Raw genomic sequence first — 57,193 nt, 5'->3', positions numbered from 1 at the left:
CAGCCAGATCGGGTTGATCTGGGCGAACGTCGCCAGCCCGGCCACCACCGCGAACGTGAACAGGAAGTACGCGCCCGCCTTGGCCATGAAGGCCGGGTAGAAGGGCGCTCCCACCACGTTGTGGTTGTTGCGGTTCTTGCCGGGCATCTGGGTGTGCTTCTGCGTCCACATGAGCACCATGTGGGCGGAGACGAGCGCCAGGATGATGCCCGGGATGAGCAGGATGTGCAGCGAGAAGAACCGGGAGATGACATCCTCACCCGGATATTCGCCGCCGAACAGGAAGAACGTGATGTAGGTGCCGACCAGCGGCAGCGAGATCGCCACGCCCTCGGTGATCCGCAGACCGGCTCCGGACAGCAGGTCGTCAGGCAGCGAGTAGCCGGTCAGCCCCTCAAGGAGCGCCAGCGTCAGCAGCCCGACGCCGATCAGCCAGTTGAGCTCGCGCGGCTTGCGGTAGGCGCCGGTGAAGAACACGCGCAGCGCGTGCACCATCATGCCGGCCACGAACATCAGGGCCGCCCAGTGGTGCATCTGCCGCATGAGCAGTCCACCGCGGACGTCGAAGCTGAGCTCCAGCGACGACGCGTAGGCCTCGGACATCATGACGCCCTTGAGCGGGGCGTACGAGCCGTTGTAGGCGATCTCCCCCATGCTGGGCTTGAACCAGAACGTCAGGAACGTACCGGTCAGCAGCAGGATGACGAAGGAGTAGAGCGCGATCTCACCCAGCAGGAACGACCAGTGGTCGGGAAAGACCTTGCGGAAGTTGCGCTTGAGGAAGTTGGCCGCGCCGAGGCGCTCGTCGAGGAAGTTCGACGGGCCCGCGATGCCCTTCGGAACGTTGGTCAGCTCGCTCATGCCTGGCCTCCCTTGGACCTGGCCTCGGCTTCGGCGTCGCCGCGCTCCCAGTAGCTGGGACCGGGCGGCACGTGGAAGTCCCCCTGGGCGATGAGGAACCCCTCGCCGTCGACCGTGATCGGCAGCTGCGGCAGCGGCCTGGCGGCCGGGCCGAAGATGACCTTGGCGCCGTCGGCGGCGTCGAAGGTCGACTGGTGGCAGGGGCAGAGGATGTGGTGGGTGGTCTGCTCGTAGAGGGCCGCCGGGCAGCCCACGTGCGTGCAGATCTTGGAGTAGGCGACGATGCCGTCGTGCGTCCAGTTCTGGTTGACGCCGGACTTGATCTCTTCGGGGCGGAACTTGATCAGGATCAGCGTGGCCTTGGCCAGGGCGTTCAGGTCGTGCTGGTAGCCCTCGGGCACCACCGACAGGATGCCGCCCGGCGAGTTGAAGTCGGCCGCGCGGATCGGCTGGCCGGTGCCCTCGACGACGAGCCTGAGCGGCTTGCCCTCCTTGGTCTTCTCGCCCCAGACCGTGTGCCGCAGCGTCTTGTTGAAGTCGGCGCCGGGCATCTTGGAGTTGTCCAGGTCGCGCAGCAGCACCACCGGGAGCAGGCCCAGCGGCGCGGCCGCGAGCAGCAGCGTGCGGCGCATCATCTTGCGCTTGACGAAGCCGCTCTCGTTGGCGCCCTGCACGAACGTCTCGGCGACGTACTCGCGGTCGTCCTCGGCGGAGACCATGGGGTGGCGCTCCTGGACCAGCGAGTACTTCGGCATGATCATGCGGACCCAGACCACGATGCCGGTGGCCAGCCCCAGCAGCGCCAGCGTCAGCGTGCTGCCGAGCGCGAGGTTGGAGACGCCTGTGCTCTCCGGGCTGCCTACCTGGAAGTAGACGTAGGAGATGATGAACGCGATGCCGGCGATGAACGTGACCGCGAAGCAGAGCGACGCGATCCTCTCGGCCTTGCGCGCCTTCGCCTCGTCCTGCAGCGTGACGCCCGGGACGTCGACCTCGGCTTCCGCCGTTTCGGGGGTGCCGAGCATCGAGGTGCCCGGCACGGGAGTGCCGATGACGCGCTTGGGAACGCGCTCGTCCGGCTGCTCGATCTCGTGCTCGTTGTCTGTCATGACTTCTGTCGCTTCTTCGCGGTGATCCAGATGGCTGCGAGGGCGAGGGCACTGAGGCCCGCGATCCACGCTACGAGACCTTCGGTGACCGGTCCAATACGTCCGAGGCCGAAACCTCCAGGGTCCTTCTGCGCGCGAACCTCGGTGATGTAGGCGATCATGCTGCGCTTCTCTTCAGGCGTGATCGTCGAGTCGTTGAAGACCGGCATCGCCTGCGGGCCGGTGACCATCGCCTCGTAGATCTGGGTGGGAGACGCCTGGTTCAGGTTGGGGGCGTACTTCCCTCGGGTCAGCGCACCGCCCGCGCCGACCCAGTTGTGGCACTGGATGCAGTTGGCGCGGAAGAGCTCGCCGCCCTTGCCGGCGTCGCCGAGCTTGGCGTCGACCTGCTCCTTGCCAGGCACCTGCGGGCCGCCGCCGAGCGACTGAACGTAGGCGCCGAGCTTGCTGATCGCGTCCGGGTTGACCCAGTCGGCCATCGGCTTGCGCGGCGCCTGGGCGCCGGAGTCGGCCGCGGGCATGCGGCCCGTGCTCACCTGGAAGTCGACGGCCGCGGCACCGACGCCGATGAGCGTGGGGCCCCTGCCGGTGATGCCCTGCGCGTTGAGCCCGTGGCAGCTGGAGCAATGTGCCTCGAACAGGGCCTTACCCTCGGCCACGTCGTCGACCCTGCCGGACGCGAGTGCCGCGTCGGCAGGCTTGCCCACCTGGACAAAGGCGGTGTATGCCATCCCGACCAGCGCCAGGGCGAAAATCAGGACGGCGTATCTCGCGAGGGGATGCCGCCGCCAAGCGGTGATCCTAGTCACAGAGATCCCGTTCCTTAACGAATAATGTAGATGGTCGCGAAAAGGCCGATCCAGACGACGTCGACGAAGTGCCAGTAGTAGGACACGACGATCGCGCTGGTGGCCTGCTCATGCGTGAAGCGCTTCGCGGCGTACGTGCGTCCCAGCATGAACAGGAACGCGATCAGGCCACCCGTCACGTGCAGGCCGTGGAAGCCCGTCGTCAGGTAGAACACCGAGGTGAAGGCGTTCGCGGACAGGGTCGCGCCCTCTTTCGCCAGCTCGCCGTACTCGTACAGCTGACCGGCGACGAAGACCGCGCCCATCAGGAAGCTGACGACGTACCAGAAACGGAGCTTGCCGACCTGCCCCTTCTCCGCGGCCCACACGCCCATCTGGCACGTCACACTCGACAGAACCAGGATGATCGTGTTGGCCGTCGCGAACGGGATGTTCAGGTGAGCGCCTTCGGCTTCCACGCCTTGCATGACAAGCGCGGGGCCCCACTCGAGGCCCTTGCCCTCGCTCACCGACCGGATGGTGAAGTACATCGCGAACAGCGCCGCGAAGAACATGAGCTCGGAGGACAGCCAGACGATCGTACCGACGCTGACCAGATTGGGTCTGCGGTACGGCTGTGCTGCCGTCGTCGAAGTTATTGCGGATGCTGTCGCCACGGGCAGCATTATTGCGGCTTCTGTAGCCGGTCCGACGCACGACCCCCCCGTAGCAGGAACAAACATGCCTACAACCCAAGAAAATAGGGACAAAACGACCGCTAGAGACGGCGGCCTGGGTTTGGGGGCCGGGGCACCGGTACGATTCCAGGTGACCATACCGCTTCGACCGATAGCGAGCGCGACCGTGAGCACCGACGACACGATGAGGGTCCTCGTCTACAGCGACGACGCCGCCACCCGTGAAGAGGTACGGCTGGCGATCGGCCGGCGACCCGCCGCCGATGTCCCCTTCGTGGAGATCGTGGAGTGCGCCACCGAGCCCAAAGTGCACCAGTGGCTGGGCTCCGGCGAGATCGACGTGGCCGTCCTCGACGGCGAGACCCAGCCGGCGGGCGGCATGGGCGTCTCGCGCCAGGCCAAGGACGAGGTCTACGACTGCCCTCCCGTCTGCCTGATCATCGCCAGGCGCGACGACCGCTGGCTGGCCGACTGGTCCAAGGCCGACGCCGTGGTCCCGCAGCCGCTGGAGCCCATGGTGCTGGCCGACACCGTCGCCGACCTGATGCGCCGCCGCGCCTCGACCCGACTCAACGCGAAGTAGGTGCCTTCCGTGGATGCCCGGACGACCTGGCCCGCTCTGCTTGCCGCTCTCCTGTCAGGTGAGCATCTGACCGCCGACGAGACGTCCTGGGCGATGCGGGAGATCATGTCCGGCTCCGCGACGCCGGCCCAGATCGCCGGGTTCGCGATCGCGCTGCGGGCCAAGGGCGAGACGGTGGCCGAGGTCGTGGGCCTGGCCCGCACCATGCTGGAGCTGGCCACCCCCCTCCACATCGAGGGCCCGGTCGTCGACGTGGTCGGCACCGGCGGCGACCGTGCCCACACGGTCAACGTCTCGACGATGGCCGCCATCGTGGCCGCCGCCGCGGGCGCCCGCGTGGTCAAGCACGGCAACCGCGCCGCCTCCTCCTCGTGCGGCGCCGCCGACGTCCTGGAGCACCTCGGCATCCACCTCGACCTGACGCCCGAGCAGACGGCCCACGTCGCCCGTGAGGCGGGCATCGCCTTCTGCTTCGCCCCCGTCTACCACCCCGCGCTGCGCTTCGCCGGGCCGCCGCGTAAGGAGATCGGCGTTCCGACGGTCTTCAACTTCCTCGGCCCGCTCACCAACCCGGCCCGCCCCGCGGCCCAGGCCATCGGCGTCTTCGACAAGCGCATGCTGCCGGTCCTGGCGGGCGTCTTCGCCGAGCGCGGCGTCTCCGCCCTGGTCTTCCGCGGCGACGACGGCCTCGATGAGCTGACGATCTCGACGACCTCCACGGTCTGGGTCGTCAAGGACGGTGCCGCCACCCAGACCGTCTTCGACCCCGCCGTCCTGGGCATCCCCCGGGCCGACGCGGACGCCCTCAGGGGCGGCGACGTCGACTTCAACGCCCAGGCGGTCCACGACCTCCTGCGCGGCAAGCCAGGCCCGGTGCGCGACGCCGTGCTGCTCAACGCGGCGGCGGCCCTGGTGGCGCTGGGCGGGCCCGGCGACGACCTCGACGCGGCCATGATCGACGCCTACGCCCGCGCCGCCCGGGCCGTCGACTCCGGCCACGGCTCGGCCACCCTGGACCGCTGGATAGCGACCAGCCGCGCCCTCCGCTCCGCCTGACGGCTTCAGGAGACCCCTGACACCGGCCCGCTCAGGAGACCGCTGGCACCGGCCCGCTCAGCAGGCCGCTTCTTATAGGCCGCTTTATAGGCCGCTTATAGGCCGCGCTCAGCAGGCCGCTGACAGGTCGGCTCGCTCAGCAGGCCGCTGACGACGCCGGCCCGTCCAGGAGGCCGCCACGAGCGCGTACGGGAGCCGTCAGTGGATGAGCATCGTCGGCGCCGCCTTGAGCGAGCTCCACTTGAGCCACTCCTTCCAGCTCTCCTGCCAGTGCCCCCACCCGTTGGTCGGCTCCAGCGGACGGGGTGAGCCCGTGATGATGATCGGATCCCCGATCAGCGTGTTCTTGATGAACCAGGCCGCGTTATCCGGGCTGACGTTCACGCAGCCGTGACTCACGTTCGAGTAGCCCTGCGAGCCGACCGACCACGGCGCGCTGTGAATGTACTCGCCGCTGTTCGAGATGCGTACGGTGTTGTAGACGGTCAGCTGGTAGTAGCCCGGCGATCCAGGCCCGATGCCGGGTGAGGTCATGACGGTCACCGGCTCCCTGGACATGGCCAGGTGGACGCCGGAGGTCGTGTAGTACTTCCAGGCCCCGCCCTGGCCGGCGCTCATCGGCATGGTGCGGATCTTCTTGCCGTCGCGGCGGACCGTCAGCATGTGGACGTCGGTGCTGCCCTTGGTGATCTGCTCACGGCCGATCTTGAAGTTGAAGGCGAAGTCGCGCTTGCCGTACATGCCGTCGGCACCCCGTACGCCGGCCAGATGGGCTTCCAGCCGGACGTTGGTGTGGGCGGGCCAGTACTTCAGCGGCCGGAAGTCCACGTGCCGGTCGTCGAACCAGTGCCAGGCGCCCTCGACCGGCTTCGAGCTGCGGATGGTGAGATTGCGCTCGACCGCCACCCGGTCGGTGATCGGCTGGTCGAACGTGATCATGACCGGCATGCCGACGCCGACCGTCAGGCCGGTGTCGTACCTGTTGGGCGTCACCGTCTCGAGGTCGAAGACCTTGTCCGCCTTGACCGTCGAGAACGTGCTGGTGGTCTCGGCCGTCCTGCCGTCGGCGCCGGCGGCGAGCGTGGTGACCGTGTACGTGGTGCCCGGCTTGGCGATCCGGGTGCTGCGCCAGCTGGTGCCGTCGGCGCTGAGCACGCCCGGCAACTGGCCCGCCTTGCCGCCCTGGATGCGGACGCTCTTGAGCGTGCCGGACTGGGCGGCGACGACGATGGTGTGGTCTGTAGGGATATTTGCGGATTTGTCGAGCGGGTTCACCACTACCGTGGCCCCCGCAGCCGGCGTCGCGGCCGTACTGGCAGTCGCACCCCCGGCGGCGCTCGCCGGGGCGGCTTTTCCGGTAGTGCCGGTCTCGGATCCCGAGCACGACGCCAGCAGAGCCAGGGCCAGCAGTCCGGCCGATCTATGAGCCAAGCGCCCCACGTGCACTCCCCCGTCCGAGATCGCTCCATTCCCCTCACTTGTTACCCTGAGTGAGCGATTCGTCACATCCGCCCCCCGGCAAAGAACAGCAAAAAGCGGGCGCCCCCTCCCAGAAGAGGACACCCGCCGTAAGCCTCGCCGTCAGTGCGAGAAGTTACCCCGGTAGTACTGGAAGACAAATCCGATCATGGCCATGATGATCAGGAATACGCCGATCAGGAACATCCAGAACCCGATCACGAACCCGGCGAACGCGAACGCCGCCGCCAGGCACAGGAACAGCGGCCACCAGCTGCTCGGGCTGAAGAAGCCGACCTCACCGGCACCGTCGCTGATCTCGGCCTGCTTGTTGTCCTCCGGCTGGTCGCCGATGCGCCGCGCCGTGAACATCAGGTAGTAGCCGATCATGAACGCGAAGCCGACCGAGATGGCCATGGCCGTGGTGCCGACCGGCTCTCCGTGACCCTCCTCCGCCTTGGTCCAGAACCAGTAGGCGACGTCGACACCGGCGAAGAACAGGCCGCAGAGCAGGAACAGCCAACCCTGAACCTTCATCAGGCCTCGACCTCCTGGGGCCTCTTGGCGGACACGTGCGGGTAGTGCAGGTCGAACGCGGGACGCTCAGACCGGATCCGCGGCAGCGAGGTGAAGTTGTGCCGCGGCGGCGGGCAGGAGGTCGCCCACTCGAGCGAGTTGCCGTAGCCCCACGGGTCGTCGACCGTGACCTTCTGCCCGCTGCGCGCGGTCTTCCAGACGTTGTAGAAGAACGGCAGCACCGACAGGCCGAGAATGAACGCGCCCACCGACGAGATCATGTTCAGGTCGGTGAAGCCGTCGTCGGGGCTGTAGTCGGCGTAGCGGCGCGGGAAGCCGACGACGCCGAGCCAGTGCTGGATCAGGAACGTCGTATGGAACCCGATGAACAGCAGCCAGAACTGCAGCTTGCCGAGCTTGTCGTCGAGCATCTTGCCGGTGAACTTGGGCCACCAGAAGTAGAAGCCCGCGAACATCGCGAACACCACGGTGCCGAAGACCACGTAGTGGAAGTGGGCCACGACGAAGTAGGTGTCGCTGATCTGGAAGTCGAGCGGCGGCGAGGCCAGGATGACGCCGGTCAGGCCGCCCAGCAGGAAGGTGATGAGGAAGCCGACCGAGAACAGCATCGGCGACTCGAACGAGAGATGTCCTCGCCACATCGTGCCGATCCAGTTGAAGAACTTCACGCCCGTCGGCACCGCGATGAGGAACGTCATGAACGAGAAGAACGGCAGCAACACCTGCCCGGTCGGGAACATGTGGTGCGCCCAGACCGTGATCGACAGACCGGCGATCGAGATCGTCGCGGCCACGAGGCTGATGTAACCGAAGATCGGCTTGCGGCTGAAGACCGGGAAGATCTCACTCACGATGCCGAAGAACGGCAGCGCGATGATGTAGACCTCCGGATGGCCGAAGAACCAGAACAGGTGCTGCCACAGCAGCGCCCCGCCGTTGGCCGCGTCGAAGACGTGGGTGCCCAGCTTGCGGTCGGCCTCCAGGGCCAGCAGCGCGGCGGCCAGCACCGGGAAGGCCATCAGCACGAGCATGCTGGTCAGCAGGATGTTCCAGGTGAAGATCGGCATCCGGAACATGGTCATGCCCGGCGCGCGCATGGTGATGATCGTGGTGATGAAGTTCACCGAGCCGAGGATCGTCCCCAGGCCCGACAGCGCCAGACCCATGATCCACAGGTCACCGCCCATGCCCGGCGAGCTGATCGCGGTCGACAGCGGCGTGTAGGCGAACCAGCCGAAGGAAGCGGCGCCGTTGGGGGTGAAGAAGCCCGACACCGCGATGATGCTGCCGAACAGGTAGAGCCAGTAGCTCACCATGTTCAGGCGCGGGAAGGCCACGTCGGGGGCGCCGATCTGCAGCGGCATCAGCTCGTTGGCGAAGCCGGCGAACAGCGGCGTCGCGAACATCAGCAGCATGATCGTGCCGTGCATGGTGAACAGCTGGTTGAACTGCTCGTTGCTGGTGAACTGCAGGTGCGGCTGCGCCAGCTCGGCTCGCATGATCAGCGCCATGATGCCGCCGATCAGGAAGAAGGCGAACGACGTGATCAGATAGAGGTGACCGATGATCTTGTGGTCGGTGCTGGACATCCACTTCACGATCACCTGGCCCTTGGTGAGGGGCCTCCTGGCGGTCGTCGGGAGTGGCTCTTGGATGGCGGTCACTGGGCACTCCCAGCCTGGGTCGCGATGTACTGGTTCCACTCAGCGTCGGGGACGAGCTTCACCGAGAAGAGCATGCGGCTGTGGTCGACGCCGCACAGCTCGGCGCAGCGGCCCGCATAGACGTTGGGCTTGTTGAGCGTGGTGATCTCGAAGAAGCGGCCCTTGTTGTCCTTGGCCAGCCCCGGGATGACGTCACGCTTGAACAGGAACGCCGGCACCCAGAAGGAGTGGATGACGTCGGGCGACTCCAGCTCGAACTCCACCTTCTTGCCCATGGGCAGCACGAGCTGCGGGCCCGACTTGTAGTCGCTCACGGGCTGGCCCACGACCGGCTTCAGCGTCTTGCCGTTGACCGTCGTGGTGAACCGCCAGCTCCACTGGAACGCCTCCACCTTGACCTTGACGTCAGGGTGGCCGGAGAGCACCTGCAGATCCCGGCTGTCGCGCGCGGTGAAGAAGAAGAAGACCGAGACCATGACCAGCGGGATCAAGGTGTAGAGCATCTCGATCGGCAGGTTGTAACGGACCTGCGGCGGGAGCTCGGCCTTGGCCTTGCGCTTCACATGGAACACGCACGCCCAGATGATCAGGACGATGACCACGGCGCCCGTGGCGAGCGCGGCGATCCAGGCCCCGTTCCAAAGATTCTGGACGATGTCGCCCTGGCTGGTGATGTGCTCGGGAAGCAGCCCCTCAGACCAATTGGCCTTGGGAATGTCATTGGCACATGCCGTAGCGGAGGCCAGCAGCAACGCCAAAGCGGCGGCTCGCGGCACTCTGCGCCGGGTCAACGAACGCCGTGGCGAACGGCGGGTCGGACTCACGGATCGCCTACCCCACAGATGAAGCCCAGGAGTCCTCCTGGGCGGTCGTATGTCTAAAAGCACAGCTGATTGGAGACACATTAGCGTGCAAGAGCCCCGCCCTCCCGCGCGCCCCCTCGATGGTGCACCGCAAGTGGGACGATGGGTCTCGTGGCGTACTTTGACGCGGCCTCGACCGAGCCGCTCCACCCCCAGGCCCGCGAAGCGCTCCTGGCGGCGATCGATGTCGGCTGGGCCGACCCCGCGAGGTTGTACGGCCAGGCCCGCCGCGCGCACCTGCTGCTGGAACAGGCCCGTACGGAGGTGGCCGAGGCGCTCGGCGCGCGTCCTGACGAGGTGTCGTTCACCTCTTCGGGCACGCAGGCGGTGCATCTCGGCGTGCTCGGCACCCTACACGGCAGACGGCGGGCCGGACGGCACCTGGTGACGAGCGCGGTCGAGCACTCCAGCGTGCTGCACGCCGCCAGCCTGCACGAACGCGGCGGCGGTACGGTGGAGATCGTGGGGGTGGATCTGCGCGGACGCGTCAACCCGGCCGCCTTCAAGGCCGCCGTGTCCAGGCCCGATACGGGTCTGGCCTGCCTGCAGACGGCCAACCACGAGGTCGGCACGCTCCAGCCGGTGGACGAGGTGGCCGCCGCCTGCCGGGAGCACGGCGTCCCGCTGCTGGTCGACGCCGCCCAGACGGCCGGCCGGCTGCCGATCCCGCAGGGCTGGTCGGTCCTGACCGCGAGTGCCCACAAATGGGGCGGTCCCGCCGGGGTGGGTGTGCTGGCGGTGCGCAAGGGCACGCGGTTCCGGTCGTTCCTGCCGGAGGACGAGCGGGAGCGGCGCCGGGTCCCCGGGTTCGAGAACGTGCCGGCCATCGTCGCGGCCGCGGCCGCCCTGCGCGCGACGACCGCCGAGGCGGCGCGGGAAGGCGCCCGGCTCTCCGCGCTCGTCGACAAGATCAGGCGGACCGTGCCGGAGATCGTGCCCGACGTGGAGGTGATCGGCGACCCCGTCGAGCGGGCGCCCCACATCGTGACCTTCTCCTGTCTGTACGTCGACGGGGAGGTGCTGCTCACCGAACTGGACAAAGCCGGATTCGCGGTATCGTCCGGGAGTTCATGCACCGCTAGTACGCTTCGTCCATCGCACGTCCTGGAAGCGATGGGCGTGCTCACGCATGGGAATGTCCGGGTGTCACTGCCCAGGGGCGCTTCCGCGGCCGAGGTCGACAGATTCCTGGCCGTGCTGCCCGATGTGGTGCACCGAATCCGGCAGGACGCAGGAGTCGCATGACCGAGGTCATTCAGCCGTCATTGACGATCGACGCACTCGGGAAGAAGTGCCCGATTCCGATCATCATGCTCGCCGAGCAGATCAACTATGTCCCGCTCAACGCCGTGATCGCCGTCCTGGCCGACGATCCGGCCGCGTTCACGGACGTGCCGGCGTGGTGCCGCCTGAAGTCCCACCGCCACGTGGGCTCCTACGAGCTGCCGCAGGGCGGCTGGTCCATTCACGTACGCCGCAATTACTGACATTCGGTACGTACGTTAAAAAATCTGCGTAAACCCCATCAAACGGGCAATAACCCCTCGGAGCCAGATCGCCGACTTCCGGGGGGAAGAGACATGACGGATGGACACCCGCACGCGACCGCCCGCGACCTGATGAGCGAGGGCGCGGACTGCATTCCCGCGCACGAGACGCTCGACCGGGCCGCGGAGATGATGCGCGACAGCCACGTGGGAGCACTGCCGGTCTGCGTCGACGACCGCGTGACCGGGATCATCACCGACCGCGACATCGTGATCAAATGCGTGGCCGAAGGACGTGACCCGGCCCACATGCGGGCCGGCGACCTGGTGGTCGGGCTGGTCTGGGTGCCGGTCGACGCCACGGTCGAGGAGGCGCTCCAGCGCATGGAGCAGCACCAGATCAAGCGGCTGCCGGTGATGGACGGCAAGCGGATCGTGGGCATGATCTCCGAGGCCGACCTGGCCAAGCACCTGCCCGACGACCAGCTGGCAGAGTTCGTGCACCGCGTCTACGGGGGCGCCTGACCGTCCGGCCGGGAAAAGCACCGCCCCGCCGCACTCATCGTGCGGCGGGGCGGCTCGGAATGCTGTGCGTCAGGCGTGGTGGCAGTGCACGAGGCCCGCGATCTCCTCGGCGGCTCCGGCCCCGTAGGCGGCGCCGAACCGCTCGATGAAGGCCTTCTGTCCCAGCTCGTACTCCTGCCCGCCGACCCGCTCCAGGACGTGCGTGGCGGTCAGGTTGCCGAGCTGGCCGCAGCGCTCCAGCGACAGGTCCCATGCCAGACCGGACAGGAAGCCGGCCCGGAAGGCGTCGCCGACGCCGGTCGGGTCGGCCTTGCCCATCTCCGGCGCGGGCGCGACCTGGATGGACGGCTCGCCGGCGCGGTCGATGACGGCGCCCTTGGGGCCGAGCGTGGTGACGCGGACGCCCACCCGGTCCAGGATCTCGGCGTCGGACCAGCCGGTCTTCTGCTCGATGAGCCCCTTCTCGTAGTCGTTCGAGAACAGGTAGGCGGCGCCGTCGACGAGGTCGCGGATCTGCTCGTCGGCCATGCGCGCGAGCTGCTGCGAGGGGTCGGCGGCGAACGGGATGCCGCGCTGGCGGCACTCGTCGGTGTGACGCAGCATGGCGTCGGGGTCGTTCGGGCTGATCAGCACCAGGTCGAGCCCGCCCACGCGGTCGGAGACGGGCCGCAGCTCGATGAGCCGCGCCTCTGCCATCGCGCCGGTGTAGAACGAGGCGATCTGGTTGTGGTGCTCGTCCGTGGTGCACAGGAAGCGAGCCGTGTGGTGGTTCTCGGAGACGTGCACGGAGTCGCAGTCCACACCGTGGCGCTCCAGCCACGAGCGGTAGTCGGCGAAGTCCGAGCCGACCGCGCCCACGAGGATCGGGGTGAGCCCCAGGCACCCCATGCCGAAGGCGATGTTCGCCGCGCACCCACCGCGGCGGATCTGCAGGTCGTCGACCAAGAACGAGAGTGACACCCGATCAAGCTGCTCGGCGATGAGTTGTTCGCCGAAGCTTCCTGGGAAGGTCATCAGGTGGTCGGTCGCGATGGAGCCGGTGACGGCGATGCGCACGGGATTCTTCTTCCTCGTTGTCAGCAAGCCAATAAGCCCAAACGAGGATACGCGAGGACGGACCGCGAAGGTCCCGCGCGCACGAATGCGAGCGGGACCTCACCCACTCCGACTAGTTCGAAGAACTAGTTGAAGGAGTCGCCACAGGCACAGGAGCCGGTGGCGTTGGGGTTGTCGATGGTGAAGCCCTGCTTCTCGATCGTGTCGACGAAGTCGATGGAGGCGCCCAGCAGGTAGGGGGCGCTCATCCGGTCGGTGACCACGCTGACGCCGCCGAAGTCGGTAACGACGTCACCGTCCATCGAACGGTCATCGAAGAAGAGCTGGTAACGGAGACCGGAGCAACCACCCGGCTGCACGGCCACGCGCAGCTGCAAGCCCTCTTCGCCCTGCTGCTCGAGCAGAGCCTTGACCTTGGCGGCGGCCGCGTCAGTCAGGATCAGGCCCTGCGTCGTGGTCTCGTTGCTCTCAACCGTCATCTGCTGACTCCCTAACCCGGCTGTCTGTTTACGACGTCCTACTAAGACGCTACCAACACATCCCCCGTGCTACACATTCCCAGCCCTCCGGACCCCTGGAATAAGCGCTCCGCCCCATATGTCATGATGAGTATCGTCAGTTCGACGATAAGGGGGTATGGCCATGGCCACCCAGACTGGGCTGCCGCTCTTCGTTCTCGGCCGGGACGCCGATCCACACAGCGAGAAGGGGGTCGACTGTCCTGGTGAGCTGCCGCCCGCCTCCGATCCGGACCTGGTGGAGCGGGCGCGCAAGGCGAAGGAGGCGCTCGGTGACCGGCTGTTCGTGCTGGGCCACCATTACCAGCGTGACGAGGTCATCCAGTTCGCCGATGTCACCGGCGACTCCTTCAAACTGGCGCGGCAGGCCGCGGCCCGGCCGGAGGCGGAGTTCATCGTCTTCTGCGGCGTGCACTTCATGGCCGAGTCCGCCGACATCCTGACCGCTGAGACGCAGAAGGTGATCCTGCCCGACCTGGCGGCGGGCTGCTCGATGGCGGACATGGCCACCTTCGACCAGGTCGAGGAGTGCTGGGAGTCCCTGGAGGACGCCGGTCTCGCCGATCAGGTGATTCCCGTCACGTACATGAACTCCAGCGCCGACATCAAGGCGTTCTGCGGCCGCAACGGCGGCGCGGTCTGCACCTCCTCCAACGCCAAGCGGGCCCTGGACTGGGCCTTCGAGCGGGGCGAGTTCAAGCGAGGGGAGAAGGTGCTGTTCCTGCCCGACCAGCACCTCGGCCGCAACACCGCGGTGCTGGAGATGGGCATGTCCCTGGACGACTGCGTCGTCTGGAACCCCCACCGCCCCAACGGCGGCCTCACCCAGGAGCAGCTCGACCGCGCGCGGATGATCCTGTGGAAGGGTCACTGCTCGGTGCACGGCCGTTTCACGGCCGAGTCCGTCGATGACGTACGGCGGCGCATCCCGGGCGTCAACGTGCTCGTCCACCCCGAGTGCAAGCACGAGGTGGTGCTCAAGGCGGACCACGTCGGCTCGACCGAGCACATCATCAAGATGCTGGAGGCGGCCCCCGCGGGTTCGAGCTGGGCGATCGGCACCGAGCTGAACCTGGTCAAGCGGCTGGCCGTGATGTTCCCCGACAAGAACGTCTCGTTCCTCGACAAGACGGTCTGCTACTGCTCGACCATGAACCGGATCGACCTGCCGCACCTGGTGTGGGCGCTGGAGTCGCTGGCGCTCGGGGAGGTCGTCAACCAGATCACGGTCGACGACGACACCGCCCACTGGGCCAGGGTCGCCCTCGACCGCATGCTGGCCCTCCCCTAGTCACCGAAGGCGTAGACGACCCGGACACCGATCGACAAGGTCTGGTGTCCGGGGCTGATCGACGCCTTCTCCTCCGCCGCGAGCGTGGCGAACGCCAGCGGCTGCGGCCCGCCCCTCGGCTCCTCGGTCACCGAGACGACCTGGCCCAGCGGGCGTCCGGCCAGTTCGGCGTACTGGGCGGCCTTGGCGGCGGCGTCGCGGAACGCCCGTACCCTCGCCTCCACCAGCACCTCGGCGGGGTCGGACAGCTCGAACGAGACGCCGTTCAGCCGCGCCTCCTCCCCCACCGCCGCCACAATGTCGATCACCTTGTCGGCCCGCGACAGGTCGCGGACCAGCGCCTCGACGCCCTGCGCGGCCCTGTAGGCGGCCACCTTGGGGTAGACCTCGTACTCGGGGCCGAGGGACAGCTCGCTGGTACGCAGGTCTTCAGGGGCGATACCGGCCCCCTTCAGCGCTTCCGTGAGCCGGGCGGCGGCGGTCCGGACGGCCGCGAAGGCTTCGGCGGCCGAGGTCTTGCGTACCTCGACGCCCGTGTTCAGTCGCATGACGTCGGGCGCGGCCGAGACCGCGCCCTCGCCGGCGACGGCGATCTGCTCGTGCTCCGTTTCCACGCGTACCCCCTTGGGTCCGTCGGATCGGCAGGTCCGTTCAGGGTGTCCCGCGGCTGAAGCGCAGGCCCATGTCATCGAACTCGGCCCGCTTGGCCGCGGTGGCCAGCACTCTGCTGATCTGCCCCTTCAGATCGATGACAACCGCCTCGTAACCGGCGCCCTTGGCCCGCCACACGGCCAGGTGCTGGTCATCCCACCAGCCGATGAGCCGGTTGGAGGCGAAGGGGATGGTGACGGGCGTGCCGCCGCCGGTCGTGGACCTGGCGCAGAGCGTGTCACCCGCCGGGGCGCAGTGCGACAGGAACAGCCCGCCCGACGGGGAGACGTCGTCGCCCTCCACCCAGACGGGCGAACCCGCGCTGGTCAGCGTACGCAGCGCCGTGCCGTCCAGGTCGTAGAACTTCATCCGGCCGCCCACCCATGTGCCGACGGCCTGCCCGTCGGCGTCCCAGAAGAAGCGCCACTCGCCCGCGCCCTTCTCCTTCACCTCGTAGGCCTTGCCGGTGCCCCGCTCGACGTCGATGACGCCGTAGCCGTACTCGACGCTCTTGCCGCCCGTGTCCTTGAAGAGCGTCACCAGGCCGAGCTTGCCGTCCGGCGACCAGCGCGGCGTCGTCGGGAACACCGGCTTGACGCTGAGCTTCACCGTGCGCCTGGCGCCGGTCCGGTGGTCGATGATCGACACGAGGCCGTAGCCGTCGCTGCTGTAGTCGACGTCGGTGGCGAGCGCGCGGGTGCCGTCGGCGGCCAGCGCGTACTCGAAGTAGCGGCTGTTGAGCGTGAAGTCGTCGGAGGCGGCCCGCCTGACGTAGACGCGCTTGCCGCTGTCCAGGCTGTAGGCGGCCAGTTTGATCGGGTCGGAGCCGTTCTCGCGGATCTCGACGGAACTGCCGGGCAGCGCGATCGTCCGGGTGCTCTGGTTCGTGCTGGGCGTGGGGGTGGGCGTCGGGGTCGGGGTCGGCGTCGGTGGGTTATCCGTGTTGTTCGTGTTGTTCGTGTTGTCGGGCGTCGGCGAGGAGGTGGAGATCGGGTCGGGCAGGGAGACGAGCCGTACCGCGACGATGGTGCCGACTGTGGCCAGCGCGAGCGTGCAGGCGACCGCCGTGGCGACGATCCACCCGGTGCCCCGCCTGCCGCCTGGCCGGGTGGGCGGTAGCGGGAGTTGCTGCTGGTAGAACGGGGACGGCGGAGGCTGCTGGTACGTCTGGCGCACCGGCCCCACCGGCCCCACCGGCCCCGAACCCCCCGGAGGCCCGTACGCCTGCGGAGGCACGGAGCCCGGCGACGGTGCCCAGCCAGGCGGAGGGGTGGAGCCCTGCGGAGACACGGAACCGTGGGCCGCCCCGGAGCCCTGCGGAGGGGTCCAGTTCGGCGGAGGCGCGGAGCCCAGCTCCGGCGCGGGATGCCCCGACGGGACGGGGCCCGAGGTCACCGGCGGGACCGGACCCGAGGCGGCCACGGCCGTGCCCTGGTGCAGGAGGCCGGGTGCGGCGCCGCCGGGCCCGTGGCCGAGCAGCCGCATCAGCGCCTGGCTCGCCGTCAGCCGCCGCGCCGGATCCTTGGCCAGGCAGTCCGTCACCAGCGAGCGCAGCGCCGGATCCTCGACCGGCGTCACGTCGGCATCGTTGTGGATGATCCGGTTGACCACCGCGGCCAGACTGTCCTGCCCGAACGGCGGCTGCCCCGAAGCGGCGAACAGCAGCGTGCACGCCCACGCGAACATGTCCGACTGAGGCCCGGGAGCCGCGTCCGTGAGCTGTTCGGGCGCCATGAACGACGGCGTCCCGATGGCGGCGGCCGTCAACGACGAGGTCAGGTCGAGCGCCCTGGCGATGCCGAAGTCGATCACCCGGGGGCCGTCGGAGGCCAGCACCACGTTCGACGGCTTGAAGTCGCGGTGCACGATGCCCGCCTGATGGATGGCGACGAGCGCGGTGACCGTACCGATGGCCAGCCGGTGCAGCGACGTCCCCGAGCGCGGCCCGTCCGTGCGCACCACCTCGTCGAGCGTCGGCCCGTCGATGTACTCGCTGACGATGTACGGCAGACGGCCGAACAGTCCTGTCTCGATGACCTGGGCGGTGCAGAAGGGTGCGACCCGCCGCGCCATCGCCACCTCGCGGACGAACCGCTCCGACGCCTCGTGGTCCCCCGCCAGGTCCGCGCGGAGTAACTTCACCGCGACGCGCGCGCCGTTGGCGGCGGTCGCCAGGTAGACGGTCCCCTGCCCGCCCTCGCCCAGCCGCCCCGACAAGGTGTACTCCCCCACCGACGCGGGATCCCCTGGCCGAAGGGCCGCGAGGTCCGGCATTGTGCAACTCCCATATATGGCGTCTTTTCCGCCATTCTGGTGGGTTGCGGCGCTCCCCGTCAGCCCATCAGCGCACGCACCTCCTGAAACACCTCGCCCAGCAACCCGAGCGGTTGAGCACCCACCAACGATCGGCCTTCCCTGCCGACTCCACCCCTGGCTGCCAGGACGCGCAGCCGGGCGCCACGGCCCGGCCTGCTCCCGGTTCCGGCCGGCCCGCCCCTGGCTTCCGGCCGCCAGGCCGTTCGCCGGCTGCCCAATCGACCGCCTGGCCGACTGCCCAGGCCCTGCCCTCGACCGGGCCGAGCTCGGAAAGAGCGATGGGTGGCCTGCCGGTTCAGGGAGCCGGGCGGTGGCCATACGGCCGATCCGGGTGATCGGCCCTGTCGGGCGACCAGCCCTGCCAGGTGGACAGCCGGTCAGGAGGATGGCGGCCAAGTGGGCTGACGATGGCGGTCGCATGGCACCCGGACAGATTGCCCGGCGGCCGGGCGGCTAGCCAGGGGAGCCGGGTTCGCGATCGCGGCGCAGGCGGCGGACGGCGTCGGCGATCGGGGCGGTGGCGGCGAGGTGGATTCGGCGGGCCGAGGCGGTCAGGTGGACGAGGTCGGCGTTCAGCTCGGCGGCCAGCCGCTTCTGGATGCGTGCCCTCCCGCGCGAGCTGATCACCGTCACAGGCACGTCGGGGAAGGCGTGCCGGGCTCTGACGCGGCGCAGGTCGGCGGCCATGTCGTGGCGGGCGAGCCACTCCCCCACCGCCGCGGCGAGCACCCGCCCGGTACGGTACGCGCGCCCGTGGTCCGGCAAGCCCCTGACCAGCCGATGGACGGCCGGCCCCGCCAGCAGGGCGAGCGCGGTCGCCCCCCACGCGCCGCCCAGCGCGGGCAGCCACGGGCCGACCGCCTTGCCGAACGACGAGGCGCGCCGGCGGCGGTCGTCGCGGCTCGGGTCGACGAGCACCAGCCGGGACACGCACATCGGATGCAGCCGGACGAACGCCTCCGCGTGCCAGGCGGCCACCGAGTGGGCGACCACGATGACCTGTCCGGGATGGGCGGGGGCCAGGGCGGCCAGGCGGGCGGCCTCGCCGTACAGAGTGGGCGGGGCCGGCGAGGCGGGGCTGCGGCCCAGACCGGGCCGGTCGAAGCGGACCACCTGATGGCTACGCGCCAGCTCGGCGGCCACCCGATCCCAGTGGAACCACGCGCCGCCCAGCCCCGCGCTGATGAGCACCACCGGCCCCTCCCCCTGAACGACCACGTGCGCCCCCGAACCCCCCGGGAACAGAACACCCGAAACCGGGCCGCCGTCGACCGGGTCATCGGCCACCAGCAGCCGGAGTGCGACGTACACGAGCCACATCGCTGTGAGCGTCGCCTGCGCCCGCTGCGCCACCCCCGCCAGGTAACCGCCCGCGATGGCCGCCAGTGTCAGCGCGGTGACGCCGAGGGTGGCGCCGGTGATGAGCCAGGCGCCGTACGCGTTCCAGCACCGGCTCAGCAGGGCCATCGCGGCCAGCAAGGCGACCGTGGCCAGGACGCCGGTCACCGTGTGGACGTGGTGGGAGAGGGACAGCGGGGTGAGCTCGCAGACCGGATCGCCCAGTGCGGCGCAGTCGAGCGGGAACAGCCCGCCGCCGATCACGAGGACGCCGAACGCCGCCAGCGCGAGCCAGCCGGACCACTCGCGCCGCACCCGGTACGTCACCGCCACGCCGAGCACGATCGCCAGGCCCGACAGCACGTCGCTGGTCCTGAACAGGCGCGTAGACGGCTGGTCGCGCGCCGCCAACTCGCCGACCAGGCCGTCGGTCCTGTCGACCAGCGGGCTGGTGAACTGACCGGGCATCCACGCGCTGTACAGCACGGCCGCCACGACGAACGCGGTGGCCGCGAGCACCAGCAGTCTTCGCTCCACGTGATCATTAGATCACCCGGTGCGATCAGAGCCCGGGGGCGCTCCATACCGGGAACCAGCGGCTGAGGTCCTGTTCCAACGGCAGCTCGCCTTCCAGGGCGCCCCTTGCCTGGAGTTCCAGCGCGTTGTCGCGGTGCTGGCCGGACAGGGGCGCGAAGGGGTAGAACGTGCCTCGTTTGTACAGGTAGACGATCGCCAGCCGCCGGCCGTCGGGGTCGGTGAACGACACCAGCGAGCAGAGCAGCGAGGGGCCGAACCCGGCGCCCTCCATGGTGGAATTGACCGCGTGGAGCTCGGTGACCAGGTCACTGATGTCGTCGGGCGAACGGCGTACCAGGAGCCAGGTGTAGCCGTAGCTGTCGGACGACTTGTCGACGCGGTCGCCGAGGAGTTCGTGCACGTCGCGTTCGAGCGTGGCGAACGCGCCGCCCTCCGCCGCGCGGAAGCACACCGAGCCGAGACCGGTGGGGACGAGACCGGTGGCGGCCTGCAGCGTCACCGCCGCGGACGGCAGCGCGAACAGCGCGTCGAGGTTGGGTTGTACCGGCTTCGACCGGCCTAGCAGGGTGTCGAGCCAGCCCATGCGGTTTTAGCCCCTTCCGAGCTGGGCGGAGATCCTGGCCAGTTGCTCCAGGCGGCGCTCCAGCGGTGGGTGGGTGGAGAACAGATTGGCGATGGAGGTGCCCTTGGCCAGCGCGGGGGCGAAGTAGAAGGCGTTGAACGGCGCCGCCTCGCGCAGGTCGCGGTTGGGGATCCTGGCCATGTCGCCGGTGACCTTGGTCAACGCGCTGGCCAGGGCCGAGGGCCGCTGGGTGAGCAGCGCGCCGGCCCGGTCCGCGGCCAGTTCGCGGTAGCGCGACAGGGCGCGGGTGAGCAGGAAGCTGATCGCGTACACGACGATCGAGACCAGCATGACGATCAGCCCGATCGGCACGCCGCCGTTGTTGTCGCGGCTGCGGCCCAGCCCGGTGTACAGGGCGAACCTGGTCATCAACCCGGCGACGATGCCGAGGAACGAGGCGATCGTCATGACCGCGACGTCGCGGTGGGCGACGTGCGACAGCTCGTGTGCCAGCACGCCCTCCAGCTCCTGGGGCTCCAGACGGCGCAGGATGCCGGTCGTCACGCAGAGGACGGAGTTCTGCTGGTTGCGGCCGGTGGCGAAGGCGTTGGGGACATCGGAATCCGCTATCGCCACCCGCGGCTTGGGCATGTCGGCCATCGCGCACAGCCGGTCGACCATGCCGTGCAGCTCGGGAGCCTCTTGCGGTGAGACCTCGCGACCGTGCATCGCGAACAGCGCGATGCGATCGGACAGGAAGTACTGCACGAGCAGCAGGCCCCCGGCGAACACCAGCACGACCAGAGCCTGTACGCCCACGGCGATGAGGATGCCCATGAAGGCCACGTAGAGTAGCCCGAGCAGGAACATCGTCACGACCATGCGGCTGGTCAGGCCGCGGTCGGGCGCGAACCGCGTGCTGCTCACGACTAGCCCGGGATGAGACCCTGGTCGCCCAGCATCTCCCGGACCTCCTCGATCGAGGCGTCCGCGGGGGGAAGGATCAGCTCTGACGGCTCAAGGCTGTCGTCGGGAAGCGACTTGCCCACGTGGCGAACCTTGTCGAGCAGGGCGTGCAGCTTGACCCGGAAGCTCGCCTCGTCGCCGGACTCGATGGCCGACTCGAGCTCGCTGTCGAGCTCGTTCAGCACCGCGATGTCCTCGGCCGAGATCTCGACCTGCCCCTCGCCCATGATTCTGACGATCATGCGCCCTCCCCAGGCTGGCGCAACTGCTGCGTCTGCGACTGAGGCTGCTGCTGCGGCGCGGCCTGCTGGCCACCCTGACCCGGCTCGATGGCGCTCTTCGGCGCGGGACCCTGGCCGAGCTCGGCCTTCATCCGGGCCAGCTCCAGCTCCACGTCCATGCCGCCGCCCATGCGGTCGAGCTCCATCTGGATGTCGTCGCCGCGGGTGCCGCTGTAGTCATCGAGCGCGCCGCTGGCCAGCAGCTCGTCGATGGCGCCGGCGCGGGCCTGCATCTGCGCGGTCTTGTCCTCGGCCCGCTGGATCGCGAGACCGACGTCGCCCATCTCCTCGGAGATGCCGGAGAAGGCCTCATTGATGCGCGTCTGCGCCTCGGCCGCGGTATAGGTCGCCTTGATCGTCTCCTTCTTCGTACGGAAGGAGTCGACCTTGGCCTGCAGCCGCTGGGAAGCCGTGGTGAGCTTCTCCTCCTCGGCCTGCAGGTTGTCATGCTGGATCTTCAGGTCGGCCATCTGCGACTGCAGATTGGACCGACGCTGCAGGGCCTCACGGGCCAGGTCCTCGCGCCCGACGGACAGCGCCTTGCGGCCCTGCTCCTCATAACGCCTGGCCTGCTGTTCGAGACCGTTGACCTGCAGCTCCACGCGCTTGCGCGAGGTGGCGACGTCCGCCACGCCCCGGCGTACCTTCTGCAGCAACTCGAGCTGCCGCTGATAGGAGTAGTCGAGGGTCTCGCGCGGATCCTCCATTTTGTCCAGGGCCTTGTTGGCCTTGGACTTGAAGATCATCGAAAGTCTCTTCATCACGCTCATGCGCGTCGGCCGTCCCCTTCTTAGGTCGTGCTGGTGTTCACCCAGTGCAGCGCAGCCGCCTTGGGATTACCCTACGCATAACGCACGGGGGCGTCACTAAGTTGCCGTCCAGGTAGGGTTGACGTTGTGTTGCGACGCCGTTCCCAAACCTCCGTGGACGACACCCCCGTCCCCATTGACGATCCTAAGCCCCAGGGCAAGGGTCGTCCCACACCCAAGCGCCGGGACGCGGAAGGCAGACGGCGCCAGCCGGTCACCGCGCCCAAGGACCGCAAAGAGGCCTATCGGCAGGCCAAGGCCAAACAGAACTCCGAGCGTGAGCGGGCCCGGCAGGGCATGCTCGCGGGCGACGAGCGCTACTTCCCGGCCCGCGACAAGGGCCCGGCGCGTAAGTTCGCGCGCGACTGGGTCGACTCGCGGCGGCTGCCGAGCCAGTACTTCCTGCCGTTCTCGCTGGTGATCCTGCTGGCGACCTGGATCCCGTGGCCGGCCGACATCAGGCCGCTGGTGCTGGGCTACGTGATCACGATCGGCTGGCCGATCATGATGATCGGCGTGCTCTTCACCTCGATCTTCGTGGCCTGGCGGGTCAAGAAGCTGGTGGCGGAGAAGCATCCCAAGGAGAGCCTGCGTGGCGTCGGCTTCTACGCCGCGATGCGGGCCCTGCAGATCCGCAAGCTGCGCTTCCCGCCGCCCGCGGTGCTGCCGGGCGGCAAGCCGGTGCCGCCGAAGAAGTGACGCCGTCTCAGCCGGCCCGCTCCCAGCGCAGTGTTCCGCGCACCACGCGCGGCCGTGTGCCGTCGACCGTCCCGCCCTGCTCCAGGGCGTCGGCGGTGGCGCGCAGCAGCGCGTCATAGGAGGGCAGGTCCGACGTGCTCAGCATGCCCTCCTGCGCCACGTCCCACGACAGGGATCCTGTTTCCGAGTCGATCAGGCCGTAGCCCTCGTCATAGCGGTCCTGGAACGGGATCAGCACGCCGGAGAACTCCGCCCCGGGCTCGGGCCCCAGGTTGGTGGGGTCCTCCTGGCACATCTGCCGCCAGGCGTCGCGGATCTGCCTGGTCGACAGCTGCGAACCGTACCCGGGGCCGAAGCCCTTCGCGCCGTTGTGACGCAGCAGCGAGGCGCGCAGGCTGTCGGGGAAGTCGATCCCCATCTGGGACTCGGCGACGGCGATCGTCCTGGCCCGGCCCGGACGGCCCAGCGTCGCGTACGTCCTGGGCGCCTTGGCCTTCAGCCACCGTTCGATGCGCCGCCACTGCCGGTCGACCGCGCGCCTCACCTGCGGGTCAAGCGGCCGCACGGTGACCGGGCGCCGCTCGGGGTGACAGGCCGGATCGGGTACGACGGGCGGAGGCGTCCAGGACACGTAGTCGGGAGTGGGCTCGGGGCCGGCCGTCATGGCCGGCTGCCTCCCTGAGTCGCGGAACATCTCTCCGAGAGGGTCCTCCTCCCGGTCGTGGATCGGCATGCCCATGAGGACGAACACCCCGAAGACGACCGCGATCAGCGCGCCCACTCCGAACAGCGCCACCACCGGCCTGGACCTCCCGCGCCCCGCGTAACGGGCCAGATCCGCCCTGGTCGAGCGCCCCTGGAGGGGCTCGGGGCCGGTCGGCTCCGGTTCCGTCTCCGTCCTATGGGCTCGGCGGCGCAGCCGTACCGCGATCGCGGTCAGGATGGCCGCGGTCAGCGCCATCCGTACGAGCTTCAGCACGTCGCGCACCCTATCCCGAAATAGATCACCCCATATGACCGCCTAAGGTCGGATCTATGGAATTCCGTACCCTTGGTCGCAGCGGTCTCAAGGTCAGCGAGATCAGCTACGGCAACTGGCTCACCCATGGCTCCCAGGTCGAGGAGGACGCCGCCAAGCAGTGTGTGCAGGCGGCGCTCGACGAAGGCATCACCACGTTCGACACCGCCGATGTCTATGCCGGCACCAAGGCCGAATCGGTGCTCGGCAGGGCGCTGAAGGGCGTACGCAGGGAGTCGCTGGAGATCTTCACCAAGGTCTACTGGCCGACCGGCCCCGGGGTGAACGACCGCGGCCTGTCCCGCAAGCACATCACCGAGTCCATCCACGGGTCGCTGCGGCGGCTGCAGACCGACTACGTCGACCTGTACCAGGCGCACCGCTTCGACTATGAGACGCCGCTGGAGGAGACGCTCAAGACCTTCGACGATCTCGTACGGCAGGGCAAGGTCCTCTACGTCGGCGTCAGCGAGTGGACGGCCGGCCAGATCGGCCAGGCGCTGAAGATCGCCGACGACATGGGCTTCGACCGGATCGTGTCGAACCAGCCGCAGTACTCGGCGCTCTGGCGGGTCATCGAGCCGGAGATCGTGCCGCTCAGCGAGCGCGAGGGCGTCAGCCAGATCGTCTGGTCGCCCATCGCGCAGGGCGTACTGACCGGCAAGTACGTGCCCGGCCAGGCCCTTCCTGAGGGCTCCAGGGCGACCGACACGGCCGGCGGCGCCGACATGATCTCCCGCTTCATGAACGACGACGTGCTCGGCCGCGTACAGGAGCTCAAGCCGATCGCCGCCGACCTGGGCCTGACCATGGCTCAGCTGGCGGTCGCGTGGGTGCTGCAGAACCCGAACGTCGCCAGCGCCATCGTCGGCGCCTCCCGCCCCGAGCAGGTGCGCGACAACGTCAAGGCGGTCGGCGTCAAGCTCGACTCCGGCGTGCTGGAGCGGATCGACACCGTTCTCGGCCCGGTGATCGAGCGTGACCCCACCAAGACGGCCAGCCCGCCGAAGCGCCCATAACCCCTCGGGCAGCGAAAACCCCTTGAGCGACAATGACGCTCAAGGGGTTTTTCCTTTCTCCTGCCCTCACTCCGGACGCAATGACAATCCCGTGTATTCGACCCGGTCCTCGTCGAGCAGCGCCACCTGCTCGACGCCGGATTCCAGCAGCTCACCCCAGTTCTCGCCAAGCCAGGACTCCGCGTCCGCCTGGCTCGGAAAAACTTCTCGCGGCAAAGGGCGATCCGTTACCTCACCACCATTTGCATTTTCATAACGCCACCGCCATGTCATGCCATACGCTCCTTCTCCGCGGGTTCGCCGACGCACCCTCCGACGGCACTGGAACCTTACTCCCGAGCTTGGAGCTCGATCGATGCCGCGCGCATGTCGTGTGACGCCGTGAGCCGCCCTCTCCCCCCCCAACGACCCCGTGCCCGGGCTCCCGATCCCGACGCCGCACGCCTGTGGGGCGTCCGGCGGGGCGACGTCACCGTGACCACCCACCGCCGCCCCCGAACCCCGTCCCTCCAGGGCCCTCAGCCCGTCGAGAGCCACCCCCGCACCCCAACTCCCTGACCCGCTGAGAGCCCCAGATCAAACCGCGACCCCGCACCCCAATCCCAAAGGCCATCAGCCCGCTCAGAGCCGCAGTTCGGGCGGCGAGCCGGAGGTGCCGGGGTCTATGGGCTTTGTACGCTCAACCCAGTGAAACTCTTTCTCGCCGGTACAGCGGCCACCACCGGCTGGCCCGAGCCGGGCTGCCCGTGCGCCTCGTGCGCCGGTCTCCCCGCCGGCCACCGCCGGCCGTTCGAGCTCGTGGTCGACGGTCTGGTGCGCTTCCCGTTCGACGACGTGCCGCGCGGCTACCAGATCCTCGCCGACGGTCACGGGCTGGAGGGTCCTGACGGCACCCGTCTGCTGTACGCGCCTCAGGACATGGCGGCGACCCCGGACGTCCCGTACGACGTCGTGCTGGTCGATCCGCTCGATCGGCCCGAGCGGATCGGGCTGCTCCGGCGGGCGGGGCTGGTGGCCGACCGTACCCAGGTGGTGGCTGTCGGGCTGGACCACCGGGTCAGGTCCGAGGAGGAGCTGTCACGGCGGCTCGCCTTGTGGCGTGTACAGGGCGTACCGGACGGAACGACGCTCGACACCGCCCTCCCCGCGCCCTCCGCTCAAGAGCAGCCGAGACGGGCCCTGCTGCTGGGCGGTTCCCGGTCGGGCAAGTCGGCCGAGGCCGAGCTGCGGCTGGCCGCCGACCCGTACGTCACCTATGTCGCCACCGGCTCGCGTGGCGAAGGGGACGGCGAGTGGGCGGCGCGGGTGCGGGCCCACCGGGAGCGGCGGCCCGCCCACTGGGCGACGGTGGAGACCACCGACCTGGCGGGGACGATCCGCGCGGCCACGACGCCGCTGCTGGTCGACGGGCTGGGTACGTGGCTGGCGGCGGTGTTCGACGAGCACGGCGCCTGGGACGGCGACCGGGCGCCGGTGGACGGGCGCTGCGATGAGCTGGAGGCGGCGTGGCGGGGTACGAGCCGGCGCATCGTGGCCGTGTCGGACGAGGTGGGCATGGGGGTGGTGCCCGCGACGGCCAGCGGGCGGGCGTTCAGGGACGCGCTGGGGCGTCTCAACGAATGCCTCGCCGCCGAGTCCGAAGACGTCGCCCTCGTCGTCGCCGGACGCCTCCTGCGCCTGTGACCCATGGGGTACGCGCGGCGACTCCCCCGGCGCGACACCAATGTCCCGCCGGACCGCCTCCGTCTCGGCGGACCGCCTTCGTCCCGCCAGACCGCCCTCCGCCCCGCTGGACCGCCCTCCGTCTCGCCGGACCGCCGACACATCGCGGAGTCGTCGACGTCTCGCTGGTCGGCCGCTCGCGCGCCCCGTCAGCGTCCCACTGGGCCCTAGTGGCGGATGGCTCTGGCGTACCAGCGGCCGTCCATGCGGTCGACGTGCAGGGGGCGGCCGAAGCAGTCGGACAGGTTCGCCGGGGTGAGGACGTCCGTGACCGGGCCGGCCGCCAGGACGCGTGCTTCACGCATGAGCATGGCGTGCGTGGTCGTGGCGGGCACCTCCTCCAGGCGGTGGGTCACCGTCACGGTGGTGAGCACCGGCCTGGTCATCGCCAGGTCCTCCACCGTCTCGATGAGGTCCTCACGGGCCGGCAGGTCGAGGCCGGCGAACGGTTCGTCGAGCAGCAGCACCGCCGGGTCCGACATGAGCGACCTGGCCACCCTGATCCTGGCCCGCTCGCCCTGGGAGCACACCCGGAACAGGCGGTCGGCCAGGCCCTTGCAGCCCACGTCCCCCAGCAGCCGCAACGCGCGATCCCGCTCGGCCTCGCCGTAGCGGTCCCAGAGGGGGGCGCTGGTGCCCGTGTGGCCGGTGAGCACCACGGTGAGGGCGGTGGCGCCCTCCTCCTCCAGGAGTTCCTCGTCGATCAGCCGCTGGCTGGAGGCCACCAGGCCGATGTGGCGCCGCAGCGAACGCACGTCGGCCCGGCCGAGCCGGTGGCCGAGGATGCTGGCCGTACCCTCTGTCGGGTGCCGTATCGCGGCGGCCAGCGAGAGCAGCGTCGTCTTGCCGGCACCGTTGGGCCCGAGCACGGCCCAGTGCTCGCCGTACTCCACTCGCCAGTCGACCGCACTCAGCAGCGACTTGCCGGCGACCCGGACGCCTACGCCTTCGAGTTCAACAACGTGCATCCGGCCACCCTAGTGGCCGCCCCCGACCGCGATCAGCGTCCGATGGATGGGGGTATTTCGATTTTTTACGGCCAGCCCGGTGAGCCCCACCCGCCATACGGGGCCGGCGTCCGTCCAGGGGCACGCTCCTCCGGTTCACGGGGCCGGGCACCGTAACGTGCGTCTTCTTGGCCCCGGTCCGTGGCCGGGCCGACAACCGTGGGGGGAACTGGAGTGATGGACGGGACGCGGTTCGCTGTGGGGACGCTGAGTGTCTTTCCGGTCCGGGTGACACGCGTCGATCGTGCGGTCGCGGGGCGGGCGATGGTGCTGGCTCCGGTTCTTGGGCTGGTGCTGGGTCTGGTGAGCTGTTGGCCGTTGCTGCTGCCCGGGCCGCCGTTGCTGGGTGCGGGGCTCGCGGTCGGGCTGCTGGCCGTACTGACGCGGGGGCTGCATCTGGACGGGCTGGCGGATCTCGCGGACGGGCTGGGCAGTGGGAGACCTGCTCCTCAGGCGCTCGACATCATGAAAAAGTCGGATATTGGGCCGTTTGGCGTGATGACGCTGGTGCTGGTGCTGGTCGTCCAGGTGGCCGCGCTGTCCGGGCTCGGGCCGGCCGCTCTGGTGACCGCCTGCGTGACCGGCCGGTTGGCGCTCACCTGGGCCTGCCGGTCAACCGTCCCCGCCGCCCGTCCCGACGGGCTCGGGGCACTGGTCGCGGGCACGGTACGGCCAGGCGCGGCCTGGGCGGCCACCGGCACGGTCCTGGCGGCGGCCGCGGCCCTGGGCGCGGCGGCCGACCACGGACTCGGTTGGACGGGGCTCGGCTCGGCGACCAGCCACGGACTCGGCCTGATGGGGCTCAGCTCGGTGGCGGTACACCGGCTGGTCTATGTGCTCCCTCTCGGCGTGGCCGCCGGGCTCGGGGCGGCGCTGTTCCTGCTCCGGCATGTCCGGCGGCGCCTGGGCGGCGTCACGGGTGACGTGCTGGGGGCGCTCGTCGAGACCGCCACGACCGCCACGCTCACCGTCTGCGCCCTGTTCGGCTGACCGGCGCCGCCTGCCGGACGACCGGGGTCCGGCCGCGCCGGACGATTGAGGTCCGGCGTCGTACAGCCGAGATCCGGCCGCGCCGTACGGCCGAGGTCTCGGCCGCCGTACCGGAAGACGCCCCGCTCCGCCGTACCCCGGAGAACCTCACGCCCCCACGGGAGGCCGCTCGGCGATGAGGGCGTTGATCAGCGCCGCACCCCGCTCGGCGTCGTCGACGCTCACGGCGAGTTGCCCGCCGGAGCGGTAGCGGATGATCAGGCACTCGCCACCCCGGAGCATGATGGTGGCGCTGCCCGGCAGCCCGCGTATGCCCCAGCCTCCGACCTGGCTCGGATACCGCACCTCGGACCACGCCCTGTCGATCTTCGACAGGCGGATGCGCCGCACCGGCCAGCCCAGCGGCCCGAACCCGATCGCCAGCCCGTCCCCGGTGACCCGGGCGGTGAGCGACGAGGTGAGCAGCCCCGCGAACAGGACGATGACCAGCCCGGTCAGCGTGCTCCCTGCGGCGCCGTCCGCCACGACACCGGTCAGCAGCAGCACGCTGATCACGGCCAGGGCGACGACCACGGCCGTGGTCACGGCGATCAGCCAGGGATTGGTGATGCGGCTGACCCACACCGAGCGTTGCCCCGGCCGCAGCCGCAGCCGAGGCGGCTCCTCGTCCTCGGGCGGGCGCTGGTCGGCGTGGCCAGCGGTTCGGGCAGCCGGTCGCGCAGCGCCAGCGGAGCCGCGACCAGCGCGGCACTGACGATCAGCCCCCACGCGGCGGCGGCGAATCGGGGGATCATGGCAGCTCCTCCAGCATCGTGATGAGGTCTTCGCGGCGGTAGCCGAGCCTCATGGCCTCTTCCAGGAGTTCGCGGGCCCGCTGCAGGAGCAGGGCCCGCCCGTCGGCGCGGCCCGCGACACTGACGCCGCGCCCCCGCCGGAACTCCAGCAGCCCCTCATCGCGCAGGTCACGCAGGGCGCGCAGCACCGTGTTGGGATTGATGCCGAGCGCCTCGGCCAGGTCGCGGGCGGGTGGCAGCCGGTCGCCCGGCACGTACGAGCCCTCGCCGATGGCCCGGCGGATCGCGCCGGCCACCTGCTCGTGCAGAGGACGCGTGTCGTTGAGGTCCAGAGTCAGCAACATGGTGCTAATGACACTAGCACCATGTCTTCATGTTTACGCGTCGAGGATTGGTGGGATGAACCCCTGTTTGTGAGTACCTCGAAACCCTGGATAGCATCGGTTTACGTGACCACTGTGCGGCTGAACTCAGCAGATCCAGTCTCTTTCGACACCGACGCGCTGATCGTCGGTTTCCGGTCCGGCCCCGAAGGCCCCCGCCCTGCTACGGGCGCCGAGTCTCTCGACGCGGCCTTCGGCGGCAGACTCGCCGCCTCGCTCACCGCCATCGGCTTCTCCGGCAAGCCCGGGGAGCTCGCCAAGGTGCCCGTGTTCGGCGCTCTCGCCGCTCCGCTGCTGGTCGCGGTGGGTCTCGGTGACTCCGCCGACGCCGAGGCACTGCGCCGCGCCGCGGGCGCCGCCGTACGCTCCCTCGCCGGCACGGCCCGCGCCGCCCTGGTCCTGCCCACCGAATCGGCCGAAGCGGCCGAGGCCGTGGCGCTGGGCGCGCTGCTGGGCGCGTACGGCTTCTCCCGCTACCGCACGAACGGCGACTCGAAGGAGCCCGTGGGCGAGCTCACCGTGCTCACGAGCGACGGGTCCGACGAGATCGCCGGACGCGCCACCGTGCTGGCCGAGTCGGTCACACTCGTCCGCGACCTGGTCAACACGCCGCCCTCCGACCTGTGGCCGGCCAAGTTCGCCGAGATCGCCGAGCAGCGTGGCGGCGAGGCCGGGCTGAGCGTCGAGGTGCTCGACGACAAGCAGCTCAAGGACGGCGGCTACGGCGGCCTCATCGGTGTCGGCCAGGGATCCGCCAACCCGCCGCGCCTGGTCCGCCTGTCCTACAGCCACCCCGAGGCCACCAAGACGCTGGCGTTCGTGGGCAAGGGCATCACGTTCGACTCCGGTGGCCTGTCACTCAAGCCGTCGGCCTCCATGGACTGGATGAAGTCCGACATGGGCGGCGCGGGCGCGGTCCTGGGCGCCCTGATCGGCATCGCCCGGCTCGCCCCGCAGGTGAACGTCGTCGGCTACCTCTGCCTGGCCGAGAACCTCCCCAGCGGCACCGCGCAGCGCCCCTCCGACGTCATCCACAGCTACAGCGGCAAGACCGTCGAGGTGCTCGACACCGACGCCGAAGGCCGCCTGGTCCTCATGGACGGCATCGCGCGCGCCGCCGAGGACTCCCCCGACCTGATCGTCGACGTGGCCACCCTCACCGGCGCGCAGATCGTCGCGCTCGGCTGGCGCACGGCCGGCGTGATGGCCAACGACGACGCGGTGCGCGAGCTGGTCGTCGAGGTGGCGGGCGCCGCGGGCGAGGGCGCCTGGGGCATGCCGCTGCCCGAGGAGCTGCGTAAGGGCCTCGACTCCCCCATCGCGGACATCGCCAACCTCCAGCCCGAGCGCTGGGGCAGCATGCTGGCCGCGGGCATTTTCCTGAAGGAGTTCGTGCCGGACGGGGTGCGCTGGGCGCACATCGACATGGCCGGACCCGCGTTCAACAAGGGCGAGCCGCACGGCTACACGCCGAAGGGCGGCACGGGGGCCATCACCCGCACGCTCATCGGACTGGCCGAGCGGCACGCGAGCATCTGAAACAAATGAAAAGATGACGGCATCACGAACACCCCGACAAGGAGCCTGACTGTGGCCTACGACATCGTCGTCCTGGGAGGCGGCAGTGGCGGATACGCCTGCGCGCTACGGGCGGCTGAGCTGGGCAAGACGGTCGCCCTGATCGAGAAGGACAAGATCGGCGGCACCTGCCTGCACAGGGGATGCATCCCCACCAAGGCCTTGCTGCACTCGGCCGAGGTCGCCGACGAGACCCGCGAGAGCGAGACGTTCGGCGTCAAGGCGCGTTTCGACGGCATCGACGTGCCGGGCGTCCACGCCTTCAAGGACAAGATCGTCACCCGTGCCTGGAAGGGCGTGCAGGGCCTGCTCAAGGGCGCCGGCGTGACGATCGTCGAAGGCGAGGGCCGCCTGGTCGGATCGCACCGGATCCAGGTCGGCTCCGAGGTGTACGAGGGCCGCAACATCGTCCTGGCCACCGGTTCCGCGCCCAAGACGCTGCCCGGGCTGGAGATCGACGGTGAGCGCGTGATCACCAGCGAGCACACCCTGAAGATGGACCGCGTGCCCGCCTCGGTGATCGTGCTGGGCGGCGGCGTCATCGGCGTCGAGCTGGCCAGCGTCTACCGCTCGTTCGGCGCCGAGGTCACGATCGTCGAGGCGCTGCCCCACCTGCTGCCGACCGAGGAGGAGTCGAGCTCCAAGCTGCTGGAGCGCGCCTTCCGCCGCCGCGGCATCAAGTACGAGCTGGGTGTCTTCTTCGAGGGTGTCAAGACCACCGACACCGGCGTGGTCGTCACGCTCGCCAACGGCAAGACCCTCGACGCCGAGCTGCTGCTGGTCGCGGTCGGCCGCGGCGCCGTCTCGGCCGGGATGGGCTTCGAGGAGCAGGGCATCAGGATCGAGCGCGGCGCGGTCGTCGTCGACGAGCACTGCCAGACCTCGGTCTCCGGCGTCTACGCGATCGGTGACCTGATCCCGACCCTCCAGCTGGCCCACGCCGGGTTCGCCGAGGGCATCATGGTGGCCGAGCACATCGCCGGGCTCAACCCGCCCGCCATCGACTACGCGGGCGTGCCGCGGATCACCTACTCCGACCCCGAGGTCGCCTCGGTCGGCATCACGTCCGCGCAGGCCGCCGAGCGCGGCATCGAGATCGTCGAACAGGTCTACGACCTCGCGGGCAACCCCAAGAGCCAGATCCTCGGCACCGCGGGCGCCGTCAAGGTCATCGCCCAGAAGGACGGACCCGTCGTGGGCGTTCACATGGTGGGCCGCCGCATCGGCGAGCTCGTGACCGAGGGTCAGCTCATCTACAACTGGGAGGCTCTGCCCGCAGAGGTCGCCCAGCTCATCCACGCACACCCGACCCAGTCCGAGGCAGTCGGTGAGGCGATGCTGGCCCTGGCCGGCAAGCCGTTGCACGTACACAACTAGTCCAAGCCCTCGAGATCAGAACGCGAGAGAAGATAACGATGCCGGTCTCTGTACAGATGCCCCAGCTCGGCGAGAGCGTCACCGAGGGCACGGTAACCCGTTGGCTGAAGAAGGAAGGCGAGCGCGTCGAGGCCGACGAGCCGCTCCTCGAGGTGTCGACCGACAAGGTCGACACCGAGATCCCGTCGCCGTCCGCCGGTGTGCTCACCAAGATCGTCGTGGCTGAGGACGAAACCGTCGAGGTCGGCGCGGAGCTCGCCGTCATCGACGAGAACGGCCAGGCCGGCGGCGCCTCGGCGCAGCAGGCCGCCCCGGCCCCCGCCGCGCAGCCCGAGCCGCAGCCGGAGCCCGAGCCCACCCCGGCTCCCGCCCCGGTCTCCTCGATCCCGCAGCCCGCCCCTGCCCCGGCCCCGGCTCCGGCTCCGGCCCCCGCGCCGGCTCCGGTGCAGCAGGCCCCGGCCGCTCCGGCGCCCGTTCAGCAGGTGCCGGCCCCCTCCGAGCCGACCCCGCTGCCGGCCTCGGGCGAGAGCCCCTACGTGACGCCGCTGGTGCGCAAGCTCGCCAACGAGCACGGGGTCGACCTCGACTCGATCAGCGGCACCGGCGTGGGCGGTCGCATCCGCAAGCAGGACGTCCTGGAGGCCGCCAAGTCGCAGCGTGAGCAGGTCGCCGCCCCGGCGCCCGCCGTCGCTGCCCAGGCTCCTGCCGCCGCACCCGCTCAGGCCGCGCCGGCCCCGGCCGCCGCCCCCGAGCCCGTCGTGGTCGACACCACGCTGCGCGGCCGTACGGAGAAGATGTCGCGGCTGCGTCAGACCATGTCCAAGCGGCTGGTCGAGTCGCTGCAGACCGCGGCCCAGCTCACCACGGTCGTCGAGGTCGACGTCACCAAGATCTCCCGGCTGCGTGACCGGGCCAAGGCCGACTTCCTGCGCCGTGAGGGCGTCAAGCTGTCGTTCATGCCGTTCTTCGAGATGGCGGCCATCGAGGCGCTCAAGCAGCACCCGAAGCTCAACGCCACCATCAACAACGAGACCATGGAGGTCACCTACTTCGACGTCGAGCACCTGGGCATCGCGGTCGACACCGAGCGCGGCCTGATCGCGGCGGTCATCAAGAACGCCGGCGACCTCAACCTGGCCGGCCTCGCCCGCAAGACCGCCGACCTGGCCGAGCGCACCCGCGCCAACAAGGTGACGCCCGACGAGATCACCGGCGGCACCTTCACGCTGACCAACACCGGCAGCCGCGGCGCCCTGTTCGACACGCCGATCCTGAACCAGCCGCAGGTCGGCATGCTCGGCACCGGCGCGGTCGTGAAGCGTCCCGTCGTGATCGACACCGCTGAGGGCGAGGTCATCGCGGTGCGCTCGATGGTGTACTTGGCGCTGACGTACGACCACCGCCTCGTCGACGGTGCGGACGCGGCCCGCTTCCTGACGACCGTGAAGCGTCGCCTGGAAGAGGGGCGCTTCGAGGCCCAGCTGGGTCTCGCGTAGTTCATGCGCGCCAGGGCCGAGGATTGATCACCTTCCTCGGCCCTGGCCCACGTGGTCGACCGTCTGATGCCCGCCCCGCCACAACGGGCTTCGCTTTTCGGCGCTTCGCGCTTTCGCAAGCTCAGGCGGCCTTCTGCCATTCGATCTCTTCCCGCCTCAGGCATCGGATCCCACCAGCGCTCTTGGCGACAGCGGCATGAGCGCCGTACGACACTGGCCGGGCGTCGTCACCGCTTCGCTCACCGCGACCGCGACCGTGATGCCCGGGTTCGCCGTCGGCGCGCTGGCGCCTTCCATCGAGGCCGACCTGCGCATCTCGACGACCACCGTGGGCCTGGCGATGAGTGCCTTCTACGGCGCGACCGCGCTGGGCTCGCCACTCGCCAAGCGGGTGGCGGCCCGGCTGCCGATCCCGGTGACGCTCACCGCCGCGTCCGTCCTCTCCTCGGCCACCATGTTGCTCGCCGCGCAGGTCACCTCGGCCGTAGCCCTCTTCGCGATCCTGCTGGCCGGCGGGCTTGGCAACGGCCTCGTCCAGCCCGCCGCGAGCCGCTTCATCGCCGAACGCAGCCCGTCCCGCCGCCGCTCGCTGGCGGCCGGGATGGTGGGCGCCGCCACCCTCGTGCCTGGGCTGCTGGTCGCCTTCGTCGTCCAGCCGTACGGCTGGCGCGCGGCCCTGATGATCGCCGCACTGCTGGCCCTGGTGCCCGCCGCGCTGGCACCGCTCGCCAGAGGAGGCCCCTCCGCGCGGGCCGCCCGGCCCCTAGCGGCCCTTTGGGGCGCCTGAGGATCCGGAGGCGTGACCGGTAAGCGCCTCCGTCAGGTGATCTTCGGTGCCGCCCGCATGCCGAAATACACGTACGGCGTGCCATCCGGAAGCGTCCCGAACACCAGTGGCAGCCACGGCGCGCTGACGGGGCCGATGCCGGGCATCGCGAGCACCGTGTCGGACACCGCCACCAGGTCGGTCTCCATCGGCGGCGCGTAGCCGGCCATCGGGCCGGTCAGCTGCAACCGCAGGCGCGGCGCACCATCTCGCTCGCCGATCGTGAGGCGCACGCCTTCGCGTTCGTACGTGCCCGCGAGCGCGGCGACGTCGACCGGCGGCGGTTCCGCGGCGGGAGCGAAGACGCCGGGCATCCGCACCCCGGCCAGCTCACCGAGCAGTTCCTGGAACAGGTCGACGAACAGGCCGGTCGCGCCGCCGCCATTGGTCAGCAGCGCGGCGACGACGCCACTGCCAGGCACGACACGCAGGTACGAGAACTGCCCCCCGGCGGCGCCGTCATGACCGTAGCCGGCGACACCGTCCCAGTCGTACAGCGCCCATCCGTGGCCCCATCCGGCCGCCATGAACGACCATCCGTCCAGGCAGTCGACCACGCGGCGGCGCATCGTCGCCGCCGACTCGGCGGACAGCACGCGCGTGCCGTCGGGCGCGGTACCGCCGTCGAGATGCATCCGCGCGAAGCGGACGACGTCGGCGGCGGTGATGAGGACGCGCCCGTACGGCCCGGCCGAGCGCGGCAACATGTCCCATACGGGTGCCGGCTCCGGGTCCTTTCCCAGCTCGCCGACATGGCTCATCGCCACCCGGAACCGCAGCGCCTCCTCCGGCAAGGTCATCGAATGTTCGAGGCCGAGCGGCGCCAGCACCCGGTCGCGCAACGCGTCGTCCCAGGTCTGACCGGTGACCACCTCCACGATTCGGCCGAGAATCGCGTACCCGGTGCTGCAGTAGGAGACGACGGTCCCCGGCGGGCAATCCTGGCCCACGCTCGCGCACGCCGCCACGTAGCGGGCGAGGCAGTCGTCCCCGCGACCGCTGTCGTGGGGGAAGTCCCCGGCGATCCCGCTGGTATGGCTGAGCAGCTGCCCGATCGTCACGCTCCTCGTGACCTCGTCATCGGCGACCGCGAAGCCCGGCAGGACGTCGGCGACCCTGCTGTCGAGCCGCAGCTCACCGGAGTCGACGAGCTGCATCACCAGCGTCGCCGTGTACACCTTGGCGATCGAACCGGACTGGAACACCGAGTCCGTGGTCACCTCCACACCGGTCCCCCGGTGCAGCACACCGCCGGCCAGCTCATGGATTCGCCCGCCGGCCAGCACCGCCAGGGCGGCCCCCGGCACGTGGTGGGCGGCGCGCAGCTCATCAAGCCTCGCCTGCCAGCGGTCGGCGTCGAATGGCGATGACGGCATGAGGACGGCTCCTTTCAGATGAAGCGCCGTACAGTGTTCGGCGCTCCGCACACTGTACGGAGGAAGAACATCGTTGGGCAAGCCGTACACTGTTCGGACGGGATCGTCGTGAGGGAGAACGCATGCCGGCCGACAAACAGCCGTACCCGTCGGTGTGGGCTCGTCCGCAGCGGCGACGGCCTGAGCAGCAGCAGCCGCTGAGCCGGGAGCAGATCGTGTCCGCGGCGCTCGAACTGCTGGATGCCGAAGGCATCAACGCCCTGAGCATGCGCAAGCTCGGCATCCGGCTGAACGCCGGGGCCACGTCGATGTACACGCACGTGGCCAACAAGGACGAGCTGCTCGAACTACTCGTCGACCAGGTCTACGGCGAGGTCGAGGCGCCGGCCGCCGACGACCCCGCGGGCTGGCGGGCGGCCATCACCCGCTACGCCCACAGCCTCCGGGCCACGGTCCTGCGCCACCCCTGGATCGTCTCCGTGCTCGGTGAGACGGGCGTGGCCTATCTGGGGCCGAACGTGATGCGGCAGAACGAGGCCGTCCTCGCCGCGTTCGAGCAGGGGGGCTTCACCCTGGAAGCGGCCGATCGGGCCCTGAACACGGTCGTGGCCTACGTCATCGGGGTGTCGACCGGCGAGGCCGCCTGGTTGACCACACTCGCCCGCAGCGGCCAGACCGAGCAGGAATGGGCCGCCAGCCTATGGCCGGCCGCCGAACAGGCCGTACAGGATTATCCGCGGCTGCGAAAGCTGTACGCCGCCCAGCGAAACCAGGACTTGAGCGCCGCCCGCGACGACGAGTTCGCCGGCGGACTCGCCTGCGTCCTGCATGGCCTGGCCGCTCACTTCTCCCCTGCGGAAGGTTCGGGATAGCCCAGCATCAGCATCACGCCGAGGCCGTCGGCGGGGTCTTGGTCACCCCCAGCAGCGGCAGCCACACCTCGTCCACGATCTCGACGATCGAGTCCGCCGGCACCGCGCGCATCGTCATGAACGTGTCATGGCGCACCAGGTCCAACGGCAGGTTCACCACGCGAGACGGACGCGGCACGTCGGGCAGCCCGCCACGCTGGTGGCGGGCGCCGATGTCCGCTACGACATGGGCGAGAATCACCCCGCCGCGCCCACCGGCTGGTTCGTGCCACCCATCGACCTGACCACCCGCGACGGACGCGAACGACGCCTCGCCGAGGTCCTGCGCGACGCCCGCCCCCTGCCTCTCGACCTCACCGGCGGGAACGACCTCGCCGCGTGACCGCGACCGCCGACGACGCCCCGGCACCCGCGTTGCTCATCCGGCCCGACGGCTACGTCGCCTGGGCAGGCGCGGACCTCGACGACCTGAAGGCAGCCCCCACCCGCTGGTTCAGCCCAGGCTGAGGCCACGACCCACAAGGCGGGTCCGCCCTCCGGAGTAGCGGGAGGCGGGCCGTTCGCATGGCGGGGTGTCAGTAGGGGAAGACCGGGTACCCGTGGTAGCCGCCGCCGACGCAGGTGCGTCCGGTCGGGCTCAGCCAGTCAGGAACGACCACACCACCGGCGAACACGCACGTGGCGACGGTGATGTACTCGCGGGTGGCGGCGGCCTGAGCCGTCGCGGCGAAGCCGAGTGTCAGCGCGCCCGCGGCGGCTACGGAGACGAGGGTGACTACCAGACGACGCATGTGGACTCCCATTACATAGAGTCATCGAATAATCGCTGATGGTTTCCTCTGGCATTGCCCGCCAAACGGTGGCGAGCCCTCCACGATCACACGACTTGGCCGCGGCCCCCGGCCCGCTGGTGGAGCGCGGTGTGCAGGGTGGCTGTGGCCATAGCGATGGCGCCGTCGGCGGCGTCAGCTGGTGGTGGTGACGAGGTAGACGTCGCTGCCGGCGACGTGGCCGAGCAGTTCCTCGACGCGATCACCGGGGAGCGCGATCACCAGGCTCGTACGTGGCTCGCCGCCGGACAGGTCGAGGACGGTGACGCCGGGGAAGGTGAGGGATTCCGCCTTTTCCTCCAATGTGGCGGGCGGGAGCACGAGGCGCAGCGTGGCCGTCGTGCCCCGGGCGGCCGCGTCGGCGTAGAGATGGCCGGGGCCCGGGCGGAGGGTGATGACGGTCTTGCCGTCGACGGCGCCGCTGGGCAGACGAGGGCCCAGGGCTTCCGGAGGCACCTGCTTGCTCTCCTCGATCTGGCGCAGCACATACCGGCCTGCCGCGCCGGCCGCGGACGGGCCCTTTACGTCGGTGGCGGCGAGGACCTGATACGGGTGCAGCGTGCGCGCGGCCACCCAGCCGCCCGGCGATCGGACGGCCAGGTTGCCCGCGACGACGAGGATCCCCGCGACGGCCGCCACGGCCACCAGCCACGGGCCCAACCGCGGCGGTCTCGCCTTCCGCCCACCCTCTGAGGCACTCAACGAAGCGCCGGCCGTAGGTGCAAGGTCGTCGAGCGGGCGGTCCCGCGGAGCCGCGGGGTCCGGAACAGGCTCGGTGGGCTTCGGAGCGGGCTCGGTGGCCCTCAGGACGGGTCCGGAGGGGTCCAAAAGGGGCTGCGTGGACTCCGAGGCGTGCCCAGTGACCGGGTAGCCGAGGCTGGTGGCGTGTTCGCTGTCGGCCGCCCCGACCGCCCAGAGCTTGTCCAGCTGCCGCCACTGCTCCGGCTCGCCACGGTACTCGGCGGGCCGCCGCAGCCCCATCGTGTCCAGCAACGTCCACCGATACACGTCGAACGCCGAACGGAACAACTCCCCGTACGGCTCAGCGGCACGCACCGCCCCCCGATACCCCCACCACGCGACCACCAGCCCGCCCCAGCAGCACCCCAGCGCCCAGTACCACGGCAGCAGCAACGCCCCGAGCACCCCGCCCACCAGCGAGAACGCCAGCCCCAGCCCGCTCACCGTGACCATGAGGTCGAGATCTCCCGCGGCCGCCGCGAACGTCTGCCGAAAGGTGTCCGGCAGCGTCGCGTACAGGCGCGGCCACGCCGTCACCCCTTCGATGCCGTACCTGTCGCGGCTGTGGTCCTCGGCCCCCCGCAGGATGTTGCCCAGCACGGTCGGCATCAGCCGGGACTCGTCCACGGGGTACAGGGGGCCCCGCTGGTCATCGGATGCCATGAACCGCAGCCGGCACCGCTCGGCCAACCACTCGCCGTACGGCAGGCCGTCCCAGTAACCCTCATAGAGCCGGATCAGCCCGGCCCGCCGTACGGCGACGAGCTGGCTGATCAGCAGCGCGCCCGCGAGGACCAGCCCCGACAGGACGACCTGCACCTCCGCGCCGAGCCCCGACCACCAGCGCGCCGCTGTGGCCCAGCCCACGCCCCCGACGGCGACCGCGGCCAGGGCGCTCAAGAAGGCCAGCAGCGGCAGGAACGTCGTGGTGAGCAACCTGCGGTCGACCACCCCCGACGCCGCTTCGACGAGTCCGCCCATGTCAGGCGCTCCAGTAGGGGACGAAGGCGTGATCCCCGTGCTGGCACGTGTAGGCGGTCGCCTGGCTGAAGCGGCGGAAGGTGTTCGTCGCACCGCAGGTCTTGCACTGGATGCGGCTGGGGCCGGGAGCGGCCCGCCTGCCGTGGGGCTGCGCGTCGCCGAGCTGCCGTCCGGCGACGAGGCGGGAGGCGGTGTCGCGGACGATCTCCGCCTTGATCGCCTCGGCGCTGACCACGCCCACGACGTCCTTCCCTCGTACGATCACCAGGCCGGGTGTGCCGGACACCAGTGCATGCAGCAGGTCGGCCGAGTCGAGCACATCGCCGAACGGAGTGTCCGCCTCGACGACGCAGGCCGGTCCCCGCTCGCCCGCGCCGGAGAGCCCGGCGGGCTCACCGTCCGGCCCGAGCAGGACCGTGAACCCCGGCCCGTCCAGGACCGTGAACCCCGGCCCACCGTCCGCCACCTCGGCGACGGTGAAGTCACCGGTCATCAACTCCTCGACCGGCCGTTGCCGCTCCACGCATTCCCCCTCCTGCCGTGATCAGAGCCAGTCGCCGATCAGCGCGAACGGCGCCCAGTGGTAGGGATCGGCGAACGCGGGCACGCCGAAGTCCGGTGCCGCACCCACGTCCGTGCCCGTGCCCATGACGAGTGTGGCCTGCAGCATGCCCACCTCCGCGCCCTGCCGCTGCTCCTCGTCCAGGTCGGGGCAGGCGACGAGGTCGCGGAACAGACCGGCCGCCGCGGAGTAGTCGCCCGCCGCCAGGCGCAGCCGCGCCTCCTCCAGCCTGACGGCGGCCAGCGCCCTGGGGTCGCGCGCCAGGCGCCGGCGAGCGCCGCGCGCGTAGTCGAGCACGTCGGCGATCGTTCTGTCGCGCAACCACAGCTGCGCCCTGCGCAGGGCCTCGGCCTTCGGCGAGCCGGATCGCAACGCCGCGTAGAACTCGCCGAACAACATGCTGGTCGACAACTCGTCCACGCGCCACAGGGCGACCAGTGCCGAGGGCGCGCCCGCGTACAGCAGCGCCCTGGTCAGGCCGATCAGCTCGTCTCCCGGGCGGCTCTGGCTCACGCCGGTCTCGCAGGCCGCCAGTGTCACCAGGTCCACGTCGAGCCGGAGCCCGAGGATGTCCGCCGCGGTCAGTCTGCCGTCCGCGAGCTCGATCCCGGACCGCATCGGGTCCTCGCGGTCGAACACGCCGTGCGTGGCGAAGTGGAGGATGTCCGGCGCCTGCCCGGGTACGGCGAACCGGGCTAACAGGCTCTCGCGGGAGGCATCGACCGCCGCCAGCACCTCCTGGCCGCCGAGCGTCTCCGATACGAGCAGCGCCTGCTCCCTGGCGAAGGCCAGCGGATGCTCTTCGGGCGGCGCGGCGACGATGAGCGCGGTCGCGCGGCTGGCCTTCCGCTTGGCCTGGCAGTAGCGCAGCACGGAGGCCGACGGCACGAACACGACCGGGTTGCGGTCGATCAGCGGGACGCCCTCGACGAGCACGGCCTGCAGGGGCAGCAGGTGAAGCGAGTCGTGCGGCACCAGGTAGACCACGTCCCCCGGCTCGGCCCACCGGGCCACCGGCGCGAGCAGCCGCACCAGTCGATCGTCCGCGAGGTGCGCGCCGAGGCCGGTCCTGTCGCGGGCCAGGGTGTCCCCGGCAGACCCGGCCAGCTCGCGGAGCTCGGCTCGGGTCACGTCCACGGTGACGACCTGCGGCTCCGGCGCGTCGGCCGTCACGCCGAAGACATAGGTCTCGTGGTCGGTCACGTGGTACTCGGCCAGCACCAGACGAGCCATGGCGTCGATCCCCTCTGGCCCGTCCTGGGAAGGGGCCGGAGTCAGCAGGGCGGTGATGCCGTTCCAGCCGAGGCGTTCTCCCCGGCGCATCGACACGTACTCGGGAGCCAGCTCGACGAGCCGGTCCTCCAGCCGGTGCAGGCGCGACAAAGTCTGCCTGTAGTCCGTCAGCAGCGCCGCGTCCGCGGATCCGCCGCCGCGCAGGTCCGCCTCGTGCGTGCGCAGGAGGCGGCGGGTCTCGGCCTCCTCGGCGAGGATCGCCTCCGGCGCGCCGGGTGGCGCGGCCAGGGCGGTCCAGGCCAGCCTGCGTACGAGCTCCTGACCGCGCGCGGCGTCCGCCCATTCGAGTGCGCCCGCCCTGTCGCGCAGGTGGAGCGAGAGCCGGACCAGCATGCCGAGGGCGTCGAGACGGGACTCGCTGAAGTAGGTGACGGCGTCCGCCTCGTCGAGCAGCGCCCGCCTGGCGTCACCCATCGCCTCCGCTGCGGCCAGGTAGCCCACACGCGCCTGCGCGTAGTCCCCCTCCAGCATGCTGATCTCCGCCAGCAGGACGCGCGTCTCATAGACGGTGTGCGGGGCGGCGAGCGTCTCGGCCTCCCGCAGCGCCTCCTGCAGGTGGTGGCGCGCGAGGGGGAGGTCGTCCTGGTCGCGTGCCAGCAGTCCCAGGTCGCAGAGGGTGGCCACGACCGCGCGCCGGTAACCCGCCCTGCGCTGGATGTCCAGCGCGCGCTCATGCATGCGGCGAGCCTCGTCGTACTGCCGGGCGAGCTGGAACAGCGATGCCATGGCGCCGAGGTCGTCGGAGACGCCCAGTTCTGCGCCGATCTCCAGATTGATCTTCAGGGAAGTGGCGAAGCATTCCATGGCCTCGCGGTGCCGCCCGCCCGAGTCCAGCACACGGCCCACGTTGTGCGTGGCGGCCGCCTCGCTCTCCCTGTCGCCCGCCGCGCGGTAGGCCTCGACCGCCTGCCTGGCCAGCCGTTCCGCCGGCGCCGGCTCGTTGAGCAGTTCGTGGACGAGACCCAGGGTGAGCAGCGTGTGCCCAAGCAGCGCCGGGTCGTCGCAGTCGCGGGCCGCGGGCTCGATGTCGGCAAGCAGCCCGCGTGCCTCGGTGAGACGCCCCTGGTCCTTGACCGCGACGGCGAGGTTGACGACGGCCCGCACGGTTCCCTCGTGTGAGCCGCTCCGCCTGAACAGGTCCAGGGCCTGCCGGTGGGACTCCTCGGCCGCGGCGAGCTGCCCAAGGTCGCGCCGCACCAGGCCGAGGGTGTCCAGGATGCTCGCGTACTGCTCCGCCGTCCCGGAGTCGGCGCCCAGCAGCTCACAGGCCTGGGTCAGCGCCCGCAACGCCTCCTGGCCCCGGCCCGCCTTCAGCAACGCCAGCCCGAGCCACTGCCGCAGCGCGGATCTGACGGCCGGCTCGGCGCGCCTGCCGTCGGCGATTCTGCACGCCTGCCGGTATTCGCGGGCCGCGTCCTCCGGCCGCCCGCGTGCCAGACGCCGCCGCGCACGGGCCAGGTTGGGCGTCCAGGGGTCGCCGGTCCGGACACGCAAACGCCGTGGCATGGCCCTCCGCGCTGGTTCTTTCGCCGCCACGCAGAAGCTATCCCCGCCGGATCGTTCTGAGAAGGGCGAGATACGCATTCGTGATCGGGCGTGAACGGCGGCGTTCGCGGGGAAATCGCTCGGGTGGGTGACAAGCGCGCGTTACCTGACCACGGCCTGCTGATCCGGCCGCCGGAGTGGGCCGACCGGGTGTCAGCGTTCGCACGGCGGGTCGCCTGCGTGACGCCTGCCGCGCTCGGCGGGTGGGCGGCGGCCCACACGGGCGAGGGCGCCGCATGGCTGCCCCTGCTGGCCGGGCTGCTGGTCAGTGGGCATGTGGCGAGCAGGATGGCGGTCTGGCGCGGCCTGATCCGTAAGCAGGCCCGGCTGCGGCGCTGGGGCGAGATCATCGTGCTCGCGGCCGGCGCGCTGCTGGCGTTCTCCCCTGCCGGAGAGTGGCTGGCCTCGGCCTGGGCGAGGACGGCCTGGGCCACGGCGTTCGACGGGGTGTTCCTGGTGGCCGCCGTGCTGCTGCTGCAGGTCGGGGTCGGCACCTTCCGCGCCGTGGCCAGGGTGCCGAAAGCCCTGCGGGCCCCGCTGGCGCTCTGTTCGATGCTGGCGACCGTGCTGCTGCGTTACGCGTGGACGCCGTTCCTGCTGGCGTACGTGGCGCACCCCGACCCCCGGCTGGCCGTGCCCGCGTTCGCCCTATGCCTGGTGGAGACGGCCGAGACGCTCCACAGGGTCGCCGTCGGCGCTCCCCAGGCACAGCAGTCGGACGTACGGATGATCACGGCCGTTAATCTCGGCGAGTGGCTCCACGACGGTTTCCTGACCCGCCGCCGCAGGCCCGACTACGCGTTGATCTCCGCGCTGCTGCTGGACGCGCGGCTCACCGTCGGCTCCGTGTCCGCCGAGGCGGCGCTGCGGCGCGTCGAGCTGGCCGAGCTCGCTTTGGACCTGGTCGACGCGGAGGTCGTGCCGCGGACCACCCGGCGGCTGGCCCGGCACCAGGAGATCCAGCGCACGTGCTGTCTGTGGCTGCGGGCGGAGATCTACCAGTATCTCGGGCTGGAGGACGAGGTGCTAGCCACCTGGCGGGAGTGCGGCCGCCGCTTCTCCGCCCTGGGCCTGCCGCGGATGGCGGCCCAGGCCCGGCACACCGCCTGGAGCCGCCTGATCACCAGGCACGGGCTCGGCTCGGTGGAGCTGGACCACGAGCTCCTCTCGCCGGACGACAGCCCGTACCTGCTCAGGAACGCGCTCATGGGCCTGGCGGTGATCACGCAGCAGCGCGGCGACGAGGAGGGCGCACGCCGGCTGGAGGCGCGGGCCATGGCGATCCCCCGCGGCGGGATCGGGGAGAGGCTGGCCTGGGGGAAGGAGCAGGCGCTCACGTTCAACAACCATCCCTTCGCGCTGCTGATGGGCGTGCGCGGGCACACGAACCTGGACAAGCAGCTGCGCTCGTGGCTCTCCCGACGCACTCCCGCGCCCTTCCCCGCTTGGGGCAACCCCATCCGCGATCTCGCGCTGCGCGCCGACGATCTCGTGACCGAGGGCCGCCCCGCCGAGGCCGCCGCGCTCTTCGCCGAGGCCGCACTGCGCGCCCGCGCAGCCGGGCAGGTGACCTGGGAGATGAACGCGCTGACGGGGCTGTCCCAGCTCGCCAGGTCCGTGGGCGACATGGAGGTGGCGAGGGACAGCCTGCTTGAGGCGGTGCGCTCGGCGGAGGACGTGCGCGGGCGCGCCCTCAGCCCCGACCTGCGGATCAGTGCGGGCGGCTCGATCAGCGGCCTGTACGACCTGGGTGTGTGGCTGTTCGCCTCGGCCACGCCATCGGCGCCCGGAGACGGCGGCACGGTGGTCACCGCCTGGCAGTTCTCCGAGCTGGGCCGCTCCCGGGTCTTCCTCGAACTGCTCGGTGAGCGGCTGCCGCCGCCCGCCGAAGGATCCGCCGCGGAGCGTGAGGCGTATGACACCTATGTCCGGCTCCGTGACTTGTCGGACCCCGTGAGCCCCAGCGCAGCCCAGGCCGTGCGGAAGGCCCGCGACGAGTGGCACGCGGCCTGCGCCGAACTCGCCGCGCAGGGCGGCGCCGCAGGCGAGTACGCCGCCCTGCGGCTCGGGCGCCCGATCGAGTACGACGAGCTGCGCCGCCTGCTGGGCACCGTCGGCGAAGTCGTGCCCGCGGACCCGCGCACCGCCGATTGACCGACCTCATGGGACAGGATCCCCAGCCGGGTCCCCACTCCCCTCGGCGGCTCTGGCGGTCGCGGCGGCGTGCTCGTCGGCGGTCATGCCGCGGTCAGGGTAGCGCTGGTGGAGTTCGTACTGGTCGTCAGCCGACTGCTGGTAGTCCCGCCGGACGGTCGGCTCGTCGGAGTCGACGATGCGGGCGATATCGGCCCAGGTGACCCCGGCCAGCAGTGCGTGGTGGACGTTGAAGGGATGGCGCACGGTGCGAGCGACGCAGTCCGCCAGCGCCAGCAGTTCGATGTGCTCGGCCACGGTGAATCGATGTGGTGAGCCGCACCCCAGCGATCATGCCTCAGTTCCTTAGTGCTTCCCGGGCGGATGGCTGCCCGATACCGAGTGAATTCTCCGAATATCATCGGCTCGACATCAGTCCACGACGCCCACGAGTTCGCGCGCGGGGGACGGGGGGATGCGTGAGCGCCTGGCGACCGCTGGCGGATTCGCTGAGTCCGGAGATGCGGCACCTCACCGGCGAACTGCGGGTCATGAAGGACCGGACCGGGCTGAGCCTGGGGCAACTGGCGAAGAAGACCGCGTGCAGCAAGTCGGCGTGGAGCCGGTACCTCAACGGCCAGGCCCTCGCCCCGTACGCGGTGGTCGCCGCGCTGGGCGAGCTGGCCGACGCCGACCAGGCCCGGCTGCGCGCGCTGTGGGAGCTGGCCGCCGAGGCGGGAGGCCGGGGCGGCGAGGGGCCGTACGGGGTGACCGACGACGGCTCTCACCAGGAACATGACGCGGAGCCGACCAGGCCCTTCGGGGTGGTCAGGGACGCCCCGCCGAGGCGACGGTGGCTCGCGATGTTCGCCATGGGGATCACGGTGTTGGCCATCGGGTTGGTGGTCGCGGTGCTGACCGGTGCGATCTCCCGTCCCGTGGCCGCGCCGGCCGGGTCGCGTACCCCCACGCCTGCGGGCAGCTGCCAGGCGCGCGAGTGCACCGGGCGGGTGGCGGAGCCCCTGGGCTGTGCTCGCGACGCGGTCGTCACCGCGTCGGTCCAGGTGGACTACGCGCGGCTCGAACTGCGCTACAGCGCGGTGTGCCGGGCCGCGTGGGGCGTGCTGGCCGGCGCGCGCCGCTACGACCGGGTCGCCGTCACCGGTGACGGCGGTGCGGAGGCCAAGGGCAAGGACCGCTCCGGCTCCGGCGCCGCCACGCCCATGGTCGCCGCGGCCGGCCCGGAGGTGGGCTACGCCTGCGCCGAACTCACCAGCGGCGCCAGGAAGTGCGTGGGCGCGGGGCGCTGAAGCGTCCCAGGATTTCCCGGTTCTCCGCGTGTCCCTGCAGGTCGAAGGTGGGGCCGTTCCGCGGTGTCCCGCGTACTGGGTGATCGATGTACTTCCCTCGCCGGGGCGGCGACGATTCACACGCTCGTGAACCGCGCTCTCCCGACAGGAAGGACTTCCCACGTGTTCAGGTTTCGCTGGCGGCCGGTGGCCGCCTTGGTGGCCGTCTTCGGCTTGGGCATGGTGCCGATCGCCTGGGCCGATGGCCCGTACCTCGCGGTGAACGGGGTTGCGCTGGCCGGGGGCAGTGTGACCGCGCCCTTCACCGCGGATCTGGTCGATCCGGGCGCGGTGACCGACGGCGTGAAGTTCCTGCTGGACAACACCTACCTCGGCAAGGACACGACCGCCCCGTACCAGTGGACGGTGAACGCCTCGACCGGCGGCCATGAGCTCAAGGCGAGATGGAGCGCGGCCGGGACCACGGTCTCCACCGAGGCCACGTTCACGGTCACCACACAGCCGCCCACCCCGACCCCCACCCCTACTCCGACACCGACCGTCACGCCCACGCCGCCAACTGACGGTGAGGCGCGCACCGGCCTTGATCTGACGGCCGCGAACCGCCGTGCTCCCGTGGCAGGCCTGTACGACTGGTCCAAGGCGGGCTACCGGGAAGGCGCGCCCCTCCCCGGCTCGGCGGACTACACCACCGACACCACCTGCCGCCTGACCCCCGCGGTGCTGGCCACCACGTACGGCGTGATCCCCGGCGACGGCGGCGACGACACCCCGGGGCTGCAGGCGGCGATCGACTCCGTACGGACGCAGTGCTCCTTCACCGCAGCCCCGGACCGGCTCAGCTCCATCCAGCTCCCCCAGGGCGAACTGCTGGTGACCGGCGAGATCAAGGTGGACGCCGACTACCTGGTGATCTCCGGTGCCGGCGCCGACCCGGCCACCGGAACCAAGATCGTCTACCGGCCCGGCCCCGCCACCCTGTACGACACGCTGACCTCCGACGGCTCCGACTGGGACCAGTCCGCGATGAAGTGGGGCAGCGCCAACGGCGGCTGGCTGTGGCCGGGCCGCGGGCTGTTCCGGGTCGAGTCGCGGTGCGTGGCGCCCCAGTACCGGGTCGGCACGCAGGCCGGATGCCCCGGCGCGGGCACCGCCGACGAGGACGACGAGACCTACGACGACGCCCCGGCCAACCGCAAGGACCTGTTCGAGGGCACGGTCAACGCGCACTGGGTCTCGGGGGTCAAGCTGCGCGCCATGCCGGGTGTGCCGGGATTCGCCGGCAAGACCGGCCAGGACACGGTCTACCTGAGCACGAGCACCTCGTCGGCGCTGATGGCCGGCATCAAGGTGGGCGGCTACGTCAACGTGCGCGCGGCCAACACGCGCAACTTCTACGCGCAGATGACCGTGCCCGCCGGCAGCGGCGACATGGAGAACCTGCACATGCGGCAGCAGATCTTCAAGGTCAAGGCGGTCGACACCACCGCGAAGACCGTGCAGCTCGACAAGCCCCTCGAATTCGACGTGCCGGTCGACTCGACCTCGGACGGCTCGGCGGCCATCGACAACACCGTGTACGCCTCCAAGGTCGCGCCGCTGATCGACCCGGTGGTGGGCGTCGGCTTCGCGAACCTCTTCCTCACCCAGGACATGCCCGGCCTGGACGAGCAGACCGCCGTGCACAACTACGGCAACATGGCGCCCGCCGCCGAGATGCACGGCATCGTCGTCAAGCACGCGGCCGACGCCTGGATCAAGGGCGTCCGCATGCGCATGACCGGGTCGCACCCGATCGTCACCGAGGAGGCCAAGAACCTGTCGGTGGTCGACAACACCCTCGACGGCGCGTGGAACAAGGGCAAGGGCGGCAACGGCTACCTGCGCGGATCGCGCGTCTGGGACTCGGTCTACGCCGGCAACACCACCACCGGCCTGCGGCACTTCACCTTCCAGTGGTCGGCCTCCGGCAACGTGGCGATCGGCAACAAGTTCGACTCCGACCTCAACCTGCACGGCGGCTGGGAGCGCAACAACCTCTTCGAGCTCAACCGGAGCACTGTCCCTTACGACCACAGGTCCGGCAGTTGCTCCGCGCGCTGCGGGGGCGAGGGCGGCGGTACGGACGACGGCACGTGGTTCCCCGTCTACTGGTCGGCCGGTCCCAAGGCGGTCAAGTGGTCCGGCGCGTCGGGGCCGAACAACGTGCTGTTCGACAACGTGCTGAAGAAGCAGGCCGACGGGCCGGCCGCGGCGTACGAGGACTACTACCCGAGCCCCACGACGATCTACCGCTTCGGCTGGAACGGGAGCGGCTGGCAGCACCTCGACGTCGGCGGCGTCACGATCACCGACTGGGCCGGCAACGAGCGGCGTGACTACACCGGCGGCCACGGCGTGGACGCCACCGGGACCGACACGCGGTCGTCCCTCTTCCTCACCGTCATCCCCTAAGGAGCCGACAGGGTGTTACACCGCTTATCCGCAGTTTTCGCCGTATTACTTCTCCTCCTCTCCCTGCTGACCGGTGTGTCAGCGGCCGAGCCCGCACCGCCACTCACCACTCCCACCAAGACCACCAGCGGCGTTCCCGCGGCCGACAAGGACTGGGACACGCCACGGGCCGGCTCCCGGCTCAAGGTGCACGACGGCTGCTCCGCCGCGGCCGCGAAGCTGTTCGGGGAGCACAAAGGCGGCTGTACGAGGCCGAAAGCCGCCACCACGAAGGCGGCGCGCACGGCCACGAGCAGTCTGCCCGCCGGGTGCGCGGCCCCGCCGGAGGGCGCCTGGCAGTACATCAGCCGCGTCGAGGTGTGCGCGCGATCCCCGCTGCAGGCGGCCAAGGTCTTCAGCCCCGACCGCACCAGGCAGGTGGGCCAGCTCAACTACTTCGTCACGCAGTACTGGCACGCCGACACGAACGCCGACGGCCGCGCCATGGGCACCTGGACGTACCAGATCGAGGTCGTCGCGATCCCGCTGGGCAGTTGGGGGGAGGTGGACGGCGCCGGCGTCGCGGCCAAGGCGCTCTACTGCGAGAAGCGCGGCATCAAGCCCTCCTGCCCGAGGGTGCTCGACGACGGAAGCAACTACAAGGAGTTCCCGCGCGGCGACGGCCTGCCCACGAACGCCCTGGTGTACGACACCCCCGTCACCGGCACCTGGATCACCGACACCGTCGTGACGGACCGGAGCGGCGAGGTGTCCTGGGCGACGGTGATCGGCCGGGTGGAGATCGTCTTCCCGGACCACCCGGATCAGCCCACGACGTCGGTGCTGGCCACCGAGCCGGACATCCGCTGCGACGGGCTCGACCCCGTCATCAAGGACGCCGGCTGCGTGTTCCCGCAGCAGCCCGACGTCATGACCTTCGCCCTCGACGACAGAGAGGTGCAGGAACACGCGCTGCACATCCGCGACGCCCAGCGACGGCGCGGCGTACCCGGTATGGACGACGGGGGCCCCACCCCCGGCGAGCCGGGCGGCGTCCCACTCACGCGTGGCTCCAAAGACGGCGAAAACCGGAATAAGGCCTGCCCAGACGCACTGCCGCGGCCGCCGGGCGGCCTCGACAGCTGCGACGAATATCCCTTCAACTCCACGGGAGAGGGCGCGGCCGCGGATAAGGGCTACTCGTGCCGGATGATCGACAAGGCCCAGAACAGCAAGGGCGGTACCAACCTGAATCTCTTCTACCAGAACCACCACGTCCTGAAGATCGACAACCCCGCCGATCCCACGGAGAAGGGCGACCCGTTCTACGTTCAGATCACCGGTAGGTACAACGCGGTCTCGCCCCGCGCCTGGTCGCCCAACGCCGATCACAAGTGCGGCTACCCCGACCTGTACATCTCCCCGCCCACGCCGCTGAAGGACCTGGACCTGTCCGCGGGGAACCGCCGCAGTCTCCAGATCGGCCTGCGCGACTGGTCCAAGGCCGGCTACCTGGAGGGCGGCGACCTGCCCGGCGCCGGGGACTTCAACCCGAACGGCGCGTGCGCCATCACCTCCGCCGCCATGCAGAGCCAGTACGGTGTGCGACCCAACGACGGGCAGGACGACACCGGCGGCATCCAGAACGCCATCGACCACATCAAGAGCGCATGCTCACCGACCGCCGGCTATCACAAACTCAGCCAGATCACCCTTCCGGCGGGCACGCTCAACGTGACCCACCAGATCTACGTGGACGCCGACTACACCGTGCTGCGCGGCGAGGGCTCCGATCCCAACGCCGGCACCCGCATCGTCTACACCCCCGATGCCAACACCCGCTACGACAAGCTCACCCCGGACGGATCGGACTGGGACGAGGACGCGATGACCGTCGATCGCGGAGACGGCAACGCCGACCCCGCCCCCGGCGGCTGGATCTGGCCGGGGCGCGGCCTGTTCCGGGTGCAGGCCAGGGAGCGCCATCCCGACTACGAGAACGGCTGGAAGGCGGCGCCGCAGAACCGCAAGGACATCCTCGAAGGCACGGTGAACGTGCACTGGAAGGTCGGCGCGAAGCTGAAGGAGAGCGCGAAGTGGGGTGAGGGACTCGCCGCGCGGACAGGCGACATGGAGATCGCCCTGGCCGACAACACCAACAGCAAGATCATGCAGAACTTCAAGGCCGGCGCGTACGTGAACATCCGCGCCGCCAACACGATGAAGTTCTACCAGCAGATGGCGGCCGTGCCGACCGAGCACGAACTGCAGAACCTGCACATGCGGCAGCAGATCTTCAAGATCACGGCGGTCAACGGCAAGACCATCACGCTGGACAAGCCGCTGGAGTACGACGTGCCGGTCAACTCCACCTCCGATGGCTCGGCCCCCATTCCCGGGCTCGACAAGCCCTTCGACTCCAAGGCGTCGCCGATCGTCGATCCGGTCCTGGGAGTGGGGATCGAGAACCTGTACTTCACCCAGGACCTGCCCTCCGAGGAGCCCGCCTCGGCGAGCCACAACTACGGCAACATGGATCCGGCCGGGGAGATGCATGGCATCGTGCTGAAGTGGGCGATCAACGGGTGGATCAAGGGGGTCCGGTCGTACATGACCGGTTCCCACGCCATCGTGACCGAGGAGGCCAAGAACCTCTCGGTGATCAACAACTACCTGGAAGGCGCGTGGAACAAGGGCAAGGGCGGCAACGGCTACTTCCGCGGCTCCCGCGTCTGGGACTCGGTGTACGCCGGCAACGCCACCCGTAACCTGCGGCACTTCACCTTCCAGTGGTCGGCGTCCGGCAACGTGGCCATCGGCAACGACTTCGACTCCGACCTCAACCTGCACGGCGGCTGGGAACGTAACAACATCTTCGAGCTCAACCGGGTCAACACGCCCTACGGGCACCGGCCGGGCAGTTGCTACAGCAACTGCGGCGACGAGGGCGGGAGCCCGCCGGACGACTCGCAGTGGTACCCGATCTGGTGGGCCGCCGGGAAGAAGGCGGTGAAGTGGTCGGGATCGTCCGGCTACAACAACATCTTCTTCAACAACATCATGAAAAAACAGCTCGATTCCAGCAACAACGCATCCATCACCTACTATCCCGACCGCACACGGATGTACTCCTTCGGCAGCACGCTCCTCGACGGCACGCTGCCGACCTGGAAGCACCTCGCCGGGCCGGACGGCTCCGGACCGATCGCCAACTGGTCCGGCTACGAGCGGGACGACTTCTGCACGGGCGACCGCGGCGTGTGGTGTGAGCCCCTGAGCGGCAAGTCCTTGTTCCTGAACAACGTGCCGGCGTCGTGGCCGGACAACTCCAACTAGCACTTCGGGCGGCCATCACGTGACCGAAAATCACGTGATGGCCTCTTGACGTGGGCTGATGTCCATGGGGTACATTCCTCGGAAATAGTCTGGGAAGTTCCCAGACTAGTAGGGAGTGTCCCAAGTGGAACAGCGCGGGGGAAGCCCTCAGCTGCTGCGCCGGATCAATGACCGCGCGGCGCTGCTGGCTCTGCTCGATCGAGGGCCGCTGACCCGATTGGAGCTGGAATCACACATCGGCCTGTCGAAACCGGCGACGGCCGACCTCCTGCTCCGGCTGGAGGAGAGCGGTCACGTACGGCGGGCGGGGCTCCGGGAGGGCGGCAAGGGGCCGCGGGCGCAGCGCTGGGCGGTCAACGGCGCGCTGGCCTACGTGGCGGCGGTCGACCTCACCCCGCGCACGCTGGACATCGCGGTGTCCGACATCTGCGGGGAGATCGTCGCCGAGCACCGCTACCGTCCCGTCGACGAGGCGGACCTCGAGGTCGATGATCTGTGCCGTGCGGTCTCCGTCGCCGCCGCCGAGGTCGGCCTGACCACCGGGCAACTCCACCGGGTCGTCGTGGGAGTGCCCGGTTCCGTGGACGCGCGCACCGGGCACCTGCACTTCGCCCCGCACCTGCCGCCGTGGCAGGGCTTCGACGTCCTGGAGCGGCTGTCCGGATCGCTCGACACGTCGGTGGCCGTCGAGAACGACGTCAACCTGGTCGCCCTCGACGAGATGGCGGTCGGCCAAGCCGTCGGAGTCGACGACTTCGTGCTGATCTGGATGGGGCGCGGGATCGGTGCCGCGGTGGTCTCGGGCGGGCGCTTGTTACGGGGCTCGTCCGGTGGCGCCGGCGAGATCGACTGGATGCCCTGCCCGTCCACCGGCGTGACCGGCGGCCGGCGCATCGGTGACGTGCTCGGCACCAGGGCGGTCATGGAGCTGGCCCACGCGCATGGCCTCCCCGGAGACGATCTGGAGAAGCTGCTCGCGGAGGACCTCGGCACGGACCCTGTCGCCCGGTCGGCCTTCCTGCGTGACCTGGCCCGCCGGGTGGCGCTGGCCGTGGCCGGTGTGGTGTCCGTGGTGGATCCCGCGTTGGTGGTCCTCACCGGCGACATCGGCCGGGCCGGCGGCAGCGTCCTGTGCGGCCTGGTCACCGAGGAACTGGCCGAACTCGTTCTTCCCCGGCCCAAGATTCAACCGAGCCTGCTGACCGGTAACCCGGTCCGCTCCGGCGCGCTGCGACTGGCATTGGCCGCGGCACGCGAAGAGGTGTTCACAGTAATCCCCACCCCTTGACCTGACCATGGCGGCGGGTCAGCAGTTCACCCCCCTTGGAGGGTTTCGATGCGACGAATCGGTGTCGCGGCGGCGTGTGCGGCATTCGCGCTCCTGGCGAGCGCGTGCGCCCCGGAGACCAGCTCATCGGGTACGGCCAACGCGCCGAGTGCCGGCGAGAAGGTCTCCCTCAGCGTCTGGAGCAAGTTCAGCGGTCGCGAGCTGGGCGTGCTCCAGAAGGTGCTGGACGGCTTCCAGGCCAAGCACCCCAACATCACGGTCAAGAACCAGGGAAGCCAGGACGACGACAAGGTCGCCCAGGCGATCAGAGGAGGAAACCCTCCAGACGTCGCCATCTCCTTCTCCACCGACAACATCGGCCAGTTCTGCTCCGGCGGCGCCTGGCAGGACCTCAAGGCCTACATCGCCCGCGACAAGGTGGACCTGAACCAGCTTCCCGCCGCCACCCGCGCGTACACCGAGTTCAAGGGCACGCGCTGCGCGATGCCGCTGCTCGCCGACGTCTACGGCCTCTACTACAACAAGGCGATGTTCGCCAAGGCCGGCATCAGCGAGCCCCCGAAGACGATGTCGGAGCTGTTCGAAGCCGCCAAGAAGCTGACGGTGCGCAACCCCGACGGGTCCATCAAGGTCGCCGGGTTCGTGCCCACGATCGGCTTCTACGCCAACCACGTGCAGATGTGGGCGGCCAGCTGGGGCGCCCAGTGGGCGGGCCAGGACGGGAAGTCCACCCTCGGCACCGACCCTCAGTGGCAGGCGATGCTGGAGTGGGCGAAGAAGTTCACCGACTTCTACGGGCGCGACAAGCTGGCGAAGTTCACCGCCGGTCTCGGCCAGGAGTACTCACCGGACCATGCCTTCGAGAAGGGGCAGATCGCCATGGCGATGGACGGTGAGTTCCGTACCGCCTTCATCGAGGCCGAGGCGCCCAAGCTGGACTACGCCACGGCTCCGTTCCCGGTCGCGGACAACAAGCCCGACCTGTACGGCGGTGGCTACACCACCGGCACGATCATCGGGATCCCCAAGGGCGCCAAGAACGCCGGTGCCGGCTGGGAACTGGTCAAGTATCTGTCGACGGACCCCGCCGCTCTGCAGGAACTCGCCCATGGCCTGAAGAACGTCCCGTCCACGGTCCCCGCGCTGCAGGATCCGGTGTTGCAGAAGGACGTCCACTTCAAGACCTTCCTCGACATCTTCGCCAACCCGAACCTGGCCACGAACCCGGCCAGCGCGAACGGCGGCGCCTACCTCAAGTCCGCCGAGGACTTCGCCATCTCCTACCAGAGCGGTGGCGTCCCTGACCTGAAGGCGGGACTGGCCAAGACGGGCACACAGATCGACGCCGACGCGCAACTCGGCAGCTGACCGCCGATGACCGCCGCACCGCACACCACGCACGTGGCCGGATCCGCCTTCACCAGGTGGATCCGGCCGCGGCCGGGACACTGGATACGGCCGCTGGCTTTCATGGCACCGGCGCTGGCCGGATTGGCGCTGTTCGTCGTCTACCCGCTCCTCGCGCTGGTCTACTACTCCTTCACCCGCTACGACCTGCTCAACGCTCCGGTGTGGGTCGGGCTGCGCAACTACGTCTTCCTGCTCTGGGGCGATCCGCTGGCCCGCAAGGCGGCCTACAACACCGTCTGGCTGGTCGTCGTCATCACCATGCTCCGCCTGGTCTTCGCCACCGGGGTCGCGGCCGTGCTGGTCCGGGTCAGAAACGGCGCGGGGCTGTTCCGGACGCTGATCTACCTGCCCGCGCTGGCTCCGCCGGTGGCGGCCACCCTGGCCTTCACCTTCCTCTTCAATCCCGGCACCGGGCCGGTGAACACGGTGCTGAGCTGGTTCGGCGTCTCCGGGCCGCTGTGGTTCAGCGACCCCGCGTGGGCCAAACCCGCGCTGACGCTGCTCACCCTGTGGGCCTCGGGCGAGCTGATCATCATCATCATGGCGGGGATGCTGGACGTGCCCGGTGAGCTCTACGAGGCGGCGTCCCTGGACGGCGCGGGCTCGATGCGGCGGTTCTGGCACGTCACGCTGCCGGCGATCGCGCCGGTGCTCGTCTTCGGCGTGATCAACTCCATCATCCTGGGGCTGCAGTACTTCACCCAGGCGGTGGTCGCGGCCTCGGTGGCCTCCGGGTCGGCCGACATCGCCGGCAGCCGGCGGGTCATCGGCTACCCGGACAACTCGACGCTGACCTTCCCCGTCTGGCTGTACCAGCAGGGGTTCCACTACTACAACATGGGCTACGCCTCAGCCATGTCCATCGCCCTGTTCGTGGTCTCGACGGTGTTCACCGTGTTCTTCGTGCACCGTCTACGCCGTGCTTCCCATGCCGAGGAGATGGCGTGATGGCCACTCTCACCACCACAAACGACCTCGCCGCCGGCCCGGCGTCCCGGCGCGGACCGGCGCGCCGCCGGTCGAACCGGCGCGGCCTCATGCGCTGGATCGCGGTGCACAGCATCGCGCTGGCCATCGGGCTGATGTTCGTCCTGCCGCTGGTCTTCGTCGCGCTCACCGCGTTCATGTCGGACCGGCAGGCGCTGACGGCCGATCTGTGGCCGCGGTCCTGGCATCCGGCCAACTTCGCGACGGTGTTCGACACCGCGCCGCTGCTGAAGTACCTGGGCAACAGCATGTTGTACTCGCTGCTGGCCACCGCCGGGATGCTGCTGTCCAGCATCCCGGCGGCCTACGCGCTGGCCCGGATGCGCTGGCGGGGCCGCCAGGCGGTGTTCCTGGTGATCATCGCGGCCATGATGGTCCCGCCGCAGGTCCTGTCGGTGCCGCTCTACCTCCTGTGGGCCCGTTTCCACCTCACGGGCACCCTGTGGCCGCTGATCCTGCCGTATTTCCTGCTCGACGCGTTCAGCATCTTCCTGCTGCGGCAGTTCTTCCTCACCATCCCGCAGTCCTACCTCGACGCCGCCCGGGTGGACGGCTGCGGCGACCTGCGGACCCTGCTGCGGGTGCTGCTCCCGATGACCCGGCCGGGCATTGCGGCGATCTCCCTGTTCTGCTTCATGTACACCTGGAACGACTATTTCGGGCCGCTGCTGTACGCCGGGGAGAACCCGGACCAGTGGACCCTGTCGCTGGCCCTGGCCTCGTTTCGGGGCGCGCACCAGGTGCAGTGGAACCTCACCATGGCCGCGACGGTCGTGGTCATGCTGCCGGTCATCCTCCTCTTCGTCCTCGCTCAGAAGTCCTTCGTCCGCGGCATCACCTTCACAGGAGTCAAGGGTTGAAACTCACCATCGTCGGCGGCGGCTCCACCTACACCCCGGAACTGGTCAGCGGGATCGCCCATCAGTACGCCGATCTCGATGTCGAGGAGATCGCGCTGGTCGACCCGGACACCGAGCGGCTCGAGGTGGTGGGCGGGTTCGCGCGCCGCCTCCTCGATCACGCGGGTCATCCGGCCAAGGTGCGCCTCACCGCCGATCTCGAGGCCGGTGCCGACGGGGCCGCCGCCGTACTGCTCCAGCTACGCGTCGGCGGCCAGGCCGCCCGCGTGACGGACGAGACCGTACCGCTGGAGTGCGGGTGCGTCGGTCAGGAGACCACGGGTGCGGGGGGCCTGGCCAAGGCGCTGCGTACGGTGCCGGTGGTCCTCGACCT

Annotated in this window: 55 protein-coding genes (2 of these 55 running past the window's edge); 26 read left to right on the top strand and 29 right to left on the bottom strand. The window is 70.0% G+C overall.

Translation table 11 applies throughout. The annotated features are described in order from the left end of the window. The 4 genes in view from qcrB to ctaE are tightly spaced (at most 14 nt apart) and all read right to left on the bottom strand, a layout consistent with a single transcriptional unit that may run on beyond the window. Window positions 1-861, bottom strand: the 5' portion of a protein-coding gene (gene qcrB / locus KME78_RS30105; RefSeq protein WP_219532768.1) for a cytochrome bc1 complex cytochrome b subunit. 798 nt of this gene lie to the left of the window's left edge; the window shows 861 of its 1,659 coding nt (coding positions 1-861); its start codon is at window positions 859-861; the stop codon falls past the left edge of the window. Continuing rightward, window positions 858-1,970: a cytochrome bc1 complex Rieske iron-sulfur subunit gene (qcrA, locus tag KME78_RS30100; RefSeq protein ID WP_219532767.1), complete on the bottom strand. Its 1,113-nt coding sequence runs from the start codon at window positions 1,968-1,970 to the stop codon at window positions 858-860. Before qcrA ends, qcrB begins: the two co-directional genes overlap by 4 nt. After that, complete coding sequence (gene qcrC / locus KME78_RS30095) at window positions 1,967-2,779, bottom strand: cytochrome bc1 complex diheme cytochrome c subunit (RefSeq protein WP_219532766.1); 813 nt, start codon at window positions 2,777-2,779, stop codon at window positions 1,967-1,969. The genes qcrA and qcrC overlap by 4 nt, the downstream gene beginning before the upstream one ends. A gap of 14 nt (window positions 2,780-2,793) precedes the next feature. Continuing rightward, window positions 2,794-3,444: an aa3-type cytochrome oxidase subunit III gene (gene ctaE / locus KME78_RS30090; RefSeq protein ID WP_219532765.1), complete on the bottom strand. Its 651-nt coding sequence runs from the start codon at window positions 3,442-3,444 to the stop codon at window positions 2,794-2,796. A gap of 196 nt (window positions 3,445-3,640) precedes the next feature. Here ctaE and KME78_RS30085 point away from each other — a divergent pair, with 196 nt between their 5' ends. Both KME78_RS30085 and trpD read left to right on the top strand, forming a co-directional pair. Further along, complete coding sequence (locus tag KME78_RS30085) at window positions 3,641-4,039, top strand: hypothetical protein (RefSeq protein WP_214638065.1); 399 nt, start codon at window positions 3,641-3,643, stop codon at window positions 4,037-4,039. Between the two features lie 9 nt (window positions 4,040-4,048). Further along, window positions 4,049-5,095 carry an anthranilate phosphoribosyltransferase gene (trpD, locus tag KME78_RS30080; RefSeq protein WP_219532764.1) on the top strand — a complete coding sequence of 349 codons (1,047 nt, stop codon included), beginning with the start codon at window positions 4,049-4,051 and terminating at the stop codon, window positions 5,093-5,095. A gap of 198 nt (window positions 5,096-5,293) precedes the next feature. Here the strand turns inward: trpD and KME78_RS30075 are convergent, their stop codons facing one another. The 4 genes from KME78_RS30075 to ctaC form a co-directional block, all read right to left on the bottom strand. Further along, complete coding sequence (locus KME78_RS30075) at window positions 5,294-6,535, bottom strand: L,D-transpeptidase (protein WP_219532763.1); 1,242 nt, start codon at window positions 6,533-6,535, stop codon at window positions 5,294-5,296. Between the two features lie 141 nt (window positions 6,536-6,676). After that, entirely contained in the window at window positions 6,677-7,090 is a 414-nt protein-coding gene (locus KME78_RS30070) for a cytochrome c oxidase subunit 4 (protein ID WP_219532762.1), read from the bottom strand. Continuing rightward, window positions 7,090-8,679, bottom strand: a complete 1,590-nt coding sequence (ctaD, locus tag KME78_RS30065; protein WP_372454974.1) for an aa3-type cytochrome oxidase subunit I — start codon at window positions 8,677-8,679, stop codon at window positions 7,090-7,092. The genes KME78_RS30070 and ctaD overlap by 1 nt, the downstream gene beginning before the upstream one ends. 71 nt (window positions 8,680-8,750) lie before the next feature. Further along, window positions 8,751-9,545, bottom strand: coding sequence for an aa3-type cytochrome oxidase subunit II (ctaC, locus tag KME78_RS30060; protein ID WP_246652076.1), 795 nt, complete (start codon window positions 9,543-9,545; stop codon window positions 8,751-8,753). Between the two features lie 174 nt (window positions 9,546-9,719). On the opposite strand from ctaC, the gene KME78_RS30055 reads away from it, so the two are divergent. From KME78_RS30055 to KME78_RS30045, 3 genes are all read left to right on the top strand, one after another. Continuing rightward, window positions 9,720-10,862: a cysteine desulfurase family protein gene (locus tag KME78_RS30055; RefSeq protein ID WP_219532759.1), complete on the top strand. Its 1,143-nt coding sequence runs from the start codon at window positions 9,720-9,722 to the stop codon at window positions 10,860-10,862. Then, window positions 10,859-11,104, top strand: coding sequence for a sulfurtransferase TusA family protein (locus KME78_RS30050; RefSeq protein ID WP_214637838.1), 246 nt, complete (start codon window positions 10,859-10,861; stop codon window positions 11,102-11,104). Before KME78_RS30055 ends, KME78_RS30050 begins: the two co-directional genes overlap by 4 nt. Window positions 11,105-11,197: 93 nt before the next feature. Then, window positions 11,198-11,629: a CBS domain-containing protein gene (locus KME78_RS30045; protein WP_219532758.1), complete on the top strand. Its 432-nt coding sequence runs from the start codon at window positions 11,198-11,200 to the stop codon at window positions 11,627-11,629. 69 nt (window positions 11,630-11,698) lie between these two features. On the opposite strand, the gene KME78_RS30040 is transcribed toward KME78_RS30045, so the two are convergent. Beyond that, window positions 11,699-12,685, bottom strand: a complete 987-nt coding sequence (locus KME78_RS30040; RefSeq protein ID WP_219532757.1) for a carbohydrate kinase family protein — start codon at window positions 12,683-12,685, stop codon at window positions 11,699-11,701. A gap of 125 nt (window positions 12,686-12,810) precedes the next feature. Next, window positions 12,811-13,164: an iron-sulfur cluster insertion protein ErpA gene (gene erpA, locus KME78_RS30035; RefSeq protein WP_219532756.1), complete on the bottom strand. Its 354-nt coding sequence runs from the start codon at window positions 13,162-13,164 to the stop codon at window positions 12,811-12,813. Window positions 13,165-13,321: 157 nt separating this feature from the next. On the opposite strand from erpA, the gene nadA reads away from it, so the two are divergent. After that, a complete protein-coding gene (gene nadA / locus KME78_RS30030; protein WP_219532755.1) occupies window positions 13,322-14,494 on the top strand; it encodes a quinolinate synthase NadA in 1,173 nt (390 codons plus the stop codon). Here the strand turns inward: nadA and KME78_RS30025 are convergent. From KME78_RS30025 to KME78_RS29995, 7 genes are all read right to left on the bottom strand, one after another. Beyond that, a complete protein-coding gene (locus KME78_RS30025; RefSeq protein WP_308127188.1) occupies window positions 14,491-15,108 on the bottom strand; it encodes an SIMPL domain-containing protein in 618 nt (205 codons plus the stop codon). The two genes, nadA and KME78_RS30025, sit on opposite strands and share 4 nt — an antisense overlap. Window positions 15,109-15,145: 37 nt before the next feature. Continuing rightward, the gene (locus KME78_RS30020) at window positions 15,146-17,419 is read right to left on the bottom strand and encodes a serine/threonine-protein kinase (RefSeq protein ID WP_219532753.1); all 2,274 of its coding nucleotides are present in this window, start codon (window positions 17,417-17,419) and stop codon (window positions 15,146-15,148) included. 495 nt (window positions 17,420-17,914) lie between these two features. Next, the gene (locus KME78_RS30015; protein ID WP_219532752.1) at window positions 17,915-19,336 is read right to left on the bottom strand and encodes an alpha/beta fold hydrolase; all 1,422 of its coding nucleotides are present in this window, start codon (window positions 19,334-19,336) and stop codon (window positions 17,915-17,917) included. Between the two features lie 25 nt (window positions 19,337-19,361). After that, the gene (gene pspAB, locus KME78_RS30010) at window positions 19,362-19,919 is read right to left on the bottom strand and encodes a PspA-associated protein PspAB (protein ID WP_219532751.1); all 558 of its coding nucleotides are present in this window, start codon (window positions 19,917-19,919) and stop codon (window positions 19,362-19,364) included. A 6-nt stretch (window positions 19,920-19,925) separates the two neighbouring features. After that, window positions 19,926-20,825, bottom strand: coding sequence for a zinc metalloprotease HtpX (gene htpX, locus KME78_RS30005; RefSeq protein ID WP_219532750.1), 900 nt, complete (start codon window positions 20,823-20,825; stop codon window positions 19,926-19,928). Window positions 20,826-20,827: 2 nt separating this feature from the next. Beyond that, window positions 20,828-21,106 (bottom strand): PspA-associated protein PspAA, encoded by a 279-nt coding sequence (gene pspAA, locus KME78_RS30000; RefSeq protein ID WP_219532749.1) that lies wholly within the window; start codon window positions 21,104-21,106, stop codon window positions 20,828-20,830. Then, a complete protein-coding gene (locus tag KME78_RS29995; protein WP_219532748.1) occupies window positions 21,103-21,915 on the bottom strand; it encodes a PspA/IM30 family protein in 813 nt (270 codons plus the stop codon). Before KME78_RS29995 ends, pspAA begins: the two co-directional genes overlap by 4 nt. A 153-nt stretch (window positions 21,916-22,068) precedes the next feature. Between KME78_RS29995 and KME78_RS29990 the strand changes: the two genes are divergently transcribed. Next, on the top strand, window positions 22,069-22,653 hold the full coding sequence (locus KME78_RS29990) for a DUF3043 domain-containing protein (protein ID WP_308127187.1): 585 nt from the start codon (window positions 22,069-22,071) through the stop codon (window positions 22,651-22,653). 7 nt (window positions 22,654-22,660) lie between these two features. Here the strand turns inward: KME78_RS29990 and KME78_RS29985 are convergent, their stop codons facing one another. Next, complete coding sequence (locus tag KME78_RS29985) at window positions 22,661-23,632, bottom strand: SMI1/KNR4 family protein (protein ID WP_219532747.1); 972 nt, start codon at window positions 23,630-23,632, stop codon at window positions 22,661-22,663. Window positions 23,633-23,688: 56 nt separating this feature from the next. On the opposite strand from KME78_RS29985, the gene KME78_RS29980 reads away from it, so the two are divergent. Beyond that, a complete protein-coding gene (locus KME78_RS29980; protein ID WP_219532746.1) occupies window positions 23,689-24,690 on the top strand; it encodes an aldo/keto reductase family protein in 1,002 nt (333 codons plus the stop codon). Window positions 24,691-24,756: 66 nt separating this feature from the next. Here KME78_RS29980 and KME78_RS29975 read toward each other — a convergent pair whose 3' ends face one another. Then, complete coding sequence (locus tag KME78_RS29975; RefSeq protein WP_214637851.1) at window positions 24,757-24,963, bottom strand: hypothetical protein; 207 nt, start codon at window positions 24,961-24,963, stop codon at window positions 24,757-24,759. Between the two features lie 414 nt (window positions 24,964-25,377). On the opposite strand from KME78_RS29975, the gene KME78_RS29970 reads away from it, so the two are divergent. Next, window positions 25,378-26,373 (top strand): bifunctional adenosylcobinamide kinase/adenosylcobinamide-phosphate guanylyltransferase, encoded by a 996-nt coding sequence (locus tag KME78_RS29970; protein ID WP_219532745.1) that lies wholly within the window; start codon window positions 25,378-25,380, stop codon window positions 26,371-26,373. Between the two features lie 206 nt (window positions 26,374-26,579). Here the strand turns inward: KME78_RS29970 and KME78_RS29965 are convergent, their stop codons facing one another. After that, window positions 26,580-27,380 (bottom strand): ABC transporter ATP-binding protein, encoded by an 801-nt coding sequence (locus tag KME78_RS29965; RefSeq protein ID WP_219532744.1) that lies wholly within the window; start codon window positions 27,378-27,380, stop codon window positions 26,580-26,582. A gap of 216 nt (window positions 27,381-27,596) precedes the next feature. Here KME78_RS29965 and KME78_RS29960 point away from each other — a divergent pair, with 216 nt between their 5' ends. After that, window positions 27,597-28,409 carry an adenosylcobinamide-GDP ribazoletransferase gene (locus KME78_RS29960; protein WP_219532743.1) on the top strand — a complete coding sequence of 271 codons (813 nt, stop codon included), beginning with the start codon at window positions 27,597-27,599 and terminating at the stop codon, window positions 28,407-28,409. Between the two features lie 147 nt (window positions 28,410-28,556). On the opposite strand, the gene KME78_RS29955 is transcribed toward KME78_RS29960, so the two are convergent. Genes KME78_RS29955 through KME78_RS29945 form a run of 3 tightly spaced genes read right to left on the bottom strand, consistent with a single transcriptional unit; the run spans window position 28,557 to window position 29,547 of the window. Next, a complete protein-coding gene (locus KME78_RS29955; protein WP_219532742.1) occupies window positions 28,557-29,033 on the bottom strand; it encodes a hypothetical protein in 477 nt (158 codons plus the stop codon). After that, complete coding sequence (locus KME78_RS29950; protein WP_219532741.1) at window positions 29,000-29,203, bottom strand: hypothetical protein; 204 nt, start codon at window positions 29,201-29,203, stop codon at window positions 29,000-29,002. Before KME78_RS29950 ends, KME78_RS29955 begins: the two co-directional genes overlap by 34 nt. Then, a complete protein-coding gene (locus KME78_RS29945) occupies window positions 29,200-29,547 on the bottom strand; it encodes a GntR family transcriptional regulator (RefSeq protein ID WP_219532740.1) in 348 nt (115 codons plus the stop codon). Before KME78_RS29945 ends, KME78_RS29950 begins: the two co-directional genes overlap by 4 nt. A gap of 105 nt (window positions 29,548-29,652) precedes the next feature. Here KME78_RS29945 and KME78_RS29940 point away from each other — a divergent pair, with 105 nt between their 5' ends. The 4 genes from KME78_RS29940 (at window position 29,653) to KME78_RS29925 (ending at window position 34,824) form a co-directional block, all read left to right on the top strand. After that, window positions 29,653-31,125, top strand: a complete 1,473-nt coding sequence (locus KME78_RS29940) for a leucyl aminopeptidase (protein WP_308127186.1) — start codon at window positions 29,653-29,655, stop codon at window positions 31,123-31,125. A 51-nt stretch (window positions 31,126-31,176) separates the two neighbouring features. Next, the gene (lpdA, locus tag KME78_RS29935; protein WP_219532738.1) at window positions 31,177-32,541 is read left to right on the top strand and encodes a dihydrolipoyl dehydrogenase; all 1,365 of its coding nucleotides are present in this window, start codon (window positions 31,177-31,179) and stop codon (window positions 32,539-32,541) included. Window positions 32,542-32,579: 38 nt separating this feature from the next. Then, window positions 32,580-34,037: a 2-oxoglutarate dehydrogenase, E2 component, dihydrolipoamide succinyltransferase gene (gene sucB, locus KME78_RS29930; protein ID WP_219532737.1), complete on the top strand. Its 1,458-nt coding sequence runs from the start codon at window positions 32,580-32,582 to the stop codon at window positions 34,035-34,037. Between the two features lie 196 nt (window positions 34,038-34,233). Further along, window positions 34,234-34,824, top strand: a complete 591-nt coding sequence (locus KME78_RS29925; RefSeq protein WP_219532736.1) for an MFS transporter — start codon at window positions 34,234-34,236, stop codon at window positions 34,822-34,824. Between the two features lie 32 nt (window positions 34,825-34,856). Here the strand turns inward: KME78_RS29925 and KME78_RS29920 are convergent, their stop codons facing one another. Further along, complete coding sequence (locus KME78_RS29920; RefSeq protein WP_219532735.1) at window positions 34,857-36,239, bottom strand: serine hydrolase domain-containing protein; 1,383 nt, start codon at window positions 36,237-36,239, stop codon at window positions 34,857-34,859. Between the two features lie 122 nt (window positions 36,240-36,361). Between KME78_RS29920 and KME78_RS29915 the strand changes: the two genes are divergently transcribed. The 3 genes from KME78_RS29915 to KME78_RS66390 all read left to right on the top strand — a co-directional run bounded on the left by KME78_RS29915 (window position 36,362) and on the right by KME78_RS66390 (window position 37,618). After that, window positions 36,362-37,111, top strand: a complete 750-nt coding sequence (locus KME78_RS29915; protein WP_219532734.1) for a TetR/AcrR family transcriptional regulator — start codon at window positions 36,362-36,364, stop codon at window positions 37,109-37,111. Window positions 37,112-37,238: 127 nt separating this feature from the next. Next, window positions 37,239-37,493 carry a hypothetical protein gene (locus tag KME78_RS29910; RefSeq protein ID WP_219532733.1) on the top strand — a complete coding sequence of 85 codons (255 nt, stop codon included), beginning with the start codon at window positions 37,239-37,241 and terminating at the stop codon, window positions 37,491-37,493. Continuing rightward, window positions 37,490-37,618, top strand: a complete 129-nt coding sequence (locus KME78_RS66390; protein WP_281428900.1) for an aromatic-ring hydroxylase C-terminal domain-containing protein — start codon at window positions 37,490-37,492, stop codon at window positions 37,616-37,618. Before KME78_RS29910 ends, KME78_RS66390 begins: the two co-directional genes overlap by 4 nt. 68 nt (window positions 37,619-37,686) lie before the next feature. On the opposite strand, the gene KME78_RS29905 is transcribed toward KME78_RS66390, so the two are convergent. The 4 genes from KME78_RS29905 to KME78_RS29890 form a co-directional block, all read right to left on the bottom strand. Continuing rightward, a complete protein-coding gene (locus tag KME78_RS29905) occupies window positions 37,687-37,902 on the bottom strand; it encodes a hypothetical protein (RefSeq protein WP_219532732.1) in 216 nt (71 codons plus the stop codon). 174 nt (window positions 37,903-38,076) lie between these two features. After that, window positions 38,077-39,663, bottom strand: a complete 1,587-nt coding sequence (locus KME78_RS29900) for a hypothetical protein (protein WP_219532731.1) — start codon at window positions 39,661-39,663, stop codon at window positions 38,077-38,079. A 1-nt stretch (window position 39,664) separates the two neighbouring features. After that, window positions 39,665-40,186, bottom strand: a complete 522-nt coding sequence (locus tag KME78_RS29895; protein WP_219532730.1) for a hypothetical protein — start codon at window positions 40,184-40,186, stop codon at window positions 39,665-39,667. A gap of 21 nt (window positions 40,187-40,207) precedes the next feature. After that, window positions 40,208-43,024, bottom strand: a complete 2,817-nt coding sequence (locus KME78_RS29890) for a CHAT domain-containing protein (protein ID WP_219532729.1) — start codon at window positions 43,022-43,024, stop codon at window positions 40,208-40,210. Between the two features lie 123 nt (window positions 43,025-43,147). Here KME78_RS29890 and KME78_RS29885 point away from each other — a divergent pair, with 123 nt between their 5' ends. Continuing rightward, window positions 43,148-45,217 (top strand): hypothetical protein, encoded by a 2,070-nt coding sequence (locus KME78_RS29885; protein WP_219532728.1) that lies wholly within the window; start codon window positions 43,148-43,150, stop codon window positions 45,215-45,217. 6 nt (window positions 45,218-45,223) lie between these two features. Here the strand turns inward: KME78_RS29885 and KME78_RS29880 are convergent, their stop codons facing one another. Next, window positions 45,224-45,514, bottom strand: coding sequence for a hypothetical protein (locus tag KME78_RS29880; RefSeq protein ID WP_219532726.1), 291 nt, complete (start codon window positions 45,512-45,514; stop codon window positions 45,224-45,226). 161 nt (window positions 45,515-45,675) lie between these two features. Between KME78_RS29880 and KME78_RS29875 the strand changes: the two genes are divergently transcribed. The 8 genes from KME78_RS29875 to KME78_RS29840 form a co-directional block, all read left to right on the top strand. Beyond that, window positions 45,676-46,506, top strand: a complete 831-nt coding sequence (locus KME78_RS29875; RefSeq protein WP_219532725.1) for a helix-turn-helix domain-containing protein — start codon at window positions 45,676-45,678, stop codon at window positions 46,504-46,506. 162 nt (window positions 46,507-46,668) lie between these two features. Continuing rightward, window positions 46,669-48,960 (top strand): Ig-like domain-containing protein, encoded by a 2,292-nt coding sequence (locus KME78_RS29870; protein ID WP_219532723.1) that lies wholly within the window; start codon window positions 46,669-46,671, stop codon window positions 48,958-48,960. Between the two features lie 12 nt (window positions 48,961-48,972). After that, window positions 48,973-52,275, top strand: a complete 3,303-nt coding sequence (locus KME78_RS29865) for a NucA/NucB deoxyribonuclease domain-containing protein (protein WP_219532722.1) — start codon at window positions 48,973-48,975, stop codon at window positions 52,273-52,275. A 124-nt stretch (window positions 52,276-52,399) separates the two neighbouring features. After that, the gene (locus KME78_RS29860; protein WP_219532721.1) at window positions 52,400-53,563 is read left to right on the top strand and encodes an ROK family transcriptional regulator; all 1,164 of its coding nucleotides are present in this window, start codon (window positions 52,400-52,402) and stop codon (window positions 53,561-53,563) included. A 48-nt stretch (window positions 53,564-53,611) separates the two neighbouring features. Next, a complete protein-coding gene (locus KME78_RS29855) occupies window positions 53,612-54,931 on the top strand; it encodes an ABC transporter substrate-binding protein (protein ID WP_219532720.1) in 1,320 nt (439 codons plus the stop codon). Window positions 54,932-54,937: 6 nt separating this feature from the next. Further along, window positions 54,938-55,921, top strand: coding sequence for a carbohydrate ABC transporter permease (locus KME78_RS29850; protein WP_219532719.1), 984 nt, complete (start codon window positions 54,938-54,940; stop codon window positions 55,919-55,921). Beyond that, window positions 55,921-56,820, top strand: a complete 900-nt coding sequence (locus tag KME78_RS29845; protein WP_219532718.1) for a carbohydrate ABC transporter permease — start codon at window positions 55,921-55,923, stop codon at window positions 56,818-56,820. The genes KME78_RS29850 and KME78_RS29845 overlap by 1 nt, the downstream gene beginning before the upstream one ends. Beyond that, a protein-coding gene (locus KME78_RS29840) for a 6-phospho-beta-glucosidase (RefSeq protein ID WP_219532717.1) crosses the window boundary here: on the top strand, window positions 56,817-57,193 show its 5' portion. 883 nt of this gene lie beyond the right edge of the window; the window shows 377 of its 1,260 coding nt (coding positions 1-377); it begins with the start codon at window positions 56,817-56,819; its stop codon lies off the right edge, out of view. Before KME78_RS29845 ends, KME78_RS29840 begins: the two co-directional genes overlap by 4 nt.

Source organism: Nonomuraea guangzhouensis, assembly GCF_019396345.1.
Taxonomy (GTDB): domain Bacteria; phylum Actinomycetota; class Actinomycetes; order Streptosporangiales; family Streptosporangiaceae; genus Nonomuraea; species Nonomuraea guangzhouensis.
The sequence above is the reverse complement of the archived record's forward strand: the minus strand, read 5'-3'. Positions and strand labels throughout refer to the sequence as shown.

Coding starts and splice junctions, on each gene's coding strand:
- KME78_RS29855 (WP_219532720.1), top strand. CDS start 53,612: ATGCGACGAATCGGTGTCGCGGCGGCGTGTGCGGCATTCGCGCTCCTG.
- KME78_RS29920 (WP_219532735.1), bottom strand. CDS start 36,239: ATGCCGTCATCGCCATTCGACGCCGACCGCTGGCAGGCGAGGCTTGAT.
- sucB (WP_219532737.1), top strand. CDS start 32,580: ATGCCGGTCTCTGTACAGATGCCCCAGCTCGGCGAGAGCGTCACCGAG.
- qcrA (WP_219532767.1), bottom strand. CDS start 1,970: ATGACAGACAACGAGCACGAGATCGAGCAGCCGGACGAGCGCGTTCCC.
- KME78_RS29890 (WP_219532729.1), bottom strand. CDS start 43,024: ATGCCACGGCGTTTGCGTGTCCGGACCGGCGACCCCTGGACGCCCAAC.
- KME78_RS29925 (WP_219532736.1), top strand. CDS start 34,234: ATGAGCGCCGTACGACACTGGCCGGGCGTCGTCACCGCTTCGCTCACC.
- pspAA (WP_219532749.1), bottom strand. CDS start 21,106: ATGATCGTCAGAATCATGGGCGAGGGGCAGGTCGAGATCTCGGCCGAG.
- KME78_RS30070 (WP_219532762.1), bottom strand. CDS start 7,090: ATGAAGGTTCAGGGTTGGCTGTTCCTGCTCTGCGGCCTGTTCTTCGCC.
- KME78_RS29915 (WP_219532734.1), top strand. CDS start 36,362: ATGCCGGCCGACAAACAGCCGTACCCGTCGGTGTGGGCTCGTCCGCAG.
- KME78_RS29905 (WP_219532732.1), bottom strand. CDS start 37,902: ATGCGTCGTCTGGTAGTCACCCTCGTCTCCGTAGCCGCCGCGGGCGCG.
- KME78_RS29960 (WP_219532743.1), top strand. CDS start 27,597: ATGGACGGGACGCGGTTCGCTGTGGGGACGCTGAGTGTCTTTCCGGTC.
- erpA (WP_219532756.1), bottom strand. CDS start 13,164: ATGACGGTTGAGAGCAACGAGACCACGACGCAGGGCCTGATCCTGACT.
- KME78_RS29850 (WP_219532719.1), top strand. CDS start 54,938: ATGACCGCCGCACCGCACACCACGCACGTGGCCGGATCCGCCTTCACC.
- ctaE (WP_219532765.1), bottom strand. CDS start 3,444: ATGCTGCCCGTGGCGACAGCATCCGCAATAACTTCGACGACGGCAGCA.
- KME78_RS29950 (WP_219532741.1), bottom strand. CDS start 29,203: ATGATCCCCCGATTCGCCGCCGCCGCGTGGGGGCTGATCGTCAGTGCC.
- KME78_RS29910 (WP_219532733.1), top strand. CDS start 37,239: ATGGCGCACCAGGTCCAACGGCAGGTTCACCACGCGAGACGGACGCGG.
- KME78_RS29945 (WP_219532740.1), bottom strand. CDS start 29,547: ATGTTGCTGACTCTGGACCTCAACGACACGCGTCCTCTGCACGAGCAG.
- KME78_RS29980 (WP_219532746.1), top strand. CDS start 23,689: ATGGAATTCCGTACCCTTGGTCGCAGCGGTCTCAAGGTCAGCGAGATC.
- KME78_RS30020 (WP_219532753.1), bottom strand. CDS start 17,419: ATGCCGGACCTCGCGGCCCTTCGGCCAGGGGATCCCGCGTCGGTGGGG.
- KME78_RS29900 (WP_219532731.1), bottom strand. CDS start 39,663: ATGGGCGGACTCGTCGAAGCGGCGTCGGGGGTGGTCGACCGCAGGTTG.
- KME78_RS29845 (WP_219532718.1), top strand. CDS start 55,921: ATGGCCACTCTCACCACCACAAACGACCTCGCCGCCGGCCCGGCGTCC.
- nadA (WP_219532755.1), top strand. CDS start 13,322: ATGGCCATGGCCACCCAGACTGGGCTGCCGCTCTTCGTTCTCGGCCGG.
- KME78_RS30055 (WP_219532759.1), top strand. CDS start 9,720: ATGGGTCTCGTGGCGTACTTTGACGCGGCCTCGACCGAGCCGCTCCAC.
- KME78_RS29995 (WP_219532748.1), bottom strand. CDS start 21,915: ATGAGCGTGATGAAGAGACTTTCGATGATCTTCAAGTCCAAGGCCAAC.
- KME78_RS30045 (WP_219532758.1), top strand. CDS start 11,198: ATGACGGATGGACACCCGCACGCGACCGCCCGCGACCTGATGAGCGAG.
- KME78_RS29975 (WP_214637851.1), bottom strand. CDS start 24,963: ATGACATGGCGGTGGCGTTATGAAAATGCAAATGGTGGTGAGGTAACG.
- ctaD (WP_372454974.1), bottom strand. CDS start 8,679: ATGTCCAGCACCGACCACAAGATCATCGGTCACCTCTATCTGATCACG.
- KME78_RS30050 (WP_214637838.1), top strand. CDS start 10,859: ATGACCGAGGTCATTCAGCCGTCATTGACGATCGACGCACTCGGGAAG.
- KME78_RS30085 (WP_214638065.1), top strand. CDS start 3,641: ATGAGGGTCCTCGTCTACAGCGACGACGCCGCCACCCGTGAAGAGGTA.
- pspAB (WP_219532751.1), bottom strand. CDS start 19,919: ATGGGCTGGCTCGACACCCTGCTAGGCCGGTCGAAGCCGGTACAACCC.
- KME78_RS29965 (WP_219532744.1), bottom strand. CDS start 27,380: ATGCACGTTGTTGAACTCGAAGGCGTAGGCGTCCGGGTCGCCGGCAAG.